Source organism: Ligilactobacillus agilis DSM 20509, from assembly GCF_001436215.1.
Lineage (GTDB): Bacteria > Bacillota > Bacilli > Lactobacillales > Lactobacillaceae > Ligilactobacillus > Ligilactobacillus agilis.
Map to the genome: position 1 here is coordinate 1 of NZ_AYYP01000071.1, position 51,737 is coordinate 51,737.

At 38.8% G+C, this 51,737-nt stretch carries 50 protein-coding genes, 1 tRNA gene, 5 pseudogenes and 1 riboswitch; of the genes and pseudogenes, 22 read left to right on the forward strand and 34 right to left on the reverse strand.

The features are described 5' to 3' along the window. Positions 1 to 196: 196 nt before the first annotated feature. Entirely contained in the window at positions 197 to 727 is a 531-nt protein-coding gene (locus tag FC14_RS09120) for an NUDIX hydrolase (RefSeq protein WP_056977586.1), read from the forward strand. A 64-nt stretch (positions 728 to 791) separates the two neighbouring features. Next, the gene (locus FC14_RS09125) at positions 792 to 1,223 is read left to right on the forward strand and encodes a DUF7679 family protein (RefSeq protein ID WP_056977588.1); all 432 of its coding nucleotides are present in this window, start codon (positions 792 to 794) and stop codon (positions 1,221 to 1,223) included. Positions 1,224 to 1,283: 60 nt separating this feature from the next. Here the strand turns inward: FC14_RS09125 and FC14_RS09130 are convergent, their stop codons facing one another. Further along, entirely contained in the window at positions 1,284 to 3,095 is a 1,812-nt protein-coding gene (locus FC14_RS09130; RefSeq protein WP_056977591.1) for an AAA family ATPase, read from the reverse strand. A gap of 200 nt (positions 3,096 to 3,295) precedes the next feature. Here FC14_RS09130 and FC14_RS09135 point away from each other — a divergent pair. Further along, positions 3,296 to 4,757, forward strand: a pseudogene (locus FC14_RS09135) (nucleotide sugar dehydrogenase). A gap of 58 nt (positions 4,758 to 4,815) precedes the next feature. On the opposite strand, the gene FC14_RS09140 reads toward FC14_RS09135, so the two are convergent. The 5 genes from FC14_RS09140 to hisS form a co-directional block, all read right to left on the reverse strand. Next, positions 4,816 to 5,979 (reverse strand): CDP-glycerol glycerophosphotransferase family protein, encoded by a 1,164-nt coding sequence (locus tag FC14_RS09140; RefSeq protein WP_082618732.1) that lies wholly within the window; start codon positions 5,977 to 5,979, stop codon positions 4,816 to 4,818. A gap of 11 nt (positions 5,980 to 5,990) precedes the next feature. Continuing rightward, positions 5,991 to 6,863 carry a YitT family protein gene (locus FC14_RS09145; protein WP_056977593.1) on the reverse strand — a complete coding sequence of 291 codons (873 nt, stop codon included), beginning with the start codon at positions 6,861 to 6,863 and terminating at the stop codon, positions 5,991 to 5,993. Further along, complete coding sequence (gene msrA / locus FC14_RS09150; protein ID WP_056977595.1) at positions 6,864 to 7,388, reverse strand: peptide-methionine (S)-S-oxide reductase MsrA; 525 nt, start codon at positions 7,386 to 7,388, stop codon at positions 6,864 to 6,866. It abuts the gene before it with no gap. Positions 7,389 to 7,492: 104 nt separating this feature from the next. Next, entirely contained in the window at positions 7,493 to 9,262 is a 1,770-nt protein-coding gene (gene aspS / locus FC14_RS09155) for an aspartate--tRNA ligase (RefSeq protein ID WP_050612335.1), read from the reverse strand. 3 nt (positions 9,263 to 9,265) lie between these two features. Continuing rightward, positions 9,266 to 10,555, reverse strand: coding sequence for a histidine--tRNA ligase (hisS, locus tag FC14_RS09160; RefSeq protein ID WP_056977597.1), 1,290 nt, complete (start codon positions 10,553 to 10,555; stop codon positions 9,266 to 9,268). A 451-nt stretch (positions 10,556 to 11,006) separates the two neighbouring features. Further along, positions 11,007 to 11,104, forward strand: a riboswitch (purine riboswitch). A gap of 43 nt (positions 11,105 to 11,147) precedes the next feature. Between hisS and FC14_RS09165 the strand changes: the two genes are divergently transcribed. The 4 genes from FC14_RS09165 (at position 11,148) to FC14_RS09180 (ending at position 14,494) form a co-directional block, all read left to right on the forward strand. Continuing rightward, positions 11,148 to 11,723 (forward strand): xanthine phosphoribosyltransferase, encoded by a 576-nt coding sequence (locus FC14_RS09165; protein ID WP_056977599.1) that lies wholly within the window; start codon positions 11,148 to 11,150, stop codon positions 11,721 to 11,723. 2 nt (positions 11,724 to 11,725) lie between these two features. Beyond that, complete coding sequence (locus tag FC14_RS09170; RefSeq protein ID WP_156655799.1) at positions 11,726 to 13,021, forward strand: nucleobase:cation symporter-2 family protein; 1,296 nt, start codon at positions 11,726 to 11,728, stop codon at positions 13,019 to 13,021. Positions 13,022 to 13,148: 127 nt separating this feature from the next. Beyond that, a complete protein-coding gene (locus FC14_RS09175) occupies positions 13,149 to 14,033 on the forward strand; it encodes an N-acetylmuramoyl-L-alanine amidase family protein (RefSeq protein ID WP_082618733.1) in 885 nt (294 codons plus the stop codon). A gap of 11 nt (positions 14,034 to 14,044) precedes the next feature. Continuing rightward, positions 14,045 to 14,494: a hypothetical protein gene (locus FC14_RS09180; RefSeq protein WP_056977603.1), complete on the forward strand. Its 450-nt coding sequence runs from the start codon at positions 14,045 to 14,047 to the stop codon at positions 14,492 to 14,494. A 37-nt stretch (positions 14,495 to 14,531) separates the two neighbouring features. On the opposite strand, the gene FC14_RS09185 is transcribed toward FC14_RS09180, so the two are convergent. The 8 genes from FC14_RS09185 to FC14_RS09220 form a co-directional block, all read right to left on the reverse strand. Next, positions 14,532 to 15,149 (reverse strand): HAD-IA family hydrolase, encoded by a 618-nt coding sequence (locus FC14_RS09185; RefSeq protein WP_056977605.1) that lies wholly within the window; start codon positions 15,147 to 15,149, stop codon positions 14,532 to 14,534. A 3-nt stretch (positions 15,150 to 15,152) separates the two neighbouring features. Next, positions 15,153 to 16,097: an alpha/beta hydrolase gene (locus FC14_RS09190; protein ID WP_050612341.1), complete on the reverse strand. Its 945-nt coding sequence runs from the start codon at positions 16,095 to 16,097 to the stop codon at positions 15,153 to 15,155. 12 nt (positions 16,098 to 16,109) lie between these two features. Next, entirely contained in the window at positions 16,110 to 16,547 is a 438-nt protein-coding gene (gene dtd / locus FC14_RS09195; RefSeq protein WP_050612342.1) for a D-aminoacyl-tRNA deacylase, read from the reverse strand. 12 nt (positions 16,548 to 16,559) lie between these two features. After that, the gene (locus tag FC14_RS09200; RefSeq protein ID WP_056977607.1) at positions 16,560 to 18,788 is read right to left on the reverse strand and encodes a RelA/SpoT family protein; all 2,229 of its coding nucleotides are present in this window, start codon (positions 18,786 to 18,788) and stop codon (positions 16,560 to 16,562) included. A gap of 47 nt (positions 18,789 to 18,835) precedes the next feature. Beyond that, on the reverse strand, positions 18,836 to 19,168 hold the full coding sequence (locus FC14_RS09205; RefSeq protein WP_056977609.1) for a hypothetical protein: 333 nt from the start codon (positions 19,166 to 19,168) through the stop codon (positions 18,836 to 18,838). 171 nt (positions 19,169 to 19,339) lie between these two features. Continuing rightward, a complete protein-coding gene (locus tag FC14_RS09210; protein ID WP_056977611.1) occupies positions 19,340 to 20,077 on the reverse strand; it encodes a 16S rRNA (uracil(1498)-N(3))-methyltransferase in 738 nt (245 codons plus the stop codon). Positions 20,078 to 20,079: 2 nt separating this feature from the next. Then, positions 20,080 to 20,964, reverse strand: a complete 885-nt coding sequence (gene prmA / locus FC14_RS09215; protein WP_056977613.1) for a 50S ribosomal protein L11 methyltransferase — start codon at positions 20,962 to 20,964, stop codon at positions 20,080 to 20,082. A 17-nt stretch (positions 20,965 to 20,981) separates the two neighbouring features. Continuing rightward, on the reverse strand, positions 20,982 to 21,461 hold the full coding sequence (locus FC14_RS09220; protein ID WP_056977615.1) for a DUF3013 family protein: 480 nt from the start codon (positions 21,459 to 21,461) through the stop codon (positions 20,982 to 20,984). Between the two features lie 199 nt (positions 21,462 to 21,660). Here FC14_RS09220 and FC14_RS09225 point away from each other — a divergent pair, with 199 nt between their 5' ends. Beyond that, complete coding sequence (locus tag FC14_RS09225; RefSeq protein WP_056977617.1) at positions 21,661 to 22,620, forward strand: nucleoside hydrolase; 960 nt, start codon at positions 21,661 to 21,663, stop codon at positions 22,618 to 22,620. A gap of 20 nt (positions 22,621 to 22,640) precedes the next feature. Continuing rightward, a complete protein-coding gene (locus tag FC14_RS09230; RefSeq protein ID WP_056977619.1) occupies positions 22,641 to 22,991 on the forward strand; it encodes a hypothetical protein in 351 nt (116 codons plus the stop codon). Positions 22,992 to 23,135: 144 nt separating this feature from the next. Here the strand turns inward: FC14_RS09230 and menC are convergent, their stop codons facing one another. From menC to FC14_RS09245, 3 genes are read right to left on the reverse strand one after another with little or no spacing between them, the layout of a single operon-like run. Then, complete coding sequence (gene menC / locus FC14_RS09235; RefSeq protein WP_056977621.1) at positions 23,136 to 24,239, reverse strand: o-succinylbenzoate synthase; 1,104 nt, start codon at positions 24,237 to 24,239, stop codon at positions 23,136 to 23,138. A gap of 16 nt (positions 24,240 to 24,255) precedes the next feature. Continuing rightward, positions 24,256 to 25,440 carry an MFS transporter gene (locus tag FC14_RS09240; protein ID WP_056977624.1) on the reverse strand — a complete coding sequence of 395 codons (1,185 nt, stop codon included), beginning with the start codon at positions 25,438 to 25,440 and terminating at the stop codon, positions 24,256 to 24,258. After that, positions 25,424 to 26,752: a M20/M25/M40 family metallo-hydrolase gene (locus FC14_RS09245; RefSeq protein ID WP_056977625.1), complete on the reverse strand. Its 1,329-nt coding sequence runs from the start codon at positions 26,750 to 26,752 to the stop codon at positions 25,424 to 25,426. The genes FC14_RS09240 and FC14_RS09245 overlap by 17 nt, the downstream gene beginning before the upstream one ends. 122 nt (positions 26,753 to 26,874) lie before the next feature. Between FC14_RS09245 and FC14_RS09250 the strand changes: the two genes are divergently transcribed. Then, positions 26,875 to 27,768 carry a LysR family transcriptional regulator gene (locus tag FC14_RS09250; protein WP_056977627.1) on the forward strand — a complete coding sequence of 298 codons (894 nt, stop codon included), beginning with the start codon at positions 26,875 to 26,877 and terminating at the stop codon, positions 27,766 to 27,768. Continuing rightward, positions 27,765 to 28,577 carry an SGNH/GDSL hydrolase family protein gene (locus FC14_RS09255; protein ID WP_056977629.1) on the forward strand — a complete coding sequence of 271 codons (813 nt, stop codon included), beginning with the start codon at positions 27,765 to 27,767 and terminating at the stop codon, positions 28,575 to 28,577. The genes FC14_RS09250 and FC14_RS09255 overlap by 4 nt, the downstream gene beginning before the upstream one ends. 428 nt (positions 28,578 to 29,005) lie before the next feature. Here FC14_RS09255 and FC14_RS09260 read toward each other — a convergent pair. The 3 genes and pseudogenes from FC14_RS09260 to FC14_RS09270 form a co-directional block, all read right to left on the reverse strand. Beyond that, positions 29,006 to 29,185 (reverse strand): annotated as a pseudogene (locus tag FC14_RS09260) (hypothetical protein); the annotation flags it as partial. Positions 29,186 to 29,191: 6 nt separating this feature from the next. After that, positions 29,192 to 30,253, reverse strand: a complete 1,062-nt coding sequence (locus FC14_RS09265; protein ID WP_056977631.1) for a sunset domain-containing protein — start codon at positions 30,251 to 30,253, stop codon at positions 29,192 to 29,194. 788 nt (positions 30,254 to 31,041) lie between these two features. Further along, positions 31,042 to 32,205: pseudogene (locus FC14_RS09270) on the reverse strand (RNA-guided endonuclease InsQ/TnpB family protein). Between the two features lie 353 nt (positions 32,206 to 32,558). Here FC14_RS09270 and FC14_RS11145 point away from each other — a divergent pair. The 8 genes and pseudogenes from FC14_RS11145 (at position 32,559) to FC14_RS09305 (ending at position 39,814) form a co-directional block, all read left to right on the forward strand. Next, positions 32,559 to 33,427 (forward strand): annotated as a pseudogene (locus tag FC14_RS11145) (IS982 family transposase). Between the two features lie 111 nt (positions 33,428 to 33,538). Beyond that, positions 33,539 to 33,871: a helix-turn-helix domain-containing protein gene (locus FC14_RS09280; RefSeq protein WP_056977633.1), complete on the forward strand. Its 333-nt coding sequence runs from the start codon at positions 33,539 to 33,541 to the stop codon at positions 33,869 to 33,871. Between the two features lie 113 nt (positions 33,872 to 33,984). After that, positions 33,985 to 34,263: an ImmA/IrrE family metallo-endopeptidase gene (locus FC14_RS11150; protein ID WP_420890266.1), complete on the forward strand. Its 279-nt coding sequence runs from the start codon at positions 33,985 to 33,987 to the stop codon at positions 34,261 to 34,263. 4 nt (positions 34,264 to 34,267) lie between these two features. Beyond that, entirely contained in the window at positions 34,268 to 34,996 is a 729-nt protein-coding gene (locus tag FC14_RS10980; protein WP_056977634.1) for a helix-turn-helix domain-containing protein, read from the forward strand. 89 nt (positions 34,997 to 35,085) lie between these two features. Next, the gene (locus FC14_RS09290) at positions 35,086 to 35,742 is read left to right on the forward strand and encodes a hypothetical protein (protein WP_056977636.1); all 657 of its coding nucleotides are present in this window, start codon (positions 35,086 to 35,088) and stop codon (positions 35,740 to 35,742) included. A gap of 231 nt (positions 35,743 to 35,973) precedes the next feature. Further along, on the forward strand, positions 35,974 to 37,662 hold the full coding sequence (locus FC14_RS09295) for an AAA family ATPase (RefSeq protein WP_056977639.1): 1,689 nt from the start codon (positions 35,974 to 35,976) through the stop codon (positions 37,660 to 37,662). A 79-nt stretch (positions 37,663 to 37,741) separates the two neighbouring features. Continuing rightward, positions 37,742 to 38,614: a DNA adenine methylase gene (locus tag FC14_RS09300; RefSeq protein ID WP_056977640.1), complete on the forward strand. Its 873-nt coding sequence runs from the start codon at positions 37,742 to 37,744 to the stop codon at positions 38,612 to 38,614. An 81-nt stretch (positions 38,615 to 38,695) separates the two neighbouring features. After that, positions 38,696 to 39,814 carry a site-specific integrase gene (locus tag FC14_RS09305; RefSeq protein WP_056977643.1) on the forward strand — a complete coding sequence of 373 codons (1,119 nt, stop codon included), beginning with the start codon at positions 38,696 to 38,698 and terminating at the stop codon, positions 39,812 to 39,814. Positions 39,815 to 39,965: 151 nt separating this feature from the next. Here FC14_RS09305 and FC14_RS09310 read toward each other — a convergent pair. After that, positions 39,966 to 40,052, reverse strand: a tRNA-Ser gene (locus tag FC14_RS09310). Between the two features lie 146 nt (positions 40,053 to 40,198). Further along, positions 40,199 to 41,218: a glycosyltransferase family 2 protein gene (locus FC14_RS09315; protein WP_056977645.1), complete on the reverse strand. Its 1,020-nt coding sequence runs from the start codon at positions 41,216 to 41,218 to the stop codon at positions 40,199 to 40,201. A 161-nt stretch (positions 41,219 to 41,379) separates the two neighbouring features. Between FC14_RS09315 and FC14_RS09320 the strand changes: the two genes are divergently transcribed. After that, complete coding sequence (locus FC14_RS09320) at positions 41,380 to 41,883, forward strand: hypothetical protein (protein WP_050612355.1); 504 nt, start codon at positions 41,380 to 41,382, stop codon at positions 41,881 to 41,883. Between the two features lie 982 nt (positions 41,884 to 42,865). Beyond that, a pseudogene (locus FC14_RS11155) lies at positions 42,866 to 43,066 on the forward strand (transposase); the annotation flags it as partial. 45 nt (positions 43,067 to 43,111) lie between these two features. Here the strand turns inward: FC14_RS11155 and FC14_RS09325 are convergent. From FC14_RS09325 to FC14_RS09355, 8 genes are all read right to left on the reverse strand, one after another. Next, on the reverse strand, positions 43,112 to 43,312 hold the full coding sequence (locus tag FC14_RS09325) for a hypothetical protein (protein ID WP_056977647.1): 201 nt from the start codon (positions 43,310 to 43,312) through the stop codon (positions 43,112 to 43,114). A gap of 31 nt (positions 43,313 to 43,343) precedes the next feature. Beyond that, a complete protein-coding gene (locus tag FC14_RS09330; RefSeq protein WP_056977649.1) occupies positions 43,344 to 43,808 on the reverse strand; it encodes a hypothetical protein in 465 nt (154 codons plus the stop codon). A 41-nt stretch (positions 43,809 to 43,849) separates the two neighbouring features. Then, complete coding sequence (locus tag FC14_RS09335) at positions 43,850 to 44,047, reverse strand: hypothetical protein (protein WP_056977651.1); 198 nt, start codon at positions 44,045 to 44,047, stop codon at positions 43,850 to 43,852. 258 nt (positions 44,048 to 44,305) lie between these two features. Further along, positions 44,306 to 44,542: a hypothetical protein gene (locus FC14_RS09340; RefSeq protein ID WP_056977652.1), complete on the reverse strand. Its 237-nt coding sequence runs from the start codon at positions 44,540 to 44,542 to the stop codon at positions 44,306 to 44,308. Positions 44,543 to 44,898: 356 nt separating this feature from the next. Continuing rightward, on the reverse strand, positions 44,899 to 45,099 hold the full coding sequence (locus tag FC14_RS09345) for a hypothetical protein (RefSeq protein WP_056977654.1): 201 nt from the start codon (positions 45,097 to 45,099) through the stop codon (positions 44,899 to 44,901). 487 nt (positions 45,100 to 45,586) lie between these two features. Beyond that, positions 45,587 to 46,633, reverse strand: a complete 1,047-nt coding sequence (locus FC14_RS09350; RefSeq protein ID WP_478212000.1) for a spr1629 family repressor/antitoxin — start codon at positions 46,631 to 46,633, stop codon at positions 45,587 to 45,589. After that, entirely contained in the window at positions 46,634 to 46,771 is a 138-nt protein-coding gene (locus FC14_RS11070) for a helix-turn-helix domain-containing protein (RefSeq protein ID WP_338131949.1), read from the reverse strand. Positions 46,772 to 46,784: 13 nt separating this feature from the next. Further along, positions 46,785 to 47,549, reverse strand: a complete 765-nt coding sequence (locus FC14_RS09355) for a spr1630 family ClpXP-sensitive toxin (protein WP_156655802.1) — start codon at positions 47,547 to 47,549, stop codon at positions 46,785 to 46,787. Positions 47,550 to 47,745: 196 nt separating this feature from the next. Between FC14_RS09355 and FC14_RS09360 the strand changes: the two genes are divergently transcribed. Beyond that, positions 47,746 to 48,021, forward strand: coding sequence for a hypothetical protein (locus FC14_RS09360; RefSeq protein WP_056977658.1), 276 nt, complete (start codon positions 47,746 to 47,748; stop codon positions 48,019 to 48,021). Between the two features lie 55 nt (positions 48,022 to 48,076). On the opposite strand, the gene FC14_RS11160 is transcribed toward FC14_RS09360, so the two are convergent. From FC14_RS11160 to FC14_RS09375, 4 genes are all read right to left on the reverse strand, one after another. Beyond that, positions 48,077 to 48,367: an IS66 family transposase gene (locus FC14_RS11160; protein WP_156655804.1), complete on the reverse strand. Its 291-nt coding sequence runs from the start codon at positions 48,365 to 48,367 to the stop codon at positions 48,077 to 48,079. A gap of 62 nt (positions 48,368 to 48,429) precedes the next feature. Continuing rightward, positions 48,430 to 48,918 (reverse strand): hypothetical protein, encoded by a 489-nt coding sequence (locus tag FC14_RS09365; protein WP_056977660.1) that lies wholly within the window; start codon positions 48,916 to 48,918, stop codon positions 48,430 to 48,432. Between the two features lie 24 nt (positions 48,919 to 48,942). Next, entirely contained in the window at positions 48,943 to 49,665 is a 723-nt protein-coding gene (locus FC14_RS09370; protein ID WP_056977661.1) for a hypothetical protein, read from the reverse strand. Positions 49,666 to 49,670: 5 nt separating this feature from the next. Then, positions 49,671 to 51,491 carry an N-6 DNA methylase gene (locus FC14_RS09375; protein ID WP_056977663.1) on the reverse strand — a complete coding sequence of 607 codons (1,821 nt, stop codon included), beginning with the start codon at positions 51,489 to 51,491 and terminating at the stop codon, positions 49,671 to 49,673. Positions 51,492 to 51,737: the final 246 nt, after the last annotated feature.

Sequence of the window (51,737 nt, forward strand, 5' to 3'; positions counted from 1 at the left end):
GTTGGCAAGATTTAATTTCACTTTGATAGTAATTTGTATCTCCATTAGGTTCACCTTACTTTCTTTACTGACATTATAGCACTTTTGTTCGGTGAATACACATCATAAGGAAGCGAAAGGGTAAAAAGTAGGTTCTAACGAATCTAAAGTGAGGGCTATCCCTCCAGAGGTTAAAACCACTGGTATCCCGCCCTAAATTAATGAACAAGAAGCCCTAGATAAAGAGCTTATTTTACAACAGTTAACTAGCAATAACCAAGTTTTCTTACGTCAAAGTAAATTAGCCCACATTACCGTTTCCGCCTGGATTATTAGCCCCGACCATCAAAAAGTTCTCATGGCTTATCACAACATCTACCAGTCCTGGGCCTGGCTGGGTGGGCATGCCGACGGTGAAACGGACTTAAAACGGGTCATCCTGAAAGAAATCGCCGAAGAAAGCGGCTTGACGGCGGTCGAATTTGTGACCCCCTCCCTCTTTTCTTTAGAAGTCTTAACAGTTGACGGACACCAAAAACACGGACACTATGTCTCATCCCACTTACACTTAAACGTTACTTACTTACTGCAGGCAAGCGACGACCTTCCTCTTAGGATTAAAGCTGATGAGAATAGTCAAGTTGCCTGGTTAAAGCTTAGTGAGCTCAAACAAAAAGTCAGCGAACCGTGGTTTTATGACCACATCTACTCAAAATTAATGGCTAAGGTCAAAACCCTTTGCCGATGACTGGGCAAATGCTTGTAAATTTGTTATTCTAGGTAAGACTTTAGATATGGTTGGGGGAATTTTTATGTCACGTTTCAAAAAGAAGTACATCGCAGTTAGGGTTAGCTATCTTAACGGCAAGCAAGTTGAACTGCAATTACCCAAGGACTTGCAAAAGCCCATGTGGCATTACATTCACGAACACCCCCATGATTGGCAGCAGTTACTTTTAGGCGCCCTAATCAATACTCCAGCGGGCAAATATCGTAATCGAAAGGTGCCGTTGATGAAAGTTGGTAAAATTTGCGCCGTCTTTATCAAAAACAAGGCCCTTCCTAACCGTAGTCGGGGCCAGTTTATCACCGCCGATAAGTGGCAGTCCCCCCTCATTAATCCCTGGCAAGCTGCCTTCAAGCAAAACGTTCGTTTTTTACAGCATGATTATCCACCCTTGCATAAATATTTGATTGCCAAAGACTGTTTACTTTGGTGGCTTAAAACCAAATGGCGCCCATGACAAAACCGCTTGAAAGATTGACCAAAAATCAATCCTTCAAGCGGTTCTTATTTTTTAGCTTCAATTGGTTGCTAAGAGTTTTTCAAGGTCTCCACGTGTAATTAACTCTAAGTCACTTGGACCGTCACTTTGGGCTAGCCGACTAGCTTGGAGTCTAACTAACCGATCGTTTAAATTCCGTACCCACCGACCGTTACTGTGGTCATTGCTCTTTTGATAACTTTCACTAACTACGTAAGCATAAGCTGCCTGTTCTACCTGATAGTTACGCTTTTTTAGGTCCAGTAGCCCAATTTGTACTAATTCGGCTATGGTGTAGTCTGCAAAGGTAAAGGTGTTGGGAATCCGATTTTCTAACCCTGAATTCATTGCTAAAAATGCCTGCATTTCCTTGGTATAGCCGGCAAAAATAATTACAATATCATCCCGATGGTCTTCCATAAACTTCAAGATTTCGTTGATGGCTTCTAACCCAAAGTCATTACTCCCTCCAGTACTCAAGGTGTAAGCTTCATCAATAAAGAGTACTCCACCTAAAGCTTCTTCCAGCTTCTTTCTGGTTTTTATTGCAGTCTGCCCAACGTATCCTGCCACCAAGTCACTCCGAGAAACTTCGATTAGGGTCGGTTTCCTAATCAACCCTTTTTGGTACAATAATTCCCCTAAAATACGGGCAACCGTCGTCTTCCCAGTCCCTGGGTTTCCTAAAAACATTGCGTGCATACTCGTATTAGCCACTACCAAGCCGGCCTGTTTACGCTGTTGGTTAATTACATTGAGGTCAATAAAATTCTTGACCGCCCGTTTTACCTCCGCAATCCATATCAAACTATTTAGCTCAGCGTAGGCGTCTTTAGTTGCGTGGTTAGTGCCTAGCTGATCAGCTACCGCCTTAATATCTTCATTAGTAATGGTTTCTAAGTCCGTATCAGCCGTCGCCATCACCCGCTGCGACATCTGTTCGCGCAAGCGGTGGTTGAAGTCTGCCACCGCGCTCGCCTGGTTAAAGTTAGCCTGCTGACATAAGTGCGCCAATGTTTGGGTATAATAGTCCTCATCAGCCAAACGATACTGCCAGTCAGCCAGTAGTTTCTTTCCAATTTCAACTAATTCATTTTGACTATAACCAGTAAAATTCAACTGGTTGGGAAAATGTTTAGTAAAACCTGGAACTGAGTTTAATTTAGTAAGTTCTTTTTTAGGACCAGTTAGGATGATGACTGGTGTTTGCCCTTGCAATAATAAGTCTAATAACTCCGTTTGTCCTAGCAATTGTTGAGCTCCTTCGATTAAAAGGACCCCACCACGCGCATCTTCTAAGTATTCACCTAATCGTTCGTAGCCCCGCTCATCCGTTAATTCTTTGGCTTGGACTTTAATAAAGCGTTGCTCATCTACCAACTTAGCTTGGGCTAACTGTTGGACAAAATAGCGGGCACTAGTAGCCTTGCCACTACTTTTTGGCCCCATGAATAAGGCGTTTAAATTAACTCCCTCAGCGTTTAATCCCTGTTGTCTTCTGAGCTGATAAAAACGAGCCTTTTGTAAAATCGTTGCTAAACTAGCCTTGACTTCGCTTAAGCCCACTAACTTGTCTTCGGTTTGAAAACGAGTTTCAGCCTCTACTTGTTTCAAGCCAGTCGCTTGGTGCGCAAAGATTATGTGACTAGTCGCATCCGCTTTTAATTCAAGTAAACTAGCGTCACCGTCAGCTAGTTCGAGTTGCTCCACCGTCGCCAGCGCCCCATCTTCTAAGCGAATGTTAGGAGAAATTACCTCTTCAAAGAAAGCCTGTTTCAAATAAATCATCGCCTTAGCCCGCAGGTAAAGATTAATCACGTTTTCAGTGTGGGCCTTAAAGTAGAATTCCAATCATTAGGGCCAACTATAAACCTTGCCATAGGGCCCACCCCTTCAAAACTTATTTTCCAACCTAATTATAGCAAATTTTGTTAAGGGCACTAGTCACAAAAATGTTACTTTCAAGCACATTTAAAGTTATAATTATTAGTGAGAACGCATCCCTTGTACTTTAAGATAACAGAGGTGATTAAAATGCAAACCTTAAACCTATCCAAACTAGCAAGCTTAATCAAAAAAAGCGTCAAATCCTCGGGTTAACGCAACAAGCTTTAGCCAACCAAACGGGAATTAACCGAACTACTATTAGTAAGTTTGAATCCGGCCGCTTTTTTCCAAGCATCCCCCAACTCGAACAATTAGGGACTGCCTTAAATTTTGAGCTTGCCCCACTTTTCGAAACAGCACCGCCTCCCTCTACTTCTCCTAGCAAATCCTATAATATCACGGTGGTAGGTCTAGGTTACGTTGGCTTATCTTTGGCGGTTCTGTTAGCCTAACACAACCAGGTAACTGCCTTAGACCTAGTCAAGGCTAAGGTTGACTTAGTTAACCAAAGAAAAAGTCCGCTTCAAGACGACTACTTAGTTGACTACCTAGCCAATAAAGACTTGCGATTAGTAGCGACTACGGACCCTACCACCGCCTACGCCAAGGCCGACTTCGTAATCGTTGCCACCCCCACTGATTACGATCCCGTTCAAAATTACTTTGATACTAGTGCGGTTGAAGGGGTCGTTGCGGCTATTTTGGCAAGCAACTCTCACGCCCCGATTGTCATCAAATCAACCGTGCCAGTTGGTTATACGGCTGAACTCAACCACAAGTATCAGACCAACCGCATCCTCTTTAGCCCAGAATTCTTGCGGGAATCAAAGGCCTTATATGATAACCTCTATCCCAGCCGGATTATCGTTTCTAAGTCAGCTGACCCTAAGATTACCCAGGCTAGCCAGCTTTTTGCTAGCCTCCTAAAACAAGGTGCGCTTGCTAGCGATATTCCTACCCTCTTCATACCTCCAACCGAAGCAGAAGCTGTCAAACTATTCGCCAACACCTACCTGGCCTTGAGGGTGGCTTATTTTAACGAGCTTGATACTTACGCTGAACTTAAAAACTTGGATACACGGGCGATTATTAAGGGCGTCTGCCTTGACCCCCGCATTGGCAAGCATTACAATAATCCCTCCTTTGGTTACGGCGGGTATTGTTTACCCAAGGACACTAAACAACTTTTAGCTAACTACCAAGACGTCCCCGAAGATTTAATCGCGGCAATTGTCAAAGCCAATGCCACTAGAAAGGACTTCATTGCCGACCAAGTTTTAAAACAGGCTGGTTATTACTCCTACACTAGCAGCAATGCCTTTTGCAACTGACTCTGAAAAGTCTGTTACCATCGGAGTCTACCGCCTAACTATGAAAACTAATTCCGATAACTTTCGCTCCTCTTCTATCCAGGGAGTTATGAAGCGAATCAAGGCTAAGGGTGCCAAAGTAATCATCTATGAACCAACTTTGGCCGACCAAGCTACCTTTTTTAACAGTCCGCTAGTCAACAACCTTGCAAGCTTTAAAGCCCAAAGTGACGTCATTATTGCCAACCGCTACTCCCTAGAATTGGCCGATGTTAAACAAAAAGTTTATACCCGCGACCTATTCGGCAAAGATTAAAAAATCACAGTTCAAGTTACACTGATTAAAAACTTGAACTGTGATTTTTCAGTTAATATTATCTTGGATAGTAGTAAGCTAACACTCGCTCAGTAGCTTGACCATCATTTTGGGTATTCCACAACCGATTGAACTCAACTAAATCTTGAAGCTGACATGGCTGGGCTAGAATTTGGCTTAACTCAGCCGCATTTTTAACTAGTGGACCTGGCAGCCAGGAAATAAAGTCAGACTGTAAACCCTCGTAGGCTGCGTAAGCTTCCAAATCGTAACAGTAAAAAATCAGCTGGCCCGCATTAAGCAGTAAGCTATAATCAAAAATCACGGAGGAATAGTCAGTAATCAAGCGGGCTGTAATTACTAATACCTCTTCGGTCGAAAATTCATCTAACCACAAGACCTTGGGGTTATGACTATAGCGTTGTTTAAGCTTAACTGCGCTGGCTTTTAAATGGGGATGTAATTTAATCACCAAGACTTGCTTAGGCGCTAAGTTGGCAACCACCTCATCAAAGTCAGGGGGTAAATTAAGGGCCACTTGTCCCGAATTATCCCTTACTTCCCGGTAAGTAGGCGCATATAAGATTACTTCCTTTGTACGTAAATCAGGGTAGGCAGCTAATAAGCGGGCCTTAGTTTCTTTTTGCCAGTCTTGCTTAAATAACCTATCACTGCGGGGGTAACCTAACACCCTCATCTTGGTTGGGCTTACTTGGTAGCTGTTAGCAAAAACCTGGCCCATCTTAGGTGATGCGACCACGTAATCGTCAAATTGATCATAGACCTTACGAAAACGCCGCTGATCACTTGCAGACCGGGTGGCAGTCCGCGGTTCTTCTAAGCCAAAAGTTTTAATCGCCCCGTTGGCGTGCCAGACCTGAATGACTTTGACCTGGTGGTGATCAAGTAAACAGCCACCTAAAAAGGCATAGTAGTTATCACAAAAAAGTTTGCGCGCTGTTAGGATTAAACCCAATTTTTTAAAGGCAAAACCAAAGCCATCTTGAATTAACATGGTTTTGATTCCACTTGCCTCCAGTTGCTTAGCGGCTGCTTGACACTGAACTTGATAACAGACTAGTAGTTCATCTTTTTTAGCTAGGGCTTTAATAAAAGCCAGGTTATTTCCAAAGCTCATCAAGTAGACCGTGCCGGACTTAGGCTTGTTCACATAAAACAGGCTGACTAACTTAATTAACCATAAGTAGATTGTCTTTTTCATGGACCAACCCCCTAGACAGAAGGTTCTTCAAAGTGCCCCATAATGTGGACATTATCGGCAATACTTACAAAGGCCTTTGGATCAGATTCACGCATAGCTTGGCGTAATTCCGGTAACTCATAGCGTGAAATTACGGTAAAGAGTACGGTCTTTTCAACGTGCATATAAGCCCCTTCGGCTCCGTGAATAATCGTAATCCCGTGATTAATGTGGTTTTGCACGCAGTCAATTACACTCTTAGGTTTAGTCGTAACAATCATCACCTGCATCTTTTGCTGCCGGGTGTAAACCATATCCATCACCTTAGCGTTAACTAATAATCCCAGGGCGGAATAAAAGGCATAGGGCCAACCGTAAACTATTCCAGCCGCCGTAACAATGAAAAAGTTAAAGATAATGTTGATTGTCCCAATACTTTTACCCGTGCGCTTCCGGATGGTTAAACCTAAAATATCCACCCCCCCGGTCGAAATCCCGTTTTTTAATGCCAAGCCCGTACCAAACCCGTTAATGGCTGCACCAAAGATGGCACAAATAATTGGATCCGTCGTTAGCGTTAGCGGCGTTAGCATCTTAATCATAAAACTTGAAGCAAAAACCGCAATTACCGTAAAAATGGTGAAGCGGTGTCCAATCTGAAACCAAGCTAAAACAAATAAGGGCATGTTTAAAACAAACAATAAGAGCGCCGTCGACAAAGGGAAAGGAGTATGCTTAGTCAAAGTGGTTATCAACTGGGCTAACCCTGTAATCCCTGAAGAATAAATATGACCTGGCGTCCAAAAAAAGTTCATTGCAATCGAAACCAAAATTCCGTAAATAAAGGCAGTCGAGGCCCGCATCATGTAGACATGGCGCTTCCAAAGCTTCTGTAATTCATCCATTTACTTTTCCCAGTGCTCCTTTTTAAATTGATTTCTCAGTCCCTCTTCCGCTTCAAACCGTGCTGGATTCTTCTTATAAAAATCTTGGTGGTATTCTTCCGCTTCATAAAAAGGCTTGGCATCTTCGATTTGAGTTACGATTGGCTCGCTAAATTGACCACTTTCAGCCAGTCTTTGTCTAGATGCCGTAGCAATTTTTCTTTGCTCGTCAGAGTTGACAAAGATGACTGGTCGGTAATTATCCCCCCGATCTTGAAATTGCCCCATCGCATCCGTTGGGTCGGTTTGATGCCAATAAATCTCAACTAGGTCCGCATAAGAAATAATGGTAGGGTCAAAGGTAATCTTAACTGCTTCCGTATGCCCCGTTGTATGTGAACAGACTTGTTCATAAGTTGGGTTAGGAACGTGGCCCCCCGTATAACCTGACCTTACCGAAATAATGCCCGGTTGCTCATCGAAGGGTTGAACCATACACCAAAAGCACCCACCAGCAAAGATAGCTGTTTCAACTTGTTGACTCATTAAAATTCCTCCTGTCTAAACGAAAAACTTGAATTTATTATACAATAGATACTTTCAAATTAAAAAGTGTTAGCCTACTTTTAGCAGTAAGCTAACACTTTAGTCTATTCTTCGTTCGTTTCTACTTCTAAACTTAATTCTTCTAATTGCTTAGCCGCTACGGTTGATGGTGCGTTAGTTAATGGTTCAGAGGCCTTGGAATTCTTAGGGAAGGCAATTACTTCGCGGATATTATCCTTCTTAGCCAAGAGCATTGCAAACCGGTCTAAACCTAAGGCTAAACCACCGTGTGGTGGGAACCCGTAATCTAGGGCATCCATGAACCAACCAAATTGTTCCTTAGCACTTTCTTCGCTAAAGCCTAAAGCCTTAAACATCTTTTCTTGAACTGACCGTTGGTGAATCCGAATCGAACCCCCACCGAGTTCATAACCGTTTAAGACGATATCATAACTTTGCGCGTGCGCCTTATGAGGGTCGGTTTCTAGCAAGGCAACGTCTTCTTCATTAGGCATTGTGAATGGGTGGTGAGCAGCAATGTAGCGCTCGAATTCTTCACTATATTCAAATAGTGGCCAGTCGACAACCCACACAAAGGCAAATTCATTAGGGTCAATTAAGTCTTGTTCCTTAGCTATTTCAACCCGCAGGTAACCTAAAGCATCGGCAACCACCTTAGCTTTATCCGCCACAAACAAGAGTAAGTCGCCGGCACTTGCATCGGTAGCCGCCTTAATTTTAGCAACGTGTTCTTCGTCAAAGAACTTAGCAATAGGACCGCTAAAGCCATCTTCTGTAACCTTAACCCAGGCTAAGCCCTTAGCCCCAAAGCGCTTGATATAGTCTTGCTTAGCTTCAATTTGCTTCCGGGAGTACTTATCGGCCCCGCCCTTAACCGCAATAGCCTTGACTTGACCACCATTAGCTAATGTTTGGTCAAAGACCTTAAAGCCGGCTCCGGCTACCGCTTGACTGAGGTCCTTTAATTCCATTTCAAAACGCAAATCAGGTTTATCGGAACCATAGCGGGCCATAGCTTCGTTCCAGCTAATCCGCTTAATTGGTGTTTTGATTTCGAGGCCTAAAGCAGCTTTCATAACCGCTTTTAACAAGCCTTCTGTCAATTCTTGGATTTCTTCTGCGGTCATAAAGGACATTTCCAAGTCGATTTGGGTAAACTCTGGTTGCCGGTCCCCACGCAAGTCTTCATCCCTAAAACAACGCGCAATTTGATAGTAGCGGTCAAAGCCAGCTCCCATCAATAACTGTTTAAAGAGTTGTGGTGACTGTGGTAAGGCATAAAAATGCCCTGGGTAAACCCGGGAAGGAACCAAGTAATCGCGGGCCCCTTCAGGGGTAGACCGTGTCAAATAAGGTGTTTCGATGTCAACGAAGTGATTTTCATCCAAGTAACGGTGAACCGCTTGGGTAATCTTACTTCTAATCATCAAGGCTTTTTGCATTTCAGGCCGCCGTAAGTCCAGGTAACGATACTTAAGTCTTAATTCGTCCGAAACATTGATGTCATCTTGAATATAAAATGGGGTAGTCTTAGCCTGGTTTAAAACCTTAACCTGATGAACTTCGACTTCGATTTCCCCTGTTTTCATGTTAGGGTTAACGGCCCCGTCTTTACGGGCCCGCACAAAACCTTGCACCTCTAAGACGTATTCAGTCCGGAGGGTTTCGGCCACTTCAAGACTAGCTTGATCAAATTCTTGACTAAATACTAATTGAACAATCCCTTCTCGATCCCGTAAATCAATAAAAATTAAGTTCCCTAGGTCACGTCGTTTTTGAACCCAACCCTTTAATGTTACTTCTTGGTCTAGGTATTTTTTATCTACTAACCCACAATAAGTTGTTCGTTTCATTATCTATTCCTCACTTACTTTTGCTTGCGCTAACTTAGCAAAGTCAGCATAGATTTCTGCTAAGCTAACCTTAATTTCACTTTGGGCTTGCATATCCTTCAAGTTAGCAGTGCCTGATTCAAGTTCGCTTTCACCGATTGTAATCGTAAAACGAGCATTTAACTTGCTAGCAGTCTTAAATTGGCCCTTAGGCTTTCTATTTAAGTAGTCGCGTTCAGCACTAAAGCCTTGCTTTCTTAAGCTTTGAACCAATTTTAGGCTTTCGGCATTAGTTGCTTGCCCAATTCCCACTACGTAAACATCTAAGTTATCTTCTAAGTCTAAGTCCTGGTCGGCTAAAATTAATAAGAGTCGTTCAACCCCTAAACCAAAACCAATCCCAGGTGTTTCCGGACCGCCTAGTTGTTCTACCAGGCCATTGTAGCGACCCCCGGCACAAACAGTTGTCCACTTACCACCAAATGCCTTCGCATCACTCATGATTTCAAAGATAGTGTGGTTATAATAATCCAAGCCCCGTACCATGTTAGTATCAATTTCATAGTTGATGCCTAATTGGTCTAAGAGGTCTCTTACTACCTGGAAGTGTTCCTTGGCTTCGGCTGTTAAGTAGTCTAAGATTTTCGGTGCATTAGCCACAATTGCCTGGTCGCCTTCATCCTTACTATCCAAAATCCGCAGCGGATTTTTAGTTAACCGTTCCTTGGAATCATCCGACAATTGATCCTTAAATGGCGTTAGGTAGTCGATTAAGGCTTGACGGTAAGCTGCCCTGGAATCCGCATCGCCTAGGGTATTTAGGGCTAGCTTCAAACTAGTCAACCCGAAGCTTTCTAGCAATTCAACCGCCATTGCCATTACTTCAACGTCTAAGGTTGGATTATCTACTCCAAATGCCTCTACCCCAATTTGGTGGAATTCACGTAATCGCCCGGATTGAGGCCGTTCATACCGAAACATTGGTCCCATATAATAGGTTTTTACAGGCTTGGTAACTTCGGGGCCATAAAGCTTATTTTCAACAAAGGCCCGCACCACCCCAGCTGTTCCTTCTGGACGTAAGGTAATGTGGCGGTCCCCTTTATCGTAGAAATCATACATTTCCTTAGTAACGATATCGGATGTTTCTCCAGAGGTTCTAGAAAAGACCTCAAAACTTTCGAAGATTGGGGTTCTCACTTCTTGATAACGATATTTTCTAAAGAGTGCGCGCGCAGTTTGCTCAACGTATTGCCACTTAGCACTTTGGTCTGGCATAATATCTGCCGTACCTTTAGGACGTTGGTATCTCATTGATTAACTTCCTTCCATTAAAATTTTCTCTTAGCCAAAAAAAGACGCCCCTGTCACAGACAAGGGCGCATGAGCACGGTACCACCTTTATTTATCACTTAAGAGGTAACGGCTCACCCGGTATGTTTCTCATACACCTTAAAAAGTGTCTTTCGCTAACACCTAGGTAGACTTTGCAGCTCCCGTCTACTCTCTGAACTAGGTTTACTAGCTACTCTTCTTTTCTCAAACGGCTAATATTATACCTCATAGAATAGCACGAAATTAGCTAACGGGCAAGCTTAGACTAGCTTTGTAAGCCCTTAAGTTAAGAATTCATTTTGTCCTCACTAATCCGTTTAATAACAATTAGATAAATCCGAACGAAAACGAATTCAAAATGTGAATTTCATTAATTTATTCATTCAAAACCGAATGTTCGCTTGTTAAATCTTGCTGCTTATGCTATTATCACAGTAAAGATAAGATTACTTATATAATTGTGGAATATGGCCACCAGTTTCTACCTAGAACCGTAAATTCTAGACTATAAGTAAGCGTCGGCATTAGGTCTACCTTACTTAGGTAGGCCTTTTTTTAGAGGGAGGAAATCATGAAGTTATTAGAAGATCGTATTAAAGAAGACGGAATTGTCCTTGAAGGCAACGTCTTAAAAGTCAATTCCTTTTTAAACCACCAAATTGATCCAGATTTGATGGCTGCTATCGGTCAAGAATTCGCTAAGTTATTCAAGGACCAAGGCATCACCCGCATCCTAACCGTGGAATCATCTGGGATTGCCCCAGCAATCATGGTGGGCTATGCCTTACACGTTCCAGTTGTTTTTGCCCGCAAGAAGAAAAGTTCTACTCTAAATGAAGCTGTATATAGTGCGGAGGTCTTTTCTTACACTAAGAATGTCTTAAACACCATCTCAGTTGATCAAAAGTTCTTAACTGCTTCTGACAAAGTGCTCATCATCGACGACTTTTTGGCTAATGGTCAAGCGGTCCTTGGCTTAATTGAAATCTGTCGCCAAGCTAAAGCAGATATTGTTGGGGCAGGAATTGTGGTTGAAAAGTCCTTCCAAAAGGGGGCGGACTTAATTAAAAAAGCTGGGGTCCACCTCGAATCACTAGCGCGGATTGAAGCGTTTGTTGATGGTCAAGTTAAGTTTGTGGAGGAATAATGATGACAACTAAAACAACTAATCCTAACCAAGCTAAAGCAGCTATTTTAGGCTTGCAACACCTATTAGCCATGTACTCTGGCGCGGTGGCCGTTCCCTTACTAATTGGGAGCGCCTTAAACTTTAACGCCCAAGAAATGACCTACTTAGTTTCGATTGATATTTTCATGTGTGGATTAGCTACCCTCTTTCAATTACTGCGTAACCGCTACTTTGGGATTGGGTTACCCGTTGTTTTGGGCTGTGCTATTCAAGCCGTTGAGCCTTTAAAGATGATTGGAAAACAGTTTAGTATCGGCACAATGTATGGGGCCATCATCGTGGCAGGGATTTTTGTCTTCTTAATTGGGGGTCAGTTTTCTAAAATCAAGCGCCTCTTTCCGCCAGTGGTTACCGGGACTTTAATTACCGTTATCGGCTTAACCTTGATTCCAATTTCGCTTCAAAATATTGGGGGCGGGGATGTGACGGCCAAAAACTTTGGCGCCCTGCAAAATATCGGGGTCGGTTTCTTTACAGTCGTAGTGATTTTAATCCTGTCCGTTTGGGGCAAGGGTTTTATTAAGTCAATCGCCGTTTTGATTGGTTTAATTTTAGGTAGTTTGTTAGCCGCTTGCCTAGGGATGGTGTCGTTAGCACCAGTTAGCCAGGCTGCTTGGTTCCACGTTCCCCAACCATTTTACTTTGGTATGCCTCAGTTTGAATGGTCCTCTTCTTTAACAATGATTATTATCGCCCTAGTCTCAATGGTTGAATCCACCGGAGTTTTCTTCGCCCTAGGTTCGGTCTTGAAAAAAGATGTGACTGCGACCGACCTTAAGTTAGGTTACCGGGCAGAAGGGTTGGCCGTTATTTTAGGGGGCATCTTTAATACCTTCCCTTACACCACCTTCTCCCAAAACGTCGGGCTCCTTGAGTTATCTGGAATCAAAACTAAGCGGCCTATCTACTGGTCAGCCGGGTTATTGATGTTATTGGGACTGTTACCTAAAATCGGTGCGCTAGCAACTATCATCCCCACCCCCGTCTTGGGTGGCGCGATGCTAGTAATGTTTTCTATGATTGGGGTCCAAGGGATTAGAATGCTGGCTCAAATCGATTTCAGCGATGAACGTAATATTTTGATTGTCGCCACTGCCTTGGGGCTTGGCCTCGGGGTTTCATCTTACCCAACCATTTTCCAATTCCTTCCCAAAACAGTTCAACTTTTCTTAGGAAATGGCATCGTGGTTGCCAGCATCTCTTCTGTGGCCCTAAACCTCATTTTTAAGGGAAAAGACGGGCTAGATCAAGCCTAACGTTACTACAAGAAACCAGGTTCTAGTGTGAGCCTGGTTTTTTGTTTAAATTCTCTAGCCTAAACTGACTTTAAGTCTAAAGTAGGGTATAATTAAGCGTGTATTTTATTTGTAAGGAAGGATTTAGATGGCAGAATCAAGACGAGCACGCCTTAAAAAGCAGGCGGGATTTGAACACCACCAGTTAGTTTTACTAGCAATCATTCTGATTTTAGGGCTGAGCTTGGTCTATAAAACTATTAGCTACTTTAAGCAGGCGGTTGTCGAAACTAATACCGTTGCCCTTACTAAGGGGCCCGGACTTGAATATCAAAAGCTAGCTAGCCTAACCAAGGGCAGTAGGCTTAAAGTGTTAGACCATAAGTACCACTGGTACCAGGTTAAGACTAGCACTGGGCAAATTGGTTGGGTCCCTGATTGGGTTTTAGCAAACAAGTACTGCCTAAAGCCACAAAGCCTTAGTGAAGCTACGATTGTCTTGGATGCAGGCCATGGTGGAAGCGACTCCGGGGCTTTATCCAACAGCGACAAAAAAGAAAAGGACTACACCTTAAAGTACATTAAACAACTGGCCTCTAAGTTAAAAGAACAAGGTGCTAAGGTCTACTTTACCCGCGATAGCGATAAATTTGTCAGCCTTAAAGCCCGCCCAGCGCTAGCAGAGAAACTGCATGCGGATGCCTTTATCAGTATCCACTTTGACTCTTCCCCTAATCCTAACGAGGCTTCAGGAATTACTAGTTACTATTATCACAAAACTTCTTCCAAGCCTTTAGCTTACTACATCAGCAGCCACTTAGACAATTTAGGCTTAGATAACCGGGGGACAGAGTTTGGCGATTTCTTGGTCATCCGTGATAACACCATTCCCGCCGTCCTGTTGGAACTAGGTTACATTAACACTAGCCAAGATTTTGCCTTAATTACCACTGCTAATTACCAAGACAGCGCTACTGATGGAATCGTGACGGGACTTAAAGCCTATTTCAACGCTAAGGCTAATAATAATTAAGGGAGGTTTTTATGACTAATAAACGTTTATTAAGTTGGGCTTTAAGCCTCATCTTGTTAGTTGCAATTGGTGGCTTAGCCTTCAGTCTTTACCATAAGAGCCGCCCCCAAACCACCTACTTGACCCCACCTAAAATCAGTTTAACTCAAATTAAACAGCAAGCTGATTTAGTGGTCGAAGCTAAGATTCTCAAACAAAAAAGCGACCAACTTAAGCTTAAAGGGGTAACTTACACGGCCTATCAAGTCAAAGTCACTAAGGTCTCTCAAGGCTCACTAAGCCAAACTCAGCTTACTATCTATAAAGCTGGGTTTCGTGACCCTAAAAGTGGTAATTACGTCTTATATCGTGGTGATAGCTTGCCTTTGGTTAACCACCGCTACCGCTTTTACTTAACAAAGGTTAAGGGGCATTATTTAGCTAATAGCCCTAAGGCAATGACTAACTTAAAGGAAAACTAAAAAAGATGGCAACCAAGCTGAATGGTTGCCATCTTTTTTAGACAAGAATTGCTGACAGGTTAGTCACCCTTAAATCAGGCTCACAATCCTCAATTAGGTCATCGGGATCAAATAAAATTCCCGCCATCCCTGCATTATGCCCTGCTTCAATATCTAAAGTCCGGTCTCCTACCATGGCTGCTCTAGCCGGATTTACTTGATACTTCTCACAGAGGTACTTGAGCGAAGCCGGGTTGGGTTTGCGTGCGAAGTTATCAGCCCCGCTAACCCCGCCAGTAAAATATTGTTTTAGGTTTGCTTTTGCTAGTAACTGCCACGCTTCATCGTTACGGTGCGTCAACAAGAAATTTTGTCCGCCCGCAGCAACGATGGCTGCCAAGACTTCCTTAGCCCCGTTGAAGGGTTGCAAACTTTGCAAATGTGCGCGCTCATAACTTTTATAGTCGGCATAGGCCTTTTTTAAGTCAACTTGAGGCCACTGCTTTCCTAAACTTTTAAAGGCTTCTCCGCGTGACTTTTGCCGCATCAGTTGATAAGCTAAGTCTTTACTTACCTCTACTTGCTGGCGCTTAAAACCGTAAACTAAGGCGGGCGCCATTACGGCGTAGCTGTCAAACAGTGTCCCGTCAAAATCCCAAAAATACGTCTGATACATTTCCTACCTCCGATAAGCTAGCCAGTCAGTGGCAATATTCATTGCCAACCGACAAGCATTCGTTTTGTCTAAGATATGCAGGCTGACAAAGTCATGAATGATGCCCTGGAAGCGGATTTGACTGACATCAACCCCTGCATCCCTCATCTTTCGTGCCAAAGCTTCGGCCTCGTCACGAGTAACATCTGCTTCGGCCGTCATGATTAAGGTTTCCGGCAATTTGGCTAACTGCTCAAAACTCGCCTGCAAGGGGGCTAGCAACAAATCTTTTAAGTCCAGGTCACCACGATAGGACTCTAAGGCCCACTTCATCTGTTCCCTTGTTAAATAGTAGCCCCCCGCAAAGCTAACGTACGAACTAGTATCGAAGTTGGTGTTGGTCACTGGATAAAATAGTAACAATTTATAAATCGGTAAGTTACTAGCCTTAGCTCTTAAAGCTACGTTTAAAGCCAGTGTTCCCCCTACGTCATCACCTGCAACCAAGACCCGCTTTAAATCCAAGGGATACTTAAGGGCCAAAGAAGCTAGGCTATCAAAGACTGCCTGGGCTTGTAATAACTGTGTCGGGGCTTTGGCTTCAAATAAGTTACTGTATTCTACAAATAAAAGGCACACCCGGGCCCGGGCCGTCAGTTCCCGACATAACTTATCGTAAGTTTTAGCATCCCCGGTAATAAACTGACCCCCATGTAAATATAATAGGGGCGGAACCTGTTCTGCTTCCTGCAAATCAACGGGCAAAAAGACCCTAACTACTACCTGCCCGACTTCATCTGACACCCAAATTGTCTCGGTCATCTTTTTTACCGGGTGCAGGTAAATCGGTTGGGCCTGTTCAAAGGCCAAGCGCTCCTTGATAACGTGCAAACCAATAGTCGTTGGAACAAATTGCCCCGTTTTTTCACACAAAGTCCGCGCAGCTTTTTCTAGTGATAATAAGGCCACACAATCACTCCCCTAGGCTTCGTAAATAATTGTTACCGGCCCATCGTTTAAGAGTGAGACCTGCATATCGGCACCAAAAACGCCAGTTGCAACCTTAGGTCCATAACTAGCTAACGCCTGGTTAAACTTCTCATAGTTTAATTGGGCTAACTTTGGATCCTGTGCCTCAGTGAAGCTAGGCCGGTTGCCCTTTTTAACCTGGGCATATAAAGTGAACTGGGAAATCGATAAAATTTCCCCACCAATATCTAGCAGACTAAGGTTTAACTTATCAGCTTCGTCGCTGAAAATACGGGCGTTAACAATTTTTCGGGCCAAGTAGTCAATCTCAGCCTGCCCGTCCCCATCGGTAAAACCAACCAGCAACAAAAGGCCCTGCTTAATTTGCCCGTTAACTTGCCCAGCGATTTCAACTTTTGCTTCCTTAACTCGTTGTAAAACTACGCGCATACTCTTTCCCCTCTAATGAATTGTTCGTTTAACTGTGTAAACATCCGGAATTCGCTTGATAGCGTCCATCACCCGTTCAAGGTGTTCTAAATCCTTGATACCCACCGTGGCGGTGATGATGGCCATCTTGTTATGATTGACCCGGCCGTTAATTGACGACATGTTCTTGGTATTGTTACTGATGGTCATGATGATATCGTTTAGTAAGCCAGAACGGTTATAACCGGCCACTTCCAAGTCAGCGTCATAGAATTTCCGGTTATCAGGAATTACGTTCCAAGTAACACTAATCAAGCGGTTAGCCTCATCATCACTCTTAATGTTAGGACAATCTACTCGGTGTACGGAAACCCCCCGGCCCTTAGTGATGTAACCAACGATTTCATCGCCAGGAATTGGGCTGCAACAGTGGCTAAGCCGGACTAACATGTTGTCGATACCTTCAATTAAGACCCCTTCTTCGGCCTTCTTCTTTTCGGTTTGCTTAGTTTGCTTGTCTTTTTGCTCTAATTCCTGGTGGTCTTCTAAGATAGCCCGCTCTGCTTCCTTCTTACGGGCAGCTTCGGCCTTTTCACGAATTTCTTCGGTTAAGATGTTAACTACCCCGGTTGGCTGGATTTCCCCAAAGCCAATCGCAGCGTATAAATCATCGGCCGTGGTCAAATGCCGCCGTTCATAAGCCCGCTTTAAGTTATCATTGGTTAACACTTCACTTGGTTTAAAGCCTGCTTCTTCCAAGGCAGAGTGCAAAATGTCGCGACCTTGAACGATATTTTCTTCCCGGTCGCGTAATTTAAAGAAGCGTTTGATTTTATTGCGCGCCTTATTAGTATGGACTAAGTCCAACCAGTCACGACTTGGTCCGGCTGAATTTTGGGAGGTCATTATTTCGACAATATCCCCATTTTTTACCTGATAATCCAGGGGCACAATCTTCCCGTTGACCTTTGCACCTGAGGTGTGGTTACCAATTTCGGTATGGATAGTGTAAGCCATATCTAACGGCCCGGCCCCCTTAGGAAGCTCAAAGACATCCCCCTTCGGGGTAAAGACGTAAACCCGGTCACCAAATAAGTCGCCCTTAACGCTTTCCATAAAGTCGCTGGCATCGGTGGCTTCCTTTTGAAATTCGATAATTTCTTTAAAGAGGTTTAACTTATCCCCCGTCGTTGTCTGGTTAACGCCTTGTGTCTTGCCTTCCTTATAGGCCCAGTGAGCAGCAATCCCATATTCAGCTACCCGGTGCATCTCCTCGGTCCGAATTTGCACTTCAAAAGGCCGCCCGTTTGGTCCAATCACAGTTGTATGGAGTGATTGGTACATATTAGCCTTAGGCATCGCAATGTAGTCCTTAAATCGACCTGGCATTGGCGTCCACCGGGTATGGATAGCCCCTAAGACGGCGTAACAGTCCTTGATTGACTTAGTAATTACCCGCACCGCTAATAAGTCATAGATTTCGCTAAATTGCTTATGCAAATCCTTCATCTTGTGGTAGATCGAATAGATATGCTTAGGCCGCCCGTAGATATCACAATCAATCTTCAAATCCTTGATGGCGTCTTTAATTTCTACAATTACTTCATCAATGTAACGTACCCGTTCTTCACGCCGGGAATTCATCAAATGGGCAATCCGGTAGTATTGTTGGGGATTGAGGTAACGTAAGGACGTATCCTCTAATTCCCACTTAATCGTGCTAATCCCTAAGCGTTCAGCTAAGGGAGCATAGATTTCGAGGGTTTCATTTGCAATCCGCCGTTGTTTATCGGGCCGTAGGTGACTTAAAGTCCGCATATTATGCAAGCGGTCGGCCAATTTAACGATGATAACCCGTAAATCCTTGGACATGGCCAAGAGTAGCTTGCGGTGATTTTCAGCTAGTTGTTCTTGGTGGGACTTATACTGGATTTTAGATAACTTTGTTACCCCGTCAACGATTACTTCAACATCGTGGCCGAATAATTCGCCTAAATCCCCCAGGGTTACCTTGGTATCTTCAACGACGTCGTGTAAAAAGCCCGCACTGACCGTTTCAGGATCCATCTTTAACTCGGCCAAGATACCTGCAACCTGGATGGGATGGATAATGTATGGTTCTCCTGATTTTCTTCTTTGTTCCTTATGAACATAGGTTGCAAAATCACAAGCCTTTTGCACAATCGCCACATTTTTTTCATTCATATATTGCCGACAAATATTGATTACATCTTCGGCTGTCCAAATAACTTCTTTTTCCATATCATCACCCCATAAAACTTTACGTTAGCTTAATTCCAAAGCTAGGCTTATTTTTTAGTTATCCCAAATGCCAAAATTGTCAGCACCAAATAAATATACCCAAAATAACGGACATAACTATCAAAAAAGAGCCCATAAGTTAATAAAAACATTAGCGGGAAAAACAAGGTAAAGAAAATGCTATGGTCCAACTTACCGATAATTAAGCCCACTACCACGGCGAAAATAGCGTCAAAGCCAAATAAAATAAACCCAATTTCCGTAATGTCAGTTGCATTTAGTGTCTCGTAAATGATAGGGACTATAAAACAAAAGGTAGCCGCAAAACAGAGATACCATAAAGATCTAAGCGATAGTAATTGTCTTAAGTGTTTCTGCATAAAATTAAATAACCCTTCTTAAATTAAAATCTTATTACCTATTTTACTCTATCTGCTCTTAGGCGGTCAATCATTACAAAGCTTAAGATAGTTTGAAAATTAATCTTTCTTAGGCTTTAGTAACTAAAAATACTCCCAAGCTTATTTAAGTTTGGAAGTAATTACCTAATCTTATTCTAATTCTAAAGCATATGAAAGGCTTGCTAGCAGGTAAAGGGGGGCCGTTTCTGCCCGTAAAATTCGTGGCCCTAAGCCTCCAAGAACAAACCCGGCCTGCTTGGCTAGGGTTACCTCAGCCGGGGAAATTCCCCCTTCAGGTCCAAAAACAGCTAAAAGCGGTTGGGCTTTAGTTCTTAATTCCCGGGTTAGCTTGACCAACGCCTTGGTCTCCCCTTGCTTGGCGGCTTCTTCGTAGGCTAAAAACTTAGCCCCCTCAAAAGTTGTCAGTTCCTTTAAACTCTCAACGTATCTAACGGTCGGAATCTTAGTCCGGTGTGATTGTTCGGCTGCTCCCTGGGCAATCTTTTGCAAGCGGTCGACCTTCTTTTTAGCTTTTTTTTGATCCCACTTAGCTACGGAGTAATCTCCTTTAAAGAAGATAAACTCACTTGCCCCCAACTCAGTTCCCTTTTGGACAATCCATTCCGCCTTATCCCCCTTGGATAAGCCGCAAGCGATACTGATTGCCAAGGGTAATTCCACTTGGCTGTCCAATTTACTTATAACTTTAGCCTTAGCCTCTTTATTGGCAAGCTCACTAAGTTCCATCAAGTAGACGGTTTGCTTAGCGTCGACTAATTCAAATTGACTGCCGACCTTCATCCTCAAAACCACCACTGCATGGTGGTAGGTAGTCGCATCCAATTTATATTCCGTTTTGATTTCTTGGTTAGTAAAGTAACGTTGCATCCTTATTCACCTTTCCGCGGTTTTTGGGCCACTAAACCGTACCAGTCACCTAATTTGAAACTTGCTTCTAGTTCAAACCCCGCTGTGGTTAAGGCTTGTACCACCTTAGCTTTTTGCTCGCTAATAATCCCGGATAAGATAACCTTGCCCCCCTCGTTTAGGTTAGCGTAGGCTTGGGGCATTAAGGGGAGTAAGAATTCCGGTAAAATGTTGGCCAAAATCAAATCAACCTGCTGCTCAATTCCGTCTAAGAGGTTATTAACTTTTAGTTCAATCGGTAGAGCCTGCGAATTTAATTCTAGGTTAGTCTTAGCAGAGGCAATGGCTTCTTCGTCAATATCCGTAGCCAGCACTGACTTAGCCCCTAGTAGTTTGGCTACGATAGCCAAGACCCCAGAACCAGTCCCCACATCAATCACAGTTTCGCCCCCGCGCATCACCGTTTCCATTGCCGTAATGGTTAACCTGGTTGTCGGATGGGTCCCCGTTCCAAAGGCCTTGCCTGGGTTAAGGTAGACCAGTTTTTCTAAGTCATCGCCAGCTTGATAATCTTCCCAGGCAGGAACCACCGTTAAATAGCGGCTTAGGCGGGTAGGGTGGTAGTACTTCTCCCAGGCGGTCTGCCAGCTAGCATCATCAACTTGGGCTAAAGAAACGGTTGCTTGTCCGGGATTTAGCCCGAAAGTGGTTAGGGCCTTAATCTTACTTTCTAATTCTAAGGCTAACTCCTGCAAATTTTGCTCAGCCGGAAAATAGGTAACCAACTCAACGGCTTGCTCGTCAGTTTCAATTTCCTGCAAGCCCCCGGCCCCATTTTCCATCAAAAGATTGGCGACCGCTTCTTTGGCCTCCATACTCGTCTTAACTAGTAGTTGTGTCCACTCCATCTTCTCAATTCCTTTACTTAAAATTTAGGATAGGCTAAGTTACCACTAAGGTTTTGTTTAGCTACCCATTTAGCTAGTTGCTCTTCATCAAACTTTAATTCAAAAATTGTTTCAGACTCTTCGTTTAAAAAGTCCAACAAATCGGCCTGCCCGTTATCTACTACCTCTTGTAGATAAGCTAAAAAGCCGGCTGCCTGCTGCTTAGTCCAACCCGCTTTGCCAGCAAACGGTAGGCAAGCCAAGTAATCGGCGGTATCAAATTCAGCCGGCTTTTGCTCATCGTAGAGTAAAATGGCATCCACAAAACTGATAATTTCTTGATCAGAGTCTACCCCGCTAGCATCAATGATTTCTTGCCCGGCTAGATTTTGGGCATAAAAAGTCAGCTCTAAGGTAAAAGTTCGCTCCGTCTTTTGCCAGCTGAGGTCTAAATCACCATCAAAGTCTAATTTGGCTAGGCCAGCCTGTAAGTAAGTTAATAGATTTTCTTTTGCCACCTGAAAGTCATCTCCAAAATGTTTATTACTTATCTTACCCTATTTTGCTAGGCGCAAGCAATTTTTTCGCTAAATCTTTATTTTTATTGCAAAAACCACTTACAAACTTCGGATTTTTTGATAGACTTAAGTTAGTAAATATATCCACGTGTTATTTACTTAAAAAAGTTAGTACATAGTATGTAAAGGGGTCTTTTTTATGGCTGAATACAAAATGATTTTAGATTTAGATACCGGGATTGACGATGCCTTAGCCATCGCTTACGCACTCGCTACTCCCGAAAGTGATTTAATTGGGATTGTGAGCTCCTATGGTAACGTCCTAGTTGAGCGTGCTTGTCAAAATAGTTTGGATTTACTAGAACTTCTAGGTCATCCCGAAGTACCTGTTTTTAAAGGCTTAAGTCACTCTTCAACCACTAATAGTTTTTCTGTGATGCCAATTAGTGCCCAAATTCACGGTAAAAACGGGGTTGGTGAAGTCGAAGTTCCTAAGGCTAAGCGCCAAGTCGAAGCCCAAAGCGGGGTTGACTTCTTTATCGAAGCCGCTCACAAATACCAAGATAAGTTAATTATCGTCCCAACTGGTCCGCTAACCAACCTAGCAGCCGCTATTCAAAAAGATCCAACCATTGTTGACTTAATTGGTAACGTCACCCTAATGGGGGGAGCCTTAACTGTTCCTGGTAACGTCACCCCAGTAACCGAAGCTAACATCAACCAAGACCCAGAAGCTGCCGACATTGTCTTTAGAAGTAATTTAAACCTAACTATGGTTGGGTTAGATGTTACCACCCGAACATTGTTAACCAACAAGGAAACAGCTAGTTGGCGCGCCCTTGGCACCCTTGCCGGCCAAAAGTACGCCGACATCGTCGACTACTACATCGATGCTTACAAAGTAACTAGCCCCCACCTCGGCGGTTGTGCTTTGCACGATCCCCTTGCAGTTGCGGTTGCAGTTGACCCATCCCTAGTTGATTTATTAAAATTAAACATGAAGGTCGACACAAAAGCCCCATTTGCCGGACGGACAATTGGGGATGAAACCCGCATCAACGACCCTGCCTTACACACTAAAGCAGCGGTTAACGTTGATAAAGAGCGGTTCTTAGACCTCTTCATGACTAAGTTAACCGCCCTCTTCAAGGCAAATTAATTAGAAAGAAGGAACAAAGCTTGGCATATCTTGGAATAATCCTCTTTTGTTTTTGGTTGTTAATCATCAGCCATAAACTAACCGCTGGCCCTAAAAACCGTAGCTTTTCTTATGCCCGCGCATTTTTAGGCCTCAGACTTTGGTACCAAAATCCCCGGATACTCCTTTTATTGATAGCTTTAGCTTGCCTAATCTTCTTTAGTCCCCTAAAACTAGTCTACTTAGTTTTTGCTCTCGCCGCCTATTTGACCGCCTTTTTATGCGGACGTAACTTTTGGAACCGGATTGGTCCCGCTTGGCCCGGCTTGATCTTAACTCTTAGTAGCTTTACTCTAGCAGTAATAACAACCGTTATTTACTTCCACATGTAATAATAGCGGCTCAACCATACTTACCTGTGGTTGGGCCGCTATTTTTTCAGCTTTTACTTTGATTGAATTAATCACTTAATAATTTATAAACAACATAACTTTCATCTAAAAATATTATCTTCACCTCAATTCCTTCCGAATAAATTACCCTTCGTAAACAGCCTTAGTAAATTTCTTCAAATTAACATAGTCTACTTCGTAACCAAGTCCTGGTTCAGTAGGAACATTAACATAAGTCCCATCTAACTTGATTAATGGTGAAATGATATCTTCAGCATAGTACCGCTCACAAGCAGCAATGTCATTAGGAAGGGTATAGTTGGCTAAAGTTGCAATGGCAAGGTTACCTGCTCGAGCAATTCCTGAATCAAGCATCCCCCCGCACCAACATTGAATTCCATGTTGACCTGCATAAGCTTGAATTTGCTTGGCAGCACCGAAACCGCCGACGCGAGCAACTTTGATATTGATAATTTTACCTGCACCTAGTTCAACCATTTTGCGTGCATCATCTAAAGAGACAATACTTTCATCTAAGCAAATAGGTGTCTTTAATTGAGCTTGCAGTCTAGCATGATCAACAATATCACCTGGTTCTAGTGGCTGTTCAATCATTATTAAATCTAGGTCATCCAGTCGTTTAAGCAACTCTGCATCTTTCAACCTGTACGCAGAGTTAGCGTCAGCCATCAACATTGCTTGTGGAAATTCAGTCCGAACTGCCTTTAGATAATCATAATCACTACCTGGCTTAATTTTCATTTTAATTCGACGATAACCCGCTTCGATATACCCCCTTACAACCTCAACCAAGGCTTCAGGCGACTCTTGAACTCCAATGGAAACACCAACCTCTACCTTATTTTTTACACCACCTAACACCTTAAATAAAGGTAGACTTTGTTCTTTAGCATATAAGTCCCATAGGGCACAGTTGATTGCTGCCTTAGCCATATTGTTCCGACGAACATAAGCAAACAAGCTATAGATCTCATCTGGATGCTTAATTTCTACTTTTAATAATTGTGGCAACAGTTGCTCAGTTAATAATGCCAAAGCTCCAGCCCGAAACTCTTCGCTGTAAAAGGGTATATCAAAAGCCGAGCACTCACTATAACCCTTTAATCCCCTACTTGTTACTAACTCTAAGATGAGAGTTTTCTTGTATTTAATGGTAGCAAAACTAGTTGTAAATGGTTTTCGCAATGGTAAATCAATTTCATATACTTTATAGTTCGTAATTTTCATGTACTTTCCCTCACTTCTATTTTCTGACTGTTAATGAAGAAACTAATGCTAACCCAGCAGCTGCCACTAAAAATAAGAAAGCCATGCTATATGAGGCGGTCGCTGAAACTATTGCTCCAATGATAAGAGGGGCTACAAATCCTGCAACTTGTCCACCAAAGTTGACCACCCCAACTGAAGAGCCATATGTTTTTGCACCGATAATTTGCGCAACGTAACCAAAAGTTGTTGCAAAAGAGATTGATTTAACTAAGTAGGCTAATACCTCAAAAATGATGATTGCTGCTAATGATTTTGAACTATACATTCCGTACATAAAAAGCATCGTTAAGGCAGCGGTTGCTGAAATCAACCAACGTTCTTTTCCCTTAAAGAAGCGCACCATGATAAAGCCCGCACTAGCAGCCCCTAATCCAGCAGCAATCGAAGGTAATGGCACTAACCATGCTATTCCAGTTAGATTGATGTGACGCGCCGTTAATAAATAGGTTGGCATCCATGTATCTAGACCTTTGGTGATAGTATTTAAGCCAAAAATAATAAAGAAAAACGACCAAATTCTTTTATCCACTAATTTCCAATTAAACTTCCTACTTGCTGATTTAGTTACATTAGTAGTTAAAGGCCGTTCTTTCAGCCAATAAATTAATACATAGACCAACCCAATCAATCCCATGATATGAAAGGCGTTCCGCCAACCGAGGGTAGCTATAATCGGAGCAATTATTACTGGTGCCAGCGCTGAACCAACGTAATTAGAAGAAATAGCTACTGTTGTTGCCTGCGATTTAGCATCAGCAGGAAACTCTTCTGCTATCTGCTTTAAAGATGCGGTTGGATAACCACCTTCACCAATTCCAAATAAAACTCTAATTACTAAAAGTGAAGCAACAGACCACGCAAATCCTGTCAATACCGTAAAAAGTGACCACATTGCTAGTGAAAATACAATCATTTTCTTACTACCAAACCTATCAACTAACCATCCGCCAGGTACTTGCATCAATGAATATGAAAAGAAGAACGCAGATGCTACCCCACCCAAAGCGGCTGGTGATAAACCAAAATCCTTACCCACGTAAGCCAAAGCTATATTCATTGCAGAGCGGTCTATAAAGCAAATGATATAAGCAATGAAAATTAATGCCAACGTTGTGTAAGCATGACTAGTTACCTTTTGTTTCTTAGATGTTTGTTCCATAATATCTCTTCTTTCTCTCTAAAAAATGATAAATGATTTCTATTCCATTCCAAAAAGCCTGTCGACTGATATTTTCATTAACAGAATGATTATTTTGATCAAAGTTAGCAAAGGGAATTGTAAATGTTGGTACCTTTAACGTGTCGGTCCAAACGTAATTTGGAACAGTTCCCGGCATAATCGGCTCAATCAAGCAATCACCCGTTACTTCCCTAATAGTTTTAATCAATTCCATTAAGTAAGGAGAACTACTTTCCGTCTTACTTGGTGCTATTTCTGCTAAAAACTTAATTTCTAATTCCCCCCGAGCTAATTCTTCATGGTAAAGTTGTTCCAATTGGCTTCTAATTAATTCTGGCCTTTGCCCCCAAACAAGGCGACAATCACAGCGGATGAATGCTTTATATGGAATTACTGTTTTAAGTTTGGCACCGGTATAACCCGACTGCATCCCATTAATATTAAAAGTAGGCTCAAACATTAGCTTATGATAATAAGCCACGTTACTACCTGTTTGTCCTTGGGGCAATGGCAGTTTTTTAACCCACTCTAATTCTTGAGTTGTAGCCGGCTGGATATCTGCATAAAATCCAGGTATCTTAACACGCTTAGCTCGAAAATCGTAGCACTTATTTAAATAACCAATTAATTTTAAAGCTGCATTTTCGCTAACATTCCCAAAATTTCCAGAATGTAAATCTCTTGTTGCTACTTTTACCCCCAGTTCAAATGCCAATAAGCCGCGATTACCTAGTCTAATTACATTTTTTCCATTAACATTTTTCGAACCATCAATTACTAAGACATAATCGATATCAGCCAATAAGCTTGTTTGGTATTTTTGCACTAACTTATTTAAATCACGACTACCTTGTTCTTCTTGACCCTCAATTAAAATCTTGAGATTAATTGGCAGTTCATCATATTCTCGTAAATAAGTAGCAATTCCTAGAAGTTGAGCTAACAACTGACCTTTATTATCACCACATCCTCGACCGTAATACCGACCTGCTATTTCTGTTAATACAAAAGGCGGAGTTTGCCATCCTAAATCATCTGCTTCCATCACATCATAGTGACCATATAATAGTACTGTTTCTGAGTTCTTCCCCCGTAATTCAGTATATATAGCTGGGTTGGTTGAAGTCGGTAATAGTTCGACCTCACCGTTTAACTGTTCCTTTATGAAAGTTGTTAGAAATTTTAAACTTGCGACTACGCCCTCTCTAGTTGCTGAAATTCCTTTAAGTGCAATGAATTTTGCTAGGTATAGTTTAAATTCTTCAATTTGATTACCGTTAACCTTAAACAATAATTAGGACCTCCCTTTGTAAATTAATTATTGATTAGAATTTTACTAGACTTAAATTGGAAAATGAAATACAATTGTTGGTAATCTATATATCAATTTTGTTATATTAGGAGGTCCTTTTCATGAGATTAACTCAACTTGAATACTTCAAAGACGTGGCACAAACATTGAATATTAGCCAAACAGCTGCCGAGTTGCACGTTTCTCAACCGGCAATTAGTCGTAGTATTCATGAGTTAGAATCAGAATTAAATCTAAATCTATTTATTCGCAAAGGCAAAAAACTTTCTCTTAGTCAAGAAGGTTTAGTGTTTAAGCAAACGGTCGATAATATCTTTAATCAGCTAACTACCGGGTTACAACAATTAGAGCAGCTCAAACAGCACACTCAAAGTAGAATTATTTTTACAATTGCTAACTCCACTCCCTTGATGGTGGAAATTATCGAGCAGTTGCATCACTCTTTACCTGAAACAACAATTCTAGTAAGAGTCAACTCCCATAGTTTACCTGCCAGCAACCCAGGGTTTATTGACTATTACTATCAGCTAACAGACCATCCTCTTGCTGGTTACCAAAGTGTCCCGCTTCTCACTGAAAGAATCGGCATTTTAGTAAGCAATAGTTCCTCTTTGGCTAAACTTTCAGCACTTTCCCTAGCTGATTTAGATACAGGTTTAATCAAATTAAGCACCTCACCGTTTCAAGCGCTAGTCGATCGCTACTTAACTAATCACCAAGTAGCTCTTCCAACCGTAATTACTACCGGTGACCGTAAAATCATCTGTGATATGGTTAGCCATAACCTAGGGATAGCTTTTATTCCAGAATTTTCTTGGCATGCCTACCTAAATTCACAACAGGTCTGCTTTGTGCCCTTAAAAGACGAACAACTTCAACGGACTATCTATTTAAACTACATTCAACCTAAAGAATCGGAATTCCATCATAAAGTTGTGACGAGTATTCAAAAGTACTTTACTAAATACCAAACAAGAAAGGGGCATTTTCAATGAATCGCGAACTTTTTATTAAAGCACTACTTCATAGTGCTCTAACAGCCACTCCCCTTAAAGTTCCTGGAAACTCTAGTAACTTCTCTCTTAGTAACACCTGGTCTATTCCCAACACCTCCCTAGTCGGTAAAAGTTGTTACTTCCTCGGCTCTTCTATTACCTATGGGGCAGCTGCTAATGGTGTTTCCTTTCCAGACTATCTGGCTAAACAATACGGATTAACAATTATTAAAGAAGCAGTCTCGGCTACAACCTTAGCAGATAAATATATTGAAATCTCTTGGCCCTATCACAATAACTCTGAAAAGCTAGCTATCGCGAACTTTTTTACGGGTAACCAAGCACAAAAAGCGGGCTATTCATACCTAGCCCGTTTCAAAAAGTATTTACTTAAATTACCTGCACCTGACTTGTTTGTCTGCCAACTTTCAACAAATGACAGTCGCAATGGTGTTCCCATAGGGAAGATAACTCCAAACTCACAGTTAACTAACTTCGATACCACCACAACTTTAGGCGCTATCGAGACACTCTGCGCCACTATAAAACAAAACTGGAATTGCCCCTTAACCTTCTATACTTGTCCCCGAAAAGATGAAAGCTACCATCAGTTAATTCGGTACTTACAAAAACTTCAATCCAAATGGCACTTCAACCTTATTGACTTAGCAAATAATGCACCCTTTTTGGCTAAGCTTTATAGCAACCCTATCTATATGGCTGATGATGCTCATCCCACCATGGCTGGTTACAAGGAAGTTTGGACTCCCTTCTTTTATCACGAATTAGCTAAAATTATCGGTGTCTAACATTCTCCTCCAAATATCCCAAAATTTAAGGATATTCGGAGGAATTTTTTAGTTGAGCTTTTATTGTCAGAAGCAATTTTAAAATGTACCTTTTAAAACAGTAGTTATTATCTTATTGAAAACCTCACCAAAAAAGCCCTATGAAACTAACACGTTCCATAAGGCTTCAAATCTTATTTTTTTGCCAAAATTCGCTAATTATTTACAGTATCTTCATCCACACAAGCGTACTGATAAATAGCATATGGTATCCAAACTAGTAATATTAGCGGCCATAGAAATAGTAGCAATACAACTTGCCAACATCCCCATTTCTTACTACTACTCGTCTCTACAGTTTTGTTTAATTTAGAACTACTAGTTTCTGCAGCAACAGTAGTTGGCTTAGTTTTACTTGCTTTTTTAATATCACCTATAGTCGGAATTACTGAAAAAGTTGTCTTGTGATAAATTTTATTATATAGTGCCTTTTTAGGATTATTAATCCATCCCATTCCCTTCTTACCGTAGTAAGGATTGATAGCACGTTTTACTGTTCTCTTAGCCCTACCAGTTGTCATAGCGCTAATTGAGCGTTTTAAGCTAGGTTTTCTTGGACCAAATTTCATAAATTATCACCTCAAAGCTTTCCTATAACCAGCAGCTTGCGCATCTGCTTCAGTGTTAAAGTAAACAGCGTTAGCTGAATTCATGCGATAATTAGCTTGACCGGGAACATGATAGATGTGGGAATTAGCGTTACCAACAATTACACCCGCACTATCTGTATCCATATCTCCATGTTGTCCACCACCATTCCCGACTCCTGTGTTTTGAGCAGCAACCGCAGCACTCGATGAAGCAGCTGCTGCACTGGCTGAAGATGCAAAACTTTCTGATTCGGACGCTGCCGCTATACTTTCTGAAGCTGCAATGGAACTTGACACCGACATTGATTCGCTCGCAGCCCTTGAACTACTTGCTGCTAAAGAAGAACTTTCCTCACTTGCACGTTTAGCAGCACTTTCTGACGCTTTGAGTCTACTAGAAGCTTCTTTAGCTTCCTTAATGGCCACTACTTCTTTAGCATAATATTTTGATTTAATGGTAACCAATAGCGACTTACCAGTAAGTTGTTTATTAGTATAGATTCTCAACCCTGCTTTAGGAGTTTTCTTATCTAATTCAATCTCACTTTCAAATTTTCCCTTTTTAGAAACCTTTACTTTTGAAGGGCCACCATCTACATCAAAGTAAACATACTTGGTATGATGAGCAATCCCGCTAATTACAGCTATCCTACTAGCATCAGTAACAACTTCATAATGATGGTTACCTAACTTCTTACCACTAACTTTACTTACATCAGCCTGAACCTGTGCTGTTTCTTGTGAAGAACTCTTAGTCTCCTTGCTATTATTTAAGTCACTTCCTGCACCAATGATTAGAAAAATCACCAATGCAATCGTCCCTAATTTAGCAGGAAATATTAAGCGCTGAATCTTAACCTTCTTTAAAACCCCTAACTTTCCTAACAGTGCAATTATTACAATAGATAGCAAAGTATATACAGCAAAAAAAATTGCAATCTTTATGACACTCATAAGAATCAAGCCAATTAAAATAAACCCAATAACTGAGACTAAATACGGTCTTTCCTTAAATAACCTCTTTAACTTCTCTAGATACTTCTCCATAACTATACCCACTCTCTTTAGCTTCAATAATATTTTATGCGAGACGTATATTAATCTATAACCTCTGATTAATCACATCTTAAACTCTAAATAATTATTGCTAATTTCAATTTACTATATCTTTTTTAGTAAATCAAGTAGAGAATAAGTATGCTTATTAATTTGAGCTACCCTTCTCAATAGAAGGATCTAACACAAAAATCTAACAGTGTACCATCGCACTGTTAGGTTAATAAAATATCTACTTCTACATTAAGGTAAAGTAATTATTAAATACGTCATAATCCTATCTCGGCTCTTAGCATTCACATTTAATTAAATAGAAGCTAGGAAGAATTTATATTCCTCTTTAGTTAAATAGGGCAATTTGCTATTTTTATAAATACTATCTACTGTACTTTTCAGATATTTTTTCATTTGCCTATATCCATCAAGTAGCTTAACAGTATTCGCAAGTTTCATCGAATTGATACCATTTTGGCGGTATTGTTTGACCGTAACTCTACTTACCCCGATCATTTTTTCTATCTAGTAATCTGTTAGATTTTTATCGCTTAACAGCAATTCAATTTTGTTTGTGTCAATAATCATTTTGATTCTTCTGCTATATAAAATGTAGAATAACATAGAAAAGCGTGTAACTTCTTCTACATTATTAAAAAGAATATAGTTTTTCCTTTCCTAATTTTATTTACTACCGTTAACACCAGTATTCCCATATCCCAACTCGAGGGTAATGACAGCGACTGACTCTTGTAGCTTAAGGGTGTAGCCCACCCCATTTATTTTTACAGTAAAGCAAGTAAGTTTCTCACGGCATTTTCGTCTCTGTCCATAACTACCCCGCACTCATAATAAACATACTCGTTATGTTTCGTCCCATGTTGCTTGTTGCCGTCAAGTTCGACTTTATCTTCACCGGTCTTGACATGGCCACAAGCAGAACAACGCTGGGTACTTGGATAGTAACGGTCCGCTAAGATTAACTCCTTGCCATACCATTCACACTTATATTTTAAAACTTGCTTGAAATAGCCAAACATTGACCGGTGTAAGCCTTTAGACGCAACGTGGCTCATCTGCATTTGCTTGACAGCCAAGTCTTCGATGGCAATCCGCTCATAGTCGTTAACTAACATGGTGGTAAACTTTTGGACAATATCATGTTGAATATTAGCGACTTTGCGATAATCACGTTGTAACTTGGCTCTCGTCTTAACGTAATTATTTGCTTGGGTCGCTTTCTTTCCATTTACCAACCGTTTTCTAGCTAAGAGGCGTTGGTAATGCTTAATGCGTTTGTACAAAGCTTTTAAATTGTTAGGCAAGGTCTTAACTTGACCTTCAGGATAGTCAAAGTGACCGACGTTAACGTCAACTGCTGTCTTTTGCCCGGTTTTAGTTTTCTTCGTCACCTTAACTTCAAAGGGTAAGCTCGCCCAGTACTTACCATTTTCACAGTAAATAGAGACGATTTTTAAGTCACCATTTAAGTCGTCAGCGTCTTTAAAACTAATATCAGCCTAGGCTTTAACCCGCTGCGGCTTATCCAACCATAACTTACCATTAACAATCTGAGCCCGGTCAGTTTTAAAACCTTGGCGGGCTGTCTTTTTAGACTTAAACTTTGGTTTGCCCCAATCCGGTAATGACTTCTTAAAGAAGTTTTGCCAAGCTTTACCTAAGTCAGAAGTGGAGTCAGAAATGGCTAGCTGTAAACAACGGGCCGACAGTTAGTACTGCCAATCTTCCTTGTTAGCAACTAATTCGTCCCGAACCTTACGTTCACTTGGACGTAATTTTTTATCTCCTAAAACTAAGGAAGCATCATACATATCATTCCATAAAGCTATGCCTTGATTCCAACAATACCTGCTATAATCACATAAATCATCAAGCACTTGTTTCATAATTTGATTAGGATATAGCCTAACCTTTTGTACGCATAGCATGGTCTCACCTCCTATTACAGAGATGATAGCACTTTCTTAAATAAAATTAAAAACATAAGTTCTATAATATATCAATCCTACATTTTTTATTTTCTGATTGACTATAATTCTATATTTTTGGTAACAGTTAAACTCCTCCCCTTTTTATTCCACTATTATAGCCAAATAAAATTTGCTATTTGTATTTGCTTCGATTAATAAAAAAGTTCTAACTTGATACCCTCAAGTTTTGTAGATACTAAAAAATTAAATTAGTACATACACCCTTTGTATCAAAATATAAGGTAGTTACTCGAATTGCTAGTTCGTAATAATTAACAAAAATAGCCTAACAGAGTTAGACTCAAAGTGACATTAAAAAAAGGAGTCCTAATTGTATTGATTTTCAAGCTCGTTTTAATCATCAACGTGCTCAATTTAAAATACTAATTAATCGGTTCGTCCCTCATTGTTTCATCGATTGTCGTAATGCTGGTAACACTAAGCTTGCTGATGAAGATTTATTAGCTCTAATGTGTCTTAAAGTTTATTATCAACTTACAACGTGGATGGCTCTCTATCGTCTGGTTAAGAACATCTTACCTGGATTAACGATGATTGAGTATTCTCGCTTTACCAGACGCATTAAACAGATGGGAACTGTATTACAGGTTATCCGTCAAGGATTATCATCCTGGACAAATCCGGAATCAGTCGCAATCATTGACAGTTATCCTCTACCGTTATGCCAATACGTTCGCAACCTTCATGCTAGTGTGTTCGCTGGCTATGCTGATCTAGGCTACAACGCTACGAAGAAACAACATTTTTACGGTTTTAAGGTCCATATGGTCGCAACACCAGGTAGATTAATCCTTAATTATGTTGTAACACCCGCTTTGGTGTCTGATGTCAAGGTAGCTTTGACTGTAACCCAAGATTGTCCTTGTTCAAACATTTTGGCTGATGTTGGTTATATAAGCAAGGATTTGCGTACTGCCTTTGCACAAAGAGGTTATACGTTTTGGACGCCATATCGATCAAATATGAAGGAGCTAAGGAACACAATAATCCAGTTTTAAAACGGACCAGACGACTAATTGAAACGACATTTTCAAAGCTCACTGCAGCAGGAAGTGAGCATACTTGTACTCGAAGTTTGGCCGGATTGCGAGCTCAAATCGAATCTATTATCATGGCCCATAATCTGAGAATTTTAGGCAATGGCAATGTTACAAACTAGCAATTCACGTATAAAATACAAATTTATTTTTAGTATATTTATTTTTTACCAAGTTAACATTATAATTATTGTTAAAGATATAAATGAAAAAATGATAGGAGTTGAAATCTTATGATAGGCCAAACAGTTAGAAATTTACGCAAGCAGAAAAGAATTTCCCAAACAGAATTGGCTAAAATTCTACACGTCTCACAGCAAACCATAACAGCATGGGAGACCGGCAAAGCTGAACCTTCTAGCTCTGCTGTATCGAATCTCGCCGACTACTTCAACGTCACCACGGATTATTTGCTGGGGCGGCCGGAGAAGCAAACTGAATCCAGACAGCAAACCATCAGCGAGGCTATTGATACTGCTATGGCTAATGATGGCAAGGAACTAGATCAACACGACAAGGATGTAATCAAAAGCCTAATCGAAGCTTATCTTGATAATAAAAAGTAGGTGATCGGATGGATAAACACATTGTGGATTTATTGGATAACTTAAACATTGAGCTTAAGTATACTGACATCCATAAAAACGGAATCTACCTACCTAAGCTTAACTGAATTTTAATTAATAATAATCTACCTGAAAAGCTACAGGAAATTACCATCCTTCATGAGCTCGGCCATGCCGCCCTTCAACAAGGTGAAACTGAGCTATACCACACTACATATAATCTGCACGCTAAAATGGAAGCGGGCGCAAACAAATTCATGTTGCAGGAAGAAGTTACTTCATATTTAGCAGAAAACGGCAAGGATGGTTTTAATGCTGTGAATTTTTTAGAGAGATATAACCTCCCACTCAATTTTGAGGGGCTAGTATCAGATATGATTGCTGGGATGTGATTAGATGTTCAATGATATTTTAAAAGAACTACGATTAGGTAAAAAATGGACTCAAGGAGAATTGGGTCAAAAACTTCATGTATCGGATAAGACGATAGGCTCTTGGGAACGGGGCACTCGTCAACCAAATCTAGAAACTATCAACAAAATAGCTACCATATTCGAGGTTAGTACAGATTACCTTTTGGGGATGGGTACTAATAATATATTTGGGCTTAGATTAAAAAAATTACGTTCCAAAACAAATGAAATTCAAGATGCTATTGCTAGAAAAATTGGAATTTCTAGAGCTGTATACTCGCATTTGGAAAATGGTAGAAACGAACCGGACAACGAAACATTAATCAAACTAGCCAGTCATTACAATGTTACTACTGATTACTTACTTGGACACCTAGAAAGAAATAAAAATACTATGATTGGAGGTAAAATAAAGCAATTAAGAAAACAACACCATTTATCGCAAGAAGATTTGGCTAGTAAGATTGGTGTCACCCAAACGACTGTTACAGCATGGGAAAATAATAAAAGTATTCCCGGTGCTGATACCCTATTGTTTATAGCTGATTATTTCAAAGTTTCTGCTGATGAATTATTAGGTAGAAATACCAATTACCATACTAATAATTTAGATGAAATGATAGATATAGCTGATACTTTTGGGGACGTTTTTCTATTGCCTAAAGACAAAAGAATTATACGTGGAATAATTAAAGGTTATTTAGACAGTTAATTGCACATACACTAAAACCAGTAGCAATCTTAACTTCTAATAAACAAAATAAAAACTAAGGATTTATTATTAACTAGGAGGAATTTTTTATGGTTACTTTTTTAGCAACATTATTTTTTGTAGGGATGCTAATTTTTATAGTTGGTTTAGGTTGGTTAATTTTTTCTTTGATTAAAAAATCTAAGAATTTTAAAGTACCTGCTATACTCATGGCTGTTGGTGCAGTATGTGCAATAGCTACATTTTTCATTCCGTTTAACGATGAAGAAACACCTACGTCAACAGCTGAAACTTCGTCAGTATCTGAAAATAGTACATCCACAGCAAGTAAAAGTAGCTCTTCCATAAAATATGCCGGCTTAAACGAAGAGCTTAATAATGGTACTTATGGCATCAAGATTACGCAAGTTGATCAAAACTTTAATGAACATGGTCAAACATTATTAAACAGCGACGATATACCATCACTTAAGTTGTCTCAAGATAACGGGATTCAAATAACCGTTGACTATTCAAATATCAATTCATCAGAAAACTTTTTACCATCAATATTTGACTTTGCGGTTTATGATGACGATGGTAAAACTGGTGAAATTATCAATCAGCAAGATGGTCAAACTAAAGTATCAAAGGGACATACTGGTACTACTCATTTTTGGGTAAACCTTCAAAAGCCGTATGCAAATACTAAGTATGTAGAAATCGAATACAGTAATGCACACTTTAAAATCCCATTAAATCACTAAAACTTGCTTAATAGGCATTTTTTAACGTCTCACTAAAAGATATTGAGAAATAAGTTTTGGAACACTTCGACGCTACCGTTGAGTTTACAGAATTTGCTAAGGCCGAAGAATATAGACGCAGCTTGGAATTAGCTACTGAAGTGTAAATACAATCTAAAAGTAGATAAAAATAATTACCTACCGATTGAAAATAAACTATAAGACCAAGGGAGAAAGGATATTAAGTTATAAATGGTTTCCGACTTAAACAAAAATAAAACATTTATCAAAAGTATGCACATTAACCAATTTAGAGCGCTAGAAAACCTAACTATTGATATTGGTGAAAAACTAACGCTAATTGGTGGAATTAATGGTGTTGGAAAAAGTTCAATATTAGGTATGCTAGCACAAATTTGTAGCTTTAAAGTCCATAAAGAACTCGAAGAAACAGAAGAAAATGAAAAAGCTCCAAATTTATATAGGACTATTTATGGTAATAGTTTTGAAAGTGACTTCGGTAATCATTTCAAAATTTCTGAGAAATTTGATACTCCTGATAAAGAATACAAAGTTGAATTTGATATAAATGATGCTTTGGAGGAGCTAGTATATAAGGCAACTTTGCAATCAACATCACGAAATCGTAATTTACGTCTTGTTTTACGACGCACTGAGTCCATCAACAGCAATACTTCACGAAACGTTACTTTTCCTGTAATTTACCTAGATTTAAGAAGACTTACTCCTTTTGCAAGTCGTAAATTACAATATGTAGAGGTTTTAAACGACGAAGAAAAAGAACGTTTCAAAAAAATTTCAAATCAAATTTTTACTCCAATATATACTACTGATAATCCTGATACACTTATAACTTCTAACAAAGATAACATTAGTTCAACTGTTCTATCTAATGGTAATTACGATATTGTTGGAGCTTCAACTGGTGAAGATAATCTTGGACAAATAATATCTGCGCTACTGTCGTTTGTTAGATTAAAAAGGGAGTACAATAATTATAAAGGTGGCCTTTTACTTATTGATGAATTAGACGCTAGTCTTTTTCCAAAGGCACAGATTGGATTATTAGAGGTTCTAAGAAAATTTTCGTCTAAATACAACATCCAAGTTGTTTTTACTACTCATTCAGCTACAATTATTTCAAAAATGCTGTATTTCAAAGAACAATCTAGACTTAATAAAGCAAACAATAATGATATTGGGATTAATTTTTTAAATAACCCAACAGGAAAAATAGAAAACTATGGTCACTTTTCGTTCAAAGAAATGGTGGCATCTCTAAATGTTGAACCACTAAAAAAAGCTAGTAACTTTAAAATTAATTGCTATTGTGAAGATGAGGAAGCTTATGCTTTCCTAGATAGTATAATTACTAAGGAGCAAAAAAAGAAACTTAACCTTATGAAAAAAATTACTTTAGGTGGAGATCAATTATTATCTCTGTCTAAAGCAAAAGTTCCTGAATTTTCCTCTCTTTCGTTAATAATACTGGATGGTGATAAAAGAAATAAAGCCAAGAATACTAAAAATATTCTCTTCTTACCTTCGAAAACTCCACCTGATCAACTGATGTTTCACCTACTAGATAATGAGCAGCCTGATAGTCCGTACTGGAATATAGATACTAGTAATTGGAATAAACAAATATTTAGAAATATGGAAGTCACTCAAAATATTTGTTCTAATTTTAAATATTCTCCTAATAAACACTCTTATTTACCTTTAAAAAATAATACAGGAGCTACTCGAGATTACTTCAAAATTTGGTTTAAAGAAAATAAAAAAATTCTAAAAGCGGCAAAAACTAATCCTATAAAAAAAATTTGGAAACCAAATAATAAAAAAATTGTTGCTAAATTTCAGGAAGAGTTAAACAAAAAAATAGATAATCTATATTCAAAAAATAATTTTTTATCATAGACGTATATTATTTACTATCCTTAAAAGTTTATAGTCAGCACTCAAAAAGTAGTGTAGTATCTAAAGTGAGGTGATAGGTATGCCAGTAACGAAGTCCCCATTGCGTTATCCAGGAGGGAAAACACAGTTAGCAAGTTACGTAAAGCACTTATTGGATATTAATAATACACATAAAACATATATCGAGCCCTTTGCTGGTGGCTTTGGTGTAGCACTTGAATTACTGTTTGATGGTTCCGTTGAAGAAGTAGTTCTTAATGATTATGATTCTTCAATTTTTGCTATTTGGAATTCGATTCTCAATAATTATGATGATTTTAAGAACCTACTTATTAACACACCCCTAACCATCAACGAATGGCATAGACAACAACAAATACATTTAAAATTTAAAAATAATCCTACCTCTGTAGAAAACGGCTTTGCAACCTTCTATCTAAACAGAACTAACCGAAGCGGCATTATTAAGGCCGGTCCTATTGGTGGTTTAAATCAAGCAGGCAAATATAAATTAGACTGTCGTTTTAACAAAGAAAGCTTACTTAAAAAAATTGAAAACATTCATAATTTCAAAGAAAAAATCCATATTTATAATTTAGATGCCAATGAATTTATTGCTAATAATTTAAAACAGTATGACCATCATAGTACATTTATCTTTTATGATCCTCCATACTTTAAACAAGGTCAAAATTTGTATCTGTCTTTTGTAGACCGAAATGACCATTCAATATTAGCTAATAACATTCTAAAGTTCAGTAATAATTACAAATGGATAACAACCTATGATTTAGAAGAAGATATAAGGTATTTATATTCACCTTATGTTAAAGCTTATAAGTATAGTCTAAATTACTCGGCCGGAAAAAAACGTAAATCAGAAGAGTATCTTTTTGCCAATAATAATACATTAGTCGATTCATTTGATAAGGTTAACCTCTTGCAAATCTAGTATTAAACCCGTCGATTTTGACGGGTTTAAAAATACATCTAAAAGAACATCAGTTTTAATTTATAAAAGGAGGAATCAGTCATGGCAGAAATTTCTAAACGTGGATCAGTTTACCAAGTTAGAATCTACTGGATTGAAGATGGAAAACGCAAATCTAAGTCAAAGTCTGGCTTTAAAACTAAACGCGAAGCACAGATTTATGCTGCTGAACTTGAGACCTTAAAAGCACGTAACTTTATTTCTCAAAATTCCAAGACACCCTTCCCTGAATATTTCTGGGCCTGGTTTGAAACTTATAAAGAATCATCTGTTTCTGAACGTACGAAATTAACCTATAAGAATGCGTTTAACGTGCTTAAAAGGCATTTGTCTGGAATAACTATTGAAGAAATGGATAGACGCTTGTATCGAAAATTTATAGCCAACTTTGGCAAAAATCACGCTAAGTCTACTGTTTCAAAGTTCAATTCTTTATACCACGCTTGCGTTAAAGACGCAATGTATGATGGCGACGTGACCAAAGACTTTATAGAAGGCACGGATATTGTTTACAATCGAGCAAAGACTAGACAAATTGAGTATCTGAACATTGAGGAAACTAAAAAACTAGCTAATTATTTGACTGCTACACTTAATCATAACTTCACAGCTAAATATATGATCTTACTTGCTATTGCCACAGGGGCGCGCCTGGGCGAAATTCAAGCACTTACCTGGAAAGATATCAACTTTAATTTCCATACAATAAACATTAATAAATCTTGGAATGAAACCTTAAAAGACTTCCAACCGACTAAAAATGAGTCCTCAAAACGAATTATTAGGGTTAACAAGAATACACTTAATTATTTAAATGAATTAAAACAAAACCATCATGATATGGTATTTGTAAATCAATATAATACTGTCCCTACCTCTTCAGCGGTAAATAAAACACTGAGAGCCTGCTTAAAGGAATTAAACATCGGTAAACCAAGTTTTCACTTTCATAGTTTACGGCATACTCATGTTGCTTATTTATTATCTGAAAATATTGACCTTTATATTATATCTAAGCGCCTGGGTCACTCAGATATTTCTACAACATCCAGGGTATATTCTTACCTAATTGACGAATACAAAAATCGAGCTGATAATCAAATTGAAAATATCGTTGATAAATTATTTAGCAAAGTCGAAGCTAAACAAAATATTCTATAATCTAATTTGTGTGTAAAATGTGTGCAGACTTTTTAAAAACATACTAAAACATATGGAAACTCAGAAATAAAAAAACACCGACAAACGTTATTATATCAACTTTTGTCGGTGTTTTTGAAATTATTTAAACTATAACATATTGTTCATAAAAAGGAGAGTACAGGATTTGAACCTGCGCGCCGGTGTTACCGGTTCGCCGGATTTCGAGTCCGGTGCATTACCACTCTGCCAACTCTCCATAACAATATAAATTATAACAAATTTAGGCAGAAATTCAATCCTTTTTTAGTGGCAGATACTTAAAAATAACTACCAATTTTCTCTTACATTGCAATACTAAAAAATAACCCCCCTATCCCAAATCGAGATAGGAGGCTACACACACTAATTAAAGCCATACATCTTTCGCGCAAGTTTGTAAACACCCAACGCCGTTTTTCTGCCTAGTTTCCATGGTAAATTAACCCCGGTTCCAAACAAGCCCCAGCGTAATTCCCGGTAAAGGTGAGTATCTTTGCGTTTAATATAATTCCACAAAGCGGTCTTCTTACGTAGGCTCTCCTTACTACCATCCTTTAGCAATAGAATAGAAGAAACAGTGGTAATGATTTCCAGGTAACGGAACATGTAATTAGCTAGCGCCGGGTCAAGCTGGGCTTCATTTTTGGCGTAGAAATTAATCATTAACCGGTTAACCTTTAGCTGTTGGTCAATACGCCCAATCATTACTTGTTCGTTAACAGACTGATCGTCACGGCCGATGAAGTAATGGTAGAAATTAACATCTAGGTAATAGATATTCTTTACATACCGTAAAGGCTCGAAGACATAGAGGTTGTCGACATAAAAGGTATGGTGAGGTAGCTCTAATTGAGCTTGTCCTACCACGACATCACGCCGATAAATTACCGAGTGCATTAGCAAGTATTTGCCTAGTGGAAAATGAACTTCATCCCAAGAAAAGACTCGGTCGGTTGGTAAAAAGCTACTGTACTCCATAGCCTTTTTATGCTTAACCCCTTGCTTATCGTAGATAAAATTACTGATTAACATGTCAACTGCATCTTTTTTAAGACTTTCCTTTTCTAAAAAGTCCAAAATTTCTCGTAAGGCATTTTCATCAACCCAGTCATCGCTATCAACTACTTTCACAAAAAAACCAGTGGCAGCGTGTAACCCAGTCGTAACTGCTTTACCGTGGCCACCATTTTCTTGGTGTAGTGCTCGTACAATTTCCGGGTAACGTTGCTCATAATCGTCCGCAATTTGGGCGGTGTTATCCTTAGAACCATCATCCACCAACAATATTTCCAGCCGTTCACCCCCAGTTAACAGGGTTTCAATGGCATGCTCCATGTAATCTTGAGCATTATAACAAGGAATGATGACACTTAATATTTTCATAAAAAACAATCCTAACTTTTACATAGTCCTTTTTATTTTAGCATTTTTTGCCAAAACAATGAATGTTTATTCTGAAAATTCTTTTCGCAAGCATTGAACGCCCTTTTAGCTACAACTGTGTTATACTTAGTTAATAAATGTTTAGGAAGGGACTTGATTAGATGAGCTTATATCAATTATACGCTGGTTGCTTTTTTTTCGTAGAAGAAGTTGATAAGACCTCTTTTCAATACCTACTCTACCTCCGCCTTCCTTATTATTTGGCTGACAGAGTCGGGTTGGACCCAGCAGATGAAAACCTACTTCCCGCCCTTAACTACTCATTTGATTACCAGCTAAATTCAACGCACGACCGCTTCACCCAGCTATTAGCACATATCCACTTGAATCACCACGATTTCACCTTGGACTTGTTAAAAATGCCTGAACTGTGCTTCATTACTAAGCACCGCTGCAAGGAAGTTAAGGTGACAGACGAGAATAGTGAATATTTTGGCCAAGTGATGCAAGAAGCTTTACCTGACCCCGAAGCCGTCTACCTAGATCCAAATGAAATTGCCTATAAGCTGACCCCCGAGGATATGCCCTTAGTTGAGTGGACCCTCAATTTCGAACCTCTCGATACCTATGAAGAATTGATTAATTACTACCACAACGATAACTAACTTAAACTAAACCAGCCTATGATTGAAACGTGAACATTCAATCATAGGCTGGTTATATTTATGGCAGTATTTTAAGATAGACGCACCTAATATCGGTTAGGATTTTCCCACATGCGTGGACTTAACCCTTTCTCCTACAATCTCGGCTAAGCATGCTTTGATATAGTCCCCCTGTACCATGTCCGTGTTAGTAGCATATTTACATACATGCTATTATGAAGTACTTGCAATTTAGAATATGAAAAGGGGTAACTATTTCTAGCTGCCCGCTGTCTTGATAGCCAATATTGATTTCGAGTCGCTATTAGCTAAATTTACATTCTTATTAAGTTAAATAGATCCCAATGACTTAGGTACAGAGAGTGTGATGAACTCAGAATTTACATTCCTTTTAAGTTAAATAGATTCCTTATATCCAATTGATATAGACCCTAGTCAATGAAAGGGTTTACATCCCTCTTAAGTTAAATAGATTCTACTAACAAGAATCCACTTTACCCTGAATTTAAGTTGTTTACATTCCTCTTAAGTTAAATAGATTCCGGTGACCTAATAAAACACGTCTATGACGTTAAAAAGTTTACATTCCTCTTAAGTTAAATAAATTCACTGCACTCCCAAACCCCCGTACTACCAACTAGTTTTCACATACATTCTGTCTATCACTAAATTTCACTCTCAATTACATATTACTTTTTTCCATAAATTCTTTCAAGTCCCTTAATATCAACCTTTTTGTTATCTGTCGATACTAGTACTGTTTCACCTTATCTTAGGTCGACAGATACTAGCGCTCTATAACAAAATATCACTAGTAAAAATGCACTTCACCACAACAATTTTGCAGCTAAATTTTCTTATGAGAAAAAGTCCAGTGAACCAAGAAACGTGATGATGCTTACCCTAAAAACGTTAAAAACATCGATAATAATCACTTAATTCAAACCTTAAATACCCTACTTTAACAACGGATAAAAAACTAGCCCATGTTTTGAATGTCGCTAATCCTAAATTTGCTAAATACTCAAATGGCCCTATTGAAGGAATCGACCGTAAAATCAAGCTACTCAGACGCCTTAGTTTCAGCATGCCTAATTTCACCAATATGAAGAAACGCATCATTCTTTGGTTGAATTTCAAGCCAAAGAAAAAGAATTCTAAGAAAATTGCACTGATTTCTTAGAATTCTTTGAAAATGATGCACACAAAGTTTTGGGCAGAGCCATTTCTATAATCTAAATATCCATTTAAATATACCACCAACAAAAGTAAAAAAACCAATGATAAAGAAAGCATAAACAAGTATCTCGTCAATGGATGGCCAGCCTAGCGCTCCCCCAATCATTCCTAAAATTAAACCAACCAAAGCACCAACTGCCATCCATAATAAAGTTATGCCGTCGCCTTTTTTCCATTTATACAGTTTCATCCACTTCACCTCCATTGATGTTATTGTTTTATCACCTAAAGAACTTTCCTATGATTATGAAGGGAAGAACAAGAAGTATGATGCCTCCAAATAAAAACATATATACAAGGTTTTTGAAAGCATGAAATAACTTAATAAATAGTTCGACTACTGTAATATCATATATACCACAAATCAAAGCGATAATAACACCAATCGCAACTGTAATTCCACAAATAACTGCATAAAAAATATGTTTTCCATTTATATAGTTTAACTCCACACTCTCGCCAACGCTAATTTTATCTACTTTTTTCCTTCGCAATTTAAATATTCGATTAACTACCACACCAATAAAGTAAGAAAAACAATAAATAATCAAAAAAGATGACCATACTCGTTTTATTAAATCCAAACCAAAAACTGAGGAAAACCAAATTAGTATAACACCAAATAAAATACCAACTAAAACAACTAACCAGTCATCTTTTGTTACTTTGTGTCTCTTAAATTTCATTTTCCCCATCTCCATTGGCGCTATGCGTTTATTTTCACTATCTATAGTTTGAAGATTCCAGCAATAAGTGAAATAAGACCACAGATAAATAGAAATACAAAAAAATAGACAACGGCATCATTATATGCATTATATATAGCATCCCCAACGTTAGGGAAAAACAAATATAATACAATAACAATAATCACCGGGGTTGCCATTTTTATACCATCGCCCTTTTTAGGCTTATACAATTTCATTTTTCTCACCTCCATTGGTGTGATCAGTTTTTTTCTGTATTTATTAGACCACCTTCAAGGAGTTTTCCCTTCGCGGAAATTTCATCATAAACAATAGTTTTATACTACCCTTCCTAGTAGTTACGCCTCCTGAACTTTTCCTAAAGCCTACTTGGAATTTACTAGTTTTCATACCCTTTTCTATATCTACTTTAAAGAGAACGTATCAGTGCTTACCATCATCCATGCTTTTCCCTCCAAAATATAAAAGCACTCACCTTATTTTTTGAATACTTGAGCTTTATAAAACTTAACAATTTGGCCTACACTGATTTTATCAGTTTTGTCTACTACAAACGTATTTCTATCTGAAATAGGAACTCCAATAATAGTATACGTTATATCATTGATTTTAGCTTGATCACCAATCCATATTTCTTCTGGTAATTCTTTGTTAGTAATTAAAACAGTTCTTTTAGGAGTTGAAAATTTATTAATAATTTTTATCTCATTCATTTTTCACTTTCTCCTTCCAAGATTGTAAGTTAGCTTCAATTTCTAGAATTTCTTCTTCATTTATATTTCTCCTAAGTTAAATAGAATCTACCTTGAATACGTTTTCGATACACCCATAATCTCTGTCAGAAATCGTGAATGCTCGTCAACATTCACAATCTAATCTTTCTTAATTTTCTTCTAATTCATTAGATACCGTTTTTTTACTGAAGATACTAAAGACTAATAACTTTTCACAGGCCTGCATCCAATACGTTACCATATGGACTCTTTATCCCATACTTCACTGTGATGTCCATCTTTTCATCCTTAACAGTAGATATCAAAAAAGAGCCTTTGCAGACTCACTCTCGTTCTTACAATCTAAATATCCATTTAAAGATACCGCCAATAAAGGTAATAAAGCCAATAATAAAGAAAACCGGAATGATTATGTCGTCAATTGAAGTAACACCTAAAATCGAGAGCGGCAATGCAATAACGCCACCAATTAAAATAGCTACTAAACACCCTAATAGCTGTTTTCCATCGCCTTTTTTCCATTTATACAATTTCATCTTTCCCACCTCCATTGGCGCTATGCGTCTATATCTATGCTAATTATACCACCTTCAAGGAGTTTTCCCTTCGCGGAAATTTCGTCACAAACAATGTTTTTATACTACTCTTCCTAGTAGTTACGCCTTCCGAACTTTCCCTAAAGTTTACTTGGAATTAACTAGTTTTCACACCCGTTCTGCCTAGCATCCGTTTTCACTCTCAACTATATATGCTTTTTTCCGTCAATTCTTTCCAAAACAGTAGTTTCAACCTTTTGTTGCCTATCGATACTAGTACTATTTTAGCTTACCTTCAACCAACAGATACAAGTACATCACCAGTAAAAAATTTAGAATATGAAAAGGGACAACTATTTCTAGCTGCCCCTTCTTTCAATAACCTATGTTGTAACTATCATTATTTTCCTAGCCTAAAGCTACTACCATCCATTCAAGTAATCAATCAATTTTTGAAGATATGGATAAGTTTTTTATCTCTCTATACTCAATTGCGAAAAGCTGCCATATCTATGACCTTAGCATTACTATAATAATCTTTCTTCACTTCTAAATATTGATCAAAAAAATCATTGTCTAAGCTAAATAATTTAATAAGAAATTTAGGTAGTAGATTAGATTGACTCAACATTTCATCTAAGTTTACTACTTTCTTATCAAGCACAAATTTTAGAAGCGAACGAACCTTTCCCGGCCTTATCGATGGAAGTTCATTATCTAATGGCTCAATTTGCCTATAACCTTTTTTGGTTAATTGTCCCCAAAAATATCGATTCTCCTGATAAGTTATCAGTTTCAATCCATAAGCCCTCATCTCCAAAGCTGCAATTGAAACCAAGTACTTTCTTTTTAACTCAATATAGTAATCCGGATTAGATTTCCTTTTTAAGGCTAAAAAATCATTGGAAAACTCTGTTTCTGGTAAAAGAAAGATAGACGCAAATAAATCCGCTTCCTTTTCAATAACTTTTAATTCAATAGCTGCTAAAATATCCATGTCTATATTAGCATGTAATAGTAAGTGTCCTAATTCATGAGCTAAATCAAAATTTCTTCTAACAGCAGACTTTTTGAACGTCCCCAAAATTATATACAAGCGACCATCATTTGTAACTGTACTATAAGCATCAATCTGTGCGCCTAAATTCTTTTCAAGAATATAAATCCCACTACGCCCCAGGATATACATCAAATTTTTATTATCATTTAGAGCTAATTTTCTTCTCGCAAATGTAGCAATTACTTTAATTAGCTCATTTCTTTCCAAGTTACTTTCTTTAAGCATTCGCAGGCATTCTTTTCTGATAGCTATTATAGATTCTTGAGGCAACAACAGATTTTGTTCAAAGTAGTTGATATAGTAGTCAACGTAGTTCAAAAAAGTTAGTTCAAGCTTGGTCTTTTTTCTTGACTCCCTATCCTTCGCCCTATATGCAATCCTTTCCTCACTAACCTTATCAATAAGATTGCTGGGTGAAAAAAAGTACTTTGTTTCTACATTAAATAAACCACGCAATCGATTCAGTATTTCAATTCAAGGTAACATAAGCCCATTTTCATATTGCCATACTGATTGTTCAGTTATATTCAATTTGTCTGCTAGTTCTTTGCGAGAGAGGCCGTTCAATTTTCTAAGGCTACTTAGTTTCTCCCCATAAAACATGAAAATCATCCTAACTTTTTACTTAATTTGCTTCTTTTGTATCAGTTTGTTTCTCGCTAGCAACCTCATATCCAAATGTATGATTTTCATCGTAAATACCATCCGGAAGTTTATCAGTCTTAGCAACTTCAAGTTCTTCATCACTAATTGAATGGGTGCTATTCTCTATTAAAGGTGTTAAATCCGCAACTTCAATTAAAGTCATTTCCGCTTGATTTGGTATTGTCAAAGCGATTTTACTAATCATTTTAGATTGAGAATCAAATTCACATGTCACAATATAAAACCGATCGTAACTTACAACATCTTCAGTCGCTATCTCTTTACCCTCTCTTCCGAGTCCTGGAAGTTCTAGTTGAACAACTTTTTCAGATGGGACTGTTTTCAGAACAGTTCTGTCAATAAACGAATTATTTATACCAGCATATTCACGCAAATAGTTATTCGTTTTAACGCCATCCGTTTGCCCATTGAAGGCCTTCTTAATTCCCCGACTATTTTTCACGATTATCAAGTACTTCTCACCACTAGTATCTTCCAAAATAAATTGAAGATATTCCCAAGCATACCCGGCTTTCTCCACCGAGCTTTTAACTTGCCTATATTTTTCAAATTCTTTGTATACACTAGAATCAATATGATTACCTTTTGTCCAGGCATACGCTGCGCTAACCCTTAAAGCATTATAAGCTTGTCTTCTTGCCTCAAGATAATCTTTATACCCATTCAAAATACCATTTACAATTGCTTGACATAGTTCACTTGGTAAGGAAATATTGCTATCCATCCGCTCAAAACTCATGCTTTCTTTATGTGCTTAATTATACTTCTTTATTTAAAAAAGAAAGTATTTTGCCCTGTTTTTTTAAAGTAAGTTACTTTCACCTAAAAGTGTCGCTCTAATAGTTACGTTTCATTCCGCCCTTGAACAAGGGTTAAAAAATAAAAGAAACGACCGATATAGGTAATGTAGGACGTTTGTTATGCAAAGTATCAAATTAAATTTTGGGGTTATAAATCGCCAAACGATATGTACTAATGCTAATGAAGAAGGAGGCAAAATTATATCCGAAAAAATTTCTAATGAAAAAATCGCGCACGATTTAGCTGTAGCGTATATTACTACCAAATATTGGCAGGTGTATGGGAAAGAATATTTTAGTAATGTGACAGGAGACTATGCGTTTGACTCTATATCAGAGTATCATCAAAAATATGATGAGTTTCTAAAAGAGCTAAAGATGAGTACTCCATCATAAGTAAGCGCTACATAACGAAGTGTCACCAATTAAAAAAGACCGTAAAATCACACAATCAAAATGTGAATTTATGGTCTTTAATTTGTACAAATTTCTTTAACTTCAGGATTCCATGGCAAATAAGCCTCAACATCAACTTTTTTCGCTGCTCTAGTAACGAAAAGATGTAGTTGAGATATTTAGAGATATCTAACCCATTCAATTTTGATGTTTGAATCAAGCTGTACCAGATCGCGTTTGCTTTTGCCCTAGCCACTGTTGGCGCAAACAGTGAATTTTTGTGAATTAGAGTTGCTGGTCTAATGGCTTGTTCCACTGAATTATTTGACAGTGTTAGTTCCCCAATTTAGTAAATATTTTCTAATCCGGCTCGAAATTTTTTGATAAAATTTTTTCAAACTTAACGAATCATTTTTCGTCTTTAAAATTGCCAATAGTTAATTGTGCTGTCTTTGTCCTTTCCTCTAGAACTATATTTATACTCGTAATCAAAACATTTGCTTCATTAATTCGCAAATTATCCTTTCTCTTATGAACCCAAATATAGATTGTTTGAAAGAGTATGAGTATAACTATCACTGAATTTTCGATTTTAATCCATGTTAATATTGCAACAAGTAGTGCCATACTCGATATAATATTTGCGTATTCATCTCTCCTATCAATATATGCTTGCAAACAATTTCTAGCAGCAATCAAATCATTATTAGTGTTTGTTTCGGACGAAAAAGCAATAACATAATCTTCTAAATCTCGATAGTTAATATCTGTTTTATCTATATAATCAATAAATGCGCCTTCACAGGTTATACTTCCATAAGACTTTTTTAGTGGCCTACCTAGGAAATTTGCCCTTAAATTTTTTAATTTATCAGCGTCTCTAAATTTGCACTTCATTCAATCATTCCTCCAAAATTTTCATTAACAAGTTACTTTTACTAATCCTTCATACAACGATTCCTCATTATGGAACGAATAAGTAAGGTTTTTAATTTTTTCATAAACGTAATTTTCCGCATTATATCTTTCATCATTATCATCTAACCAATAAACCACCCTATATTCTTTTTGCTCAGAATACCTATTTCTTTTCCGAAATGCTAATTCTAGATACGATATATCCTTGAAGTTTGAATCATTCTCATCATAGTAGCATACTGGTCCCATCGCTAGTGTTCTACTGTTTTCGTCATCCATATATTCTTTCATTTTTTCATAAAAAAAGCTAGCTGTAAGAACAACTGGTATTCTTTTAGCTGTTTTATTAAAATTTCTAAAATACTCAATCACAGATTGAGACAATCTTAGCCTTGCTGCTTTTTCACTCTTATCAATTACATCCATTTCTTTATATGGTATGTAGAAAAAGCTAGCTACTCCCAAACGTCTTTTATCCTCATCATCAAGATGTAATGTGGTCTTTACGTATCTCTGGTGTGAAAAATTTCTCTTGATAGAAATATTCCACAATCTCGCACCTTCATATTCATCACCAATTACAGTATCGCCTTCGATTTTCTCTTTATCAATAAAAGAAGATAAACTTTCAAAATGTATTTCACCATCGCAAAACGAATCAACATACTTCTTTTCAACAAACTTAACAAGTATTCCATCCTTGTTTAAAATTTCATCAATAGTCATTTTCCTCATCCTTCCTCTATTTCAAATGCTTCCCCCATTCCAGTTGCATCATAAAAACCGTGCTGAATATCACGTTCTTCTCGCCTAATGGCGGCCAACCTTTGTTCTACTTGTAGCATTTTTCTCTGATAATTAGCTACAATTTCTTGTTGCCTTGCTAAAGATAAATTGGGAACCGGTAGTATCCGTAAATCTTGTATGCTGATTTGCTTAACAGTCGTCCCTCTAGCAAGGGTCGCTAACAAAATCTGTCCCAACGAACTTTCTAGATATAGTTTTAAGAAATGCTCATCATAGCCTGCCCTTACTCTTAGACTAACCAAATTAGCGTGAACTAAAAGTTTATCATGCCCTTCTTCAATCAATTCTACCTTGTTAGTATTACCACGTACGCTTAACAGAATATCACCCTTTTGAACTAAGTAACTACTTAAATCGACTTGACGCGGATTAACACTTATAAGTTTAGTATAATCAATCCCCGTCTCTGTCAAATCAGTAATCCGAATGACTTGGTATTCTCCAGTATCACTTTCATCTTTACTACTAAAATTGTAGCCTCGACCTATCTCAGCAACCCGGCCTAAGGTAAGCGTATCTAACGATTGTAGTTTTTTGTAATTTACATGAATCTCCTCGCCATTAACAGTAAACTCAACTTGCTTAATATAGCTTTCAACTGATAAATCCCCATTCTTAATCTCAGATACAGGGATGTTAGCAGCTAGCCCTGGAACCTCTTTTTTACTATGATATAACTCTAAAATCTGTTCTAACGCTTCGGCTTTTAGTTGCTTATTCGTCCGTGTACTCCTAGTCATTTCATCGTTAACTTTAATGAATTGCACCTGCATTTCAGACTGCGAGGGTTTGTCATTATTCAAAACTATAATCGCCGTTTCAATCCCGGTTGAATAGAACATATTAGCTGGTAATGAAATGACTGTTTCAATTAAATCGTAAGCTAAGATATTCTTCCTAATCCTAGCTTCACTCCCGCCTCTGTATAAGTCACCAGCACTAACCAGGACTACTGCTTTGCCACCAGTTGGTTTCAGCGAAGAAATTGCATTACTGATATAAGCCAATGTTCCCGCCATTTTGCTCAAGGGACCAAATGGAAACCGCCCATACTCATCATTATCTAGACTAGATGATAATCTAAATCCAAAGGGCACAACTTGCACAATTTTGTCAAACTTACCAAATTTATCTAAATAATGTGGATGTAATAAGACATCGTCCGCATAAAATTTTAGTTGCTCCTTATTTGCACCATTCACAAGTAAAGTAAGGTAACCTATCTGTGCCACGGTAACATTAAGCTCTTGTCCTACAATTAATCCCGGTTGATAATGTAAAGCCTCAACTAATACTCCACCTACTCCTGCGGTTGGATCAAGCAGACTATCACCAAGCTGAACATCTGCCAATCCTACCAATAACTTACTGATTTCTGTTGGTACTGTTATAAAGAAATCCTTACCACCATGCCAAATTCCATACGTAGTAGCAACTTTCATTAAGTCGTTTGCCTGCAAATTATTAGCAGCTGTTAGTAATGAACGATAAGTAGCATCCGGAATCTCATCAACAATAGACTTAAATTCTGAAGTAAAGCTCGATAATAAACTAACATCTAACCCACTCGTAATTTCAGCTAACGTCTCTTCTAACTGCTTTTTACTTTGCAAAACTAAGTTCTTAAGAAGATCTCTACCAGAGTATTTCAACAAAGCTAACCCTGCAAATAAGGTTGGTACCTCTGTTTCAGGAACATAACCACGTATACCACTCATTAGCTCGTACAATCTTTCGTTCAACAAGTTGCATCACTCCTTCCTTTAACTTACAACGTAATTCTACACACATATTAAATATATGTCAACTGTGTATTTTGAATAATTTTAAAAAGTATTAAAAATACTTTTTTTAAAATAAGGGAGTACCTTGAAAAAAATTACTCTTACAATGCAAACGCAGGCTATTTATTTCTAACCAAGCTACTTACTTAACAGTAAGCACTCCATAATTGGACGTTATTGGCAAAAAAAGACCATAAAACCACAATC

What these genes read in the sequence shown, in the direction of transcription:
- FC14_RS09360 (WP_056977658.1), top strand. Translation starts at nt 47,746, where the DNA reads ATGCAAAGTATCAAATTAAATTTTGGGGTTATAAATCGCCAAACGATA.
- FC14_RS09335 (WP_056977651.1), bottom strand. Translation starts at nt 44,047, where the DNA reads ATGAAATTGTATAAGCCTAAAAAGGGCGATGGTATAAAAATGGCAACC.
- aspS (WP_050612335.1), bottom strand. Translation starts at nt 9,262, where the DNA reads ATGAAACGAACAACTTATTGTGGGTTAGTAGATAAAAAATACCTAGAC.
- FC14_RS09250 (WP_056977627.1), top strand. Translation starts at nt 26,875, where the DNA reads ATGAGATTAACTCAACTTGAATACTTCAAAGACGTGGCACAAACATTG.
- msrA (WP_056977595.1), bottom strand. Translation starts at nt 7,388, where the DNA reads ATGAGTCAACAAGTTGAAACAGCTATCTTTGCTGGTGGGTGCTTTTGG.
- dtd (WP_050612342.1), bottom strand. Translation starts at nt 16,547, where the DNA reads ATGCGCGTAGTTTTACAACGAGTTAAGGAAGCAAAAGTTGAAATCGCT.
- FC14_RS09210 (WP_056977611.1), bottom strand. Translation starts at nt 20,077, where the DNA reads ATGCAACGTTACTTTACTAACCAAGAAATCAAAACGGAATATAAATTG.
- FC14_RS09200 (WP_056977607.1), bottom strand. Translation starts at nt 18,788, where the DNA reads ATGGAAAAAGAAGTTATTTGGACAGCCGAAGATGTAATCAATATTTGT.
- FC14_RS09170 (WP_156655799.1), top strand. Translation starts at nt 11,726, where the DNA reads ATGACAACTAAAACAACTAATCCTAACCAAGCTAAAGCAGCTATTTTA.
- FC14_RS09180 (WP_056977603.1), top strand. Translation starts at nt 14,045, where the DNA reads ATGACTAATAAACGTTTATTAAGTTGGGCTTTAAGCCTCATCTTGTTA.
- FC14_RS09355 (WP_156655802.1), bottom strand. Translation starts at nt 47,549, where the DNA reads ATGGATAGCAATATTTCCTTACCAAGTGAACTATGTCAAGCAATTGTA.
- FC14_RS09295 (WP_056977639.1), top strand. Translation starts at nt 35,974, where the DNA reads ATGGTTTCCGACTTAAACAAAAATAAAACATTTATCAAAAGTATGCAC.
- FC14_RS09255 (WP_056977629.1), top strand. Translation starts at nt 27,765, where the DNA reads ATGAATCGCGAACTTTTTATTAAAGCACTACTTCATAGTGCTCTAACA.
- FC14_RS09240 (WP_056977624.1), bottom strand. Translation starts at nt 25,440, where the DNA reads ATGGAACAAACATCTAAGAAACAAAAGGTAACTAGTCATGCTTACACA.
- FC14_RS09125 (WP_056977588.1), top strand. Translation starts at nt 792, where the DNA reads ATGTCACGTTTCAAAAAGAAGTACATCGCAGTTAGGGTTAGCTATCTT.
- FC14_RS09315 (WP_056977645.1), bottom strand. Translation starts at nt 41,218, where the DNA reads ATGAAAATATTAAGTGTCATCATTCCTTGTTATAATGCTCAAGATTAC.
- FC14_RS09320 (WP_050612355.1), top strand. Translation starts at nt 41,380, where the DNA reads ATGAGCTTATATCAATTATACGCTGGTTGCTTTTTTTTCGTAGAAGAA.
- FC14_RS09340 (WP_056977652.1), bottom strand. Translation starts at nt 44,542, where the DNA reads ATGAATGAGATAAAAATTATTAATAAATTTTCAACTCCTAAAAGAACT.
- FC14_RS09365 (WP_056977660.1), bottom strand. Translation starts at nt 48,918, where the DNA reads ATGAAGTGCAAATTTAGAGACGCTGATAAATTAAAAAATTTAAGGGCA.
- FC14_RS09265 (WP_056977631.1), bottom strand. Translation starts at nt 30,253, where the DNA reads ATGGAGAAGTATCTAGAGAAGTTAAAGAGGTTATTTAAGGAAAGACCG.
- FC14_RS09145 (WP_056977593.1), bottom strand. Translation starts at nt 6,863, where the DNA reads ATGGATGAATTACAGAAGCTTTGGAAGCGCCATGTCTACATGATGCGG.
- FC14_RS09330 (WP_056977649.1), bottom strand. Translation starts at nt 43,808, where the DNA reads ATGAAATTTAAGAGACACAAAGTAACAAAAGATGACTGGTTAGTTGTT.
- FC14_RS09280 (WP_056977633.1), top strand. Translation starts at nt 33,539, where the DNA reads ATGATAGGCCAAACAGTTAGAAATTTACGCAAGCAGAAAAGAATTTCC.
- menC (WP_056977621.1), bottom strand. Translation starts at nt 24,239, where the DNA reads ATGAAAATTACGAACTATAAAGTATATGAAATTGATTTACCATTGCGA.
- FC14_RS09140 (WP_082618732.1), bottom strand. Translation starts at nt 5,979, where the DNA reads ATGAAAAAGACAATCTACTTATGGTTAATTAAGTTAGTCAGCCTGTTT.
- FC14_RS10980 (WP_056977634.1), top strand. Translation starts at nt 34,268, where the DNA reads ATGTTCAATGATATTTTAAAAGAACTACGATTAGGTAAAAAATGGACT.
- FC14_RS09370 (WP_056977661.1), bottom strand. Translation starts at nt 49,665, where the DNA reads ATGACTATTGATGAAATTTTAAACAAGGATGGAATACTTGTTAAGTTT.
- FC14_RS09305 (WP_056977643.1), top strand. Translation starts at nt 38,696, where the DNA reads ATGGCAGAAATTTCTAAACGTGGATCAGTTTACCAAGTTAGAATCTAC.
- FC14_RS11070 (WP_338131949.1), bottom strand. Translation starts at nt 46,771, where the DNA reads ATGATTTTCATGTTTTATGGGGAGAAACTAAGTAGCCTTAGAAAATTG.
- FC14_RS09205 (WP_056977609.1), bottom strand. Translation starts at nt 19,168, where the DNA reads ATGCAGAAACACTTAAGACAATTACTATCGCTTAGATCTTTATGGTAT.
- hisS (WP_056977597.1), bottom strand. Translation starts at nt 10,555, where the DNA reads ATGAGATACCAACGTCCTAAAGGTACGGCAGATATTATGCCAGACCAA.
- FC14_RS09175 (WP_082618733.1), top strand. Translation starts at nt 13,149, where the DNA reads ATGGCAGAATCAAGACGAGCACGCCTTAAAAAGCAGGCGGGATTTGAA.
- FC14_RS09300 (WP_056977640.1), top strand. Translation starts at nt 37,742, where the DNA reads ATGCCAGTAACGAAGTCCCCATTGCGTTATCCAGGAGGGAAAACACAG.
- FC14_RS09165 (WP_056977599.1), top strand. Translation starts at nt 11,148, where the DNA reads ATGAAGTTATTAGAAGATCGTATTAAAGAAGACGGAATTGTCCTTGAA.
- FC14_RS09185 (WP_056977605.1), bottom strand. Translation starts at nt 15,149, where the DNA reads ATGTATCAGACGTATTTTTGGGATTTTGACGGGACACTGTTTGACAGC.
- prmA (WP_056977613.1), bottom strand. Translation starts at nt 20,964, where the DNA reads ATGGAGTGGACACAACTACTAGTTAAGACGAGTATGGAGGCCAAAGAA.
- FC14_RS09290 (WP_056977636.1), top strand. Translation starts at nt 35,086, where the DNA reads ATGGTTACTTTTTTAGCAACATTATTTTTTGTAGGGATGCTAATTTTT.
- FC14_RS09225 (WP_056977617.1), top strand. Translation starts at nt 21,661, where the DNA reads ATGGCTGAATACAAAATGATTTTAGATTTAGATACCGGGATTGACGAT.
- FC14_RS09325 (WP_056977647.1), bottom strand. Translation starts at nt 43,312, where the DNA reads ATGAAACTGTATAAATGGAAAAAAGGCGACGGCATAACTTTATTATGG.
- FC14_RS09345 (WP_056977654.1), bottom strand. Translation starts at nt 45,099, where the DNA reads ATGAAATTGTATAAATGGAAAAAAGGCGATGGAAAACAGCTATTAGGG.